The sequence below is a fragment of the Butyricicoccus pullicaecorum DSM 23266 genome (genome assembly GCF_900167005.1).
GTDB lineage: Bacteria > Bacillota > Clostridia > Oscillospirales > Butyricicoccaceae > Butyricicoccus > Butyricicoccus pullicaecorum.
This window is the reverse complement of record NZ_FUXW01000001.1, coordinates 516660-572240: the sequence shown is the minus strand read 5'-3', so window position 1 is coordinate 572240 and position 55581 is coordinate 516660. Positions and strand designations below refer to the sequence as shown.

66 protein-coding genes and 1 tRNA gene (2 of these 67 running past the window's edge) are annotated in these 55581 nt (G+C 54.8%); 31 read left to right on the top strand and 36 right to left on the bottom strand.

Features of this window, described 5'->3' with window-relative positions:
* The 22 genes from B5D52_RS02915 to B5D52_RS02810 form a co-directional block, all read right to left on the bottom strand.
* On the bottom strand, positions 1-454 hold the 5' portion of the coding sequence (locus tag B5D52_RS02915; RefSeq protein ID WP_016147436.1) for a hypothetical protein. Its footprint begins 155 nt before the window's first position; the window shows 454 of its 609 coding nt (coding positions 1-454); the start codon lies at positions 452-454; the stop codon falls past the left edge of the window.
* Positions 455-523: 69 nt separating this feature from the next.
* Positions 524-1009, bottom strand: a complete 486-nt coding sequence (locus tag B5D52_RS02910; RefSeq protein WP_016147437.1) for a hypothetical protein — start codon at positions 1007-1009, stop codon at positions 524-526.
* Between the two features lie 118 nt (positions 1010-1127).
* The gene (scfB, locus tag B5D52_RS02905; protein ID WP_016147438.1) at positions 1128-2501 is read right to left on the bottom strand and encodes a thioether cross-link-forming SCIFF peptide maturase; all 1374 of its coding nucleotides are present in this window, start codon (positions 2499-2501) and stop codon (positions 1128-1130) included.
* Between the two features lie 127 nt (positions 2502-2628).
* Positions 2629-2772: a six-cysteine ranthipeptide SCIFF gene (gene scfA / locus B5D52_RS02900; RefSeq protein ID WP_016147439.1), complete on the bottom strand. Its 144-nt coding sequence runs from the start codon at positions 2770-2772 to the stop codon at positions 2629-2631.
* 30 nt (positions 2773-2802) lie between these two features.
* The gene (locus tag B5D52_RS02895) at positions 2803-3210 is read right to left on the bottom strand and encodes a TIGR04086 family membrane protein (RefSeq protein WP_016147440.1); all 408 of its coding nucleotides are present in this window, start codon (positions 3208-3210) and stop codon (positions 2803-2805) included.
* A gap of 56 nt (positions 3211-3266) precedes the next feature.
* On the bottom strand, positions 3267-3575 hold the full coding sequence (gene yajC / locus B5D52_RS02890; RefSeq protein ID WP_016147441.1) for a preprotein translocase subunit YajC: 309 nt from the start codon (positions 3573-3575) through the stop codon (positions 3267-3269).
* A gap of 115 nt (positions 3576-3690) precedes the next feature.
* Positions 3691-5121: a CehA/McbA family metallohydrolase gene (locus B5D52_RS02885; protein ID WP_016147442.1), complete on the bottom strand. Its 1431-nt coding sequence runs from the start codon at positions 5119-5121 to the stop codon at positions 3691-3693.
* 193 nt (positions 5122-5314) lie between these two features.
* Positions 5315-6166 carry an ABC transporter permease gene (locus tag B5D52_RS02880; protein WP_016147443.1) on the bottom strand — a complete coding sequence of 284 codons (852 nt, stop codon included), beginning with the start codon at positions 6164-6166 and terminating at the stop codon, positions 5315-5317.
* A 33-nt stretch (positions 6167-6199) separates the two neighbouring features.
* Positions 6200-7387: an extracellular solute-binding protein gene (locus B5D52_RS02875; RefSeq protein WP_016147444.1), complete on the bottom strand. Its 1188-nt coding sequence runs from the start codon at positions 7385-7387 to the stop codon at positions 6200-6202.
* A gap of 22 nt (positions 7388-7409) precedes the next feature.
* Entirely contained in the window at positions 7410-8381 is a 972-nt protein-coding gene (locus tag B5D52_RS02870; protein ID WP_016147445.1) for an ABC transporter ATP-binding protein, read from the bottom strand.
* Between the two features lie 29 nt (positions 8382-8410).
* Positions 8411-9253 carry an ABC transporter permease gene (locus tag B5D52_RS02865; protein WP_016147446.1) on the bottom strand — a complete coding sequence of 281 codons (843 nt, stop codon included), beginning with the start codon at positions 9251-9253 and terminating at the stop codon, positions 8411-8413.
* An 84-nt stretch (positions 9254-9337) separates the two neighbouring features.
* Positions 9338-10009: a glycerophosphodiester phosphodiesterase gene (locus B5D52_RS02860; protein WP_016147447.1), complete on the bottom strand. Its 672-nt coding sequence runs from the start codon at positions 10007-10009 to the stop codon at positions 9338-9340.
* 553 nt (positions 10010-10562) lie between these two features.
* On the bottom strand, positions 10563-11354 hold the full coding sequence (locus B5D52_RS02855; protein ID WP_016147448.1) for an HAD-IIA family hydrolase: 792 nt from the start codon (positions 11352-11354) through the stop codon (positions 10563-10565).
* Positions 11355-11417: 63 nt separating this feature from the next.
* Positions 11418-12173, bottom strand: a complete 756-nt coding sequence (locus B5D52_RS02850) for a glycerophosphodiester phosphodiesterase (RefSeq protein WP_016147449.1) — start codon at positions 12171-12173, stop codon at positions 11418-11420.
* A 29-nt stretch (positions 12174-12202) separates the two neighbouring features.
* On the bottom strand, positions 12203-12790 hold the full coding sequence (locus B5D52_RS02845; protein WP_016147450.1) for a glycerol-3-phosphate responsive antiterminator: 588 nt from the start codon (positions 12788-12790) through the stop codon (positions 12203-12205).
* Between the two features lie 62 nt (positions 12791-12852).
* Positions 12853-13209, bottom strand: coding sequence for a DUF1667 domain-containing protein (locus B5D52_RS02840; RefSeq protein ID WP_016147451.1), 357 nt, complete (start codon positions 13207-13209; stop codon positions 12853-12855).
* A gap of 17 nt (positions 13210-13226) precedes the next feature.
* Positions 13227-14489 (bottom strand): NAD(P)/FAD-dependent oxidoreductase, encoded by a 1263-nt coding sequence (locus B5D52_RS02835; RefSeq protein WP_016147452.1) that lies wholly within the window; start codon positions 14487-14489, stop codon positions 13227-13229.
* Between the two features lie 14 nt (positions 14490-14503).
* Positions 14504-15934 (bottom strand): NAD(P)/FAD-dependent oxidoreductase, encoded by a 1431-nt coding sequence (locus B5D52_RS02830; RefSeq protein WP_016147453.1) that lies wholly within the window; start codon positions 15932-15934, stop codon positions 14504-14506.
* A gap of 268 nt (positions 15935-16202) precedes the next feature.
* On the bottom strand, positions 16203-17315 hold the full coding sequence (locus B5D52_RS02825) for a PepSY domain-containing protein (protein WP_016147454.1): 1113 nt from the start codon (positions 17313-17315) through the stop codon (positions 16203-16205).
* A 39-nt stretch (positions 17316-17354) separates the two neighbouring features.
* Positions 17355-18143 carry a PepSY domain-containing protein gene (locus tag B5D52_RS02820; protein ID WP_078689103.1) on the bottom strand — a complete coding sequence of 263 codons (789 nt, stop codon included), beginning with the start codon at positions 18141-18143 and terminating at the stop codon, positions 17355-17357.
* A gap of 91 nt (positions 18144-18234) precedes the next feature.
* A complete protein-coding gene (locus tag B5D52_RS02815; RefSeq protein ID WP_016147456.1) occupies positions 18235-19593 on the bottom strand; it encodes a sensor histidine kinase in 1359 nt (452 codons plus the stop codon).
* On the bottom strand, positions 19590-20264 hold the full coding sequence (locus B5D52_RS02810) for a response regulator transcription factor (protein WP_016147457.1): 675 nt from the start codon (positions 20262-20264) through the stop codon (positions 19590-19592). The genes B5D52_RS02815 and B5D52_RS02810 overlap by 4 nt, the downstream gene beginning before the upstream one ends.
* A 150-nt stretch (positions 20265-20414) precedes the next feature.
* On the opposite strand from B5D52_RS02810, the gene B5D52_RS02805 reads away from it, so the two are divergent.
* Positions 20415-21242, top strand: coding sequence for a DNA-3-methyladenine glycosylase family protein (locus tag B5D52_RS02805; protein WP_016147458.1), 828 nt, complete (start codon positions 20415-20417; stop codon positions 21240-21242).
* A 114-nt stretch (positions 21243-21356) separates the two neighbouring features.
* Positions 21357-23516, top strand: coding sequence for an S-layer homology domain-containing protein (locus tag B5D52_RS02800; protein WP_016147459.1), 2160 nt, complete (start codon positions 21357-21359; stop codon positions 23514-23516).
* Between the two features lie 47 nt (positions 23517-23563).
* On the opposite strand, the gene cutA is transcribed toward B5D52_RS02800, so the two are convergent.
* The 5 genes from cutA to B5D52_RS02775 are packed head-to-tail and all read right to left on the bottom strand — an operon-like array spanning position 23564 to position 27420.
* A complete protein-coding gene (cutA, locus tag B5D52_RS02795; RefSeq protein ID WP_016147460.1) occupies positions 23564-23893 on the bottom strand; it encodes a divalent cation tolerance protein CutA in 330 nt (109 codons plus the stop codon).
* A 15-nt stretch (positions 23894-23908) separates the two neighbouring features.
* Positions 23909-24673, bottom strand: coding sequence for an ABC transporter ATP-binding protein (locus B5D52_RS02790; RefSeq protein ID WP_016147461.1), 765 nt, complete (start codon positions 24671-24673; stop codon positions 23909-23911).
* The gene (locus B5D52_RS02785) at positions 24670-25464 is read right to left on the bottom strand and encodes an ABC transporter permease (RefSeq protein WP_016147462.1); all 795 of its coding nucleotides are present in this window, start codon (positions 25462-25464) and stop codon (positions 24670-24672) included. The genes B5D52_RS02790 and B5D52_RS02785 overlap by 4 nt, the downstream gene beginning before the upstream one ends.
* Positions 25461-26417 (bottom strand): ABC transporter substrate-binding protein, encoded by a 957-nt coding sequence (locus B5D52_RS02780; protein WP_016147463.1) that lies wholly within the window; start codon positions 26415-26417, stop codon positions 25461-25463. The genes B5D52_RS02785 and B5D52_RS02780 overlap by 4 nt, the downstream gene beginning before the upstream one ends.
* Positions 26418-26427: 10 nt before the next feature.
* Positions 26428-27420 carry a radical SAM protein gene (locus tag B5D52_RS02775; protein WP_016147464.1) on the bottom strand — a complete coding sequence of 331 codons (993 nt, stop codon included), beginning with the start codon at positions 27418-27420 and terminating at the stop codon, positions 26428-26430.
* Positions 27421-27777: 357 nt separating this feature from the next.
* Here B5D52_RS02775 and B5D52_RS02770 point away from each other — a divergent pair, with 357 nt between their 5' ends.
* The 11 genes from B5D52_RS02770 to B5D52_RS02720 all read left to right on the top strand — a co-directional run bounded on the left by B5D52_RS02770 (position 27778) and on the right by B5D52_RS02720 (position 38701).
* Positions 27778-28215, top strand: a complete 438-nt coding sequence (locus tag B5D52_RS02770; protein WP_016147465.1) for a PadR family transcriptional regulator — start codon at positions 27778-27780, stop codon at positions 28213-28215.
* A gap of 39 nt (positions 28216-28254) precedes the next feature.
* A complete protein-coding gene (locus tag B5D52_RS02765; protein WP_016147466.1) occupies positions 28255-29640 on the top strand; it encodes a uroporphyrinogen decarboxylase family protein in 1386 nt (461 codons plus the stop codon).
* Positions 29641-29644: 4 nt separating this feature from the next.
* Positions 29645-30568, top strand: a complete 924-nt coding sequence (locus B5D52_RS02760) for a CobW family GTP-binding protein (protein ID WP_016147467.1) — start codon at positions 29645-29647, stop codon at positions 30566-30568.
* 169 nt (positions 30569-30737) lie between these two features.
* Entirely contained in the window at positions 30738-31808 is a 1071-nt protein-coding gene (locus B5D52_RS02755; protein WP_016147468.1) for a helix-turn-helix domain-containing protein, read from the top strand.
* 133 nt (positions 31809-31941) lie between these two features.
* A complete protein-coding gene (locus B5D52_RS02750; RefSeq protein WP_016147469.1) occupies positions 31942-32502 on the top strand; it encodes a flavin reductase family protein in 561 nt (186 codons plus the stop codon).
* A gap of 128 nt (positions 32503-32630) precedes the next feature.
* Positions 32631-33317, top strand: coding sequence for an RNA polymerase sporulation sigma factor SigK (gene sigK, locus B5D52_RS02745; RefSeq protein WP_016147470.1), 687 nt, complete (start codon positions 32631-32633; stop codon positions 33315-33317).
* 69 nt (positions 33318-33386) lie between these two features.
* A complete protein-coding gene (locus B5D52_RS02740; protein ID WP_051113171.1) occupies positions 33387-33644 on the top strand; it encodes a zinc ribbon domain-containing protein in 258 nt (85 codons plus the stop codon).
* 6 nt (positions 33645-33650) lie between these two features.
* On the top strand, positions 33651-34319 hold the full coding sequence (locus B5D52_RS02735) for a response regulator transcription factor (protein ID WP_016147472.1): 669 nt from the start codon (positions 33651-33653) through the stop codon (positions 34317-34319).
* A complete protein-coding gene (locus B5D52_RS02730) occupies positions 34316-35215 on the top strand; it encodes a sensor histidine kinase (RefSeq protein WP_040332520.1) in 900 nt (299 codons plus the stop codon). Before B5D52_RS02735 ends, B5D52_RS02730 begins: the two co-directional genes overlap by 4 nt.
* Before the next feature lie 157 nt (positions 35216-35372).
* Positions 35373-36038 (top strand): ABC transporter ATP-binding protein, encoded by a 666-nt coding sequence (locus tag B5D52_RS02725; protein ID WP_016147474.1) that lies wholly within the window; start codon positions 35373-35375, stop codon positions 36036-36038.
* Between the two features lie 5 nt (positions 36039-36043).
* The gene (locus B5D52_RS02720) at positions 36044-38701 is read left to right on the top strand and encodes an ABC transporter permease (RefSeq protein ID WP_016147475.1); all 2658 of its coding nucleotides are present in this window, start codon (positions 36044-36046) and stop codon (positions 38699-38701) included.
* A 178-nt stretch (positions 38702-38879) separates the two neighbouring features.
* Here B5D52_RS02720 and B5D52_RS02715 read toward each other — a convergent pair whose 3' ends face one another.
* The 5 genes from B5D52_RS02715 to B5D52_RS02695 all read right to left on the bottom strand — a co-directional run bounded on the left by B5D52_RS02715 (position 38880) and on the right by B5D52_RS02695 (position 43502).
* Entirely contained in the window at positions 38880-39413 is a 534-nt protein-coding gene (locus B5D52_RS02715; protein ID WP_016147476.1) for a hypothetical protein, read from the bottom strand.
* A complete protein-coding gene (locus B5D52_RS02710) occupies positions 39410-40132 on the bottom strand; it encodes a permease prefix domain 1-containing protein (protein ID WP_016147477.1) in 723 nt (240 codons plus the stop codon). Before B5D52_RS02710 ends, B5D52_RS02715 begins: the two co-directional genes overlap by 4 nt.
* 22 nt (positions 40133-40154) lie before the next feature.
* Positions 40155-40490, bottom strand: a complete 336-nt coding sequence (locus B5D52_RS02705; RefSeq protein ID WP_016147478.1) for a PadR family transcriptional regulator — start codon at positions 40488-40490, stop codon at positions 40155-40157.
* A gap of 134 nt (positions 40491-40624) precedes the next feature.
* Entirely contained in the window at positions 40625-42754 is a 2130-nt protein-coding gene (locus B5D52_RS02700) for an ABC transporter permease (RefSeq protein WP_016147479.1), read from the bottom strand.
* A gap of 7 nt (positions 42755-42761) precedes the next feature.
* Positions 42762-43502: an ABC transporter ATP-binding protein gene (locus B5D52_RS02695; RefSeq protein WP_016147480.1), complete on the bottom strand. Its 741-nt coding sequence runs from the start codon at positions 43500-43502 to the stop codon at positions 42762-42764.
* Positions 43503-43728: 226 nt separating this feature from the next.
* Here B5D52_RS02695 and B5D52_RS02690 point away from each other — a divergent pair, with 226 nt between their 5' ends.
* Together B5D52_RS02690 and B5D52_RS02685 are read left to right on the top strand one after the other, a co-directional pair.
* On the top strand, positions 43729-44430 hold the full coding sequence (locus B5D52_RS02690; RefSeq protein ID WP_016147481.1) for a LytR/AlgR family response regulator transcription factor: 702 nt from the start codon (positions 43729-43731) through the stop codon (positions 44428-44430).
* 2 nt (positions 44431-44432) lie between these two features.
* Positions 44433-45758 carry a sensor histidine kinase gene (locus B5D52_RS02685; protein ID WP_016147482.1) on the top strand — a complete coding sequence of 442 codons (1326 nt, stop codon included), beginning with the start codon at positions 44433-44435 and terminating at the stop codon, positions 45756-45758.
* Positions 45759-45838: 80 nt separating this feature from the next.
* On the opposite strand, the gene B5D52_RS02680 is transcribed toward B5D52_RS02685, so the two are convergent.
* From B5D52_RS02680 to B5D52_RS02670, 3 genes are all read right to left on the bottom strand, one after another.
* Positions 45839-45915 (bottom strand) — tRNA-Arg (locus B5D52_RS02680).
* Between the two features lie 115 nt (positions 45916-46030).
* Positions 46031-47698 (bottom strand): recombinase family protein, encoded by a 1668-nt coding sequence (locus tag B5D52_RS02675; RefSeq protein ID WP_143149462.1) that lies wholly within the window; start codon positions 47696-47698, stop codon positions 46031-46033.
* Positions 47699-47876: 178 nt separating this feature from the next.
* Positions 47877-48425: a hypothetical protein gene (locus B5D52_RS02670; protein ID WP_016147484.1), complete on the bottom strand. Its 549-nt coding sequence runs from the start codon at positions 48423-48425 to the stop codon at positions 47877-47879.
* Between the two features lie 260 nt (positions 48426-48685).
* On the opposite strand from B5D52_RS02670, the gene B5D52_RS16665 reads away from it, so the two are divergent.
* Positions 48686-48817 carry a hypothetical protein gene (locus B5D52_RS16665; RefSeq protein ID WP_016147485.1) on the top strand — a complete coding sequence of 44 codons (132 nt, stop codon included), beginning with the start codon at positions 48686-48688 and terminating at the stop codon, positions 48815-48817.
* Positions 48818-48860: 43 nt separating this feature from the next.
* On the opposite strand, the gene B5D52_RS02665 is transcribed toward B5D52_RS16665, so the two are convergent.
* Positions 48861-49220 (bottom strand): helix-turn-helix domain-containing protein, encoded by a 360-nt coding sequence (locus tag B5D52_RS02665; protein ID WP_016147486.1) that lies wholly within the window; start codon positions 49218-49220, stop codon positions 48861-48863.
* Positions 49221-49355: 135 nt separating this feature from the next.
* Here B5D52_RS02665 and B5D52_RS16030 point away from each other — a divergent pair, with 135 nt between their 5' ends.
* From B5D52_RS16030 to B5D52_RS02610, 15 genes are all read left to right on the top strand, one after another.
* A complete protein-coding gene (locus tag B5D52_RS16030) occupies positions 49356-49529 on the top strand; it encodes a hypothetical protein (RefSeq protein WP_016147487.1) in 174 nt (57 codons plus the stop codon).
* Positions 49530-49542: 13 nt separating this feature from the next.
* Positions 49543-49719, top strand: a complete 177-nt coding sequence (locus B5D52_RS16025; protein WP_016147488.1) for a hypothetical protein — start codon at positions 49543-49545, stop codon at positions 49717-49719.
* A complete protein-coding gene (locus tag B5D52_RS16020; protein ID WP_016147489.1) occupies positions 49712-49888 on the top strand; it encodes a hypothetical protein in 177 nt (58 codons plus the stop codon). Before B5D52_RS16025 ends, B5D52_RS16020 begins: the two co-directional genes overlap by 8 nt.
* On the top strand, positions 49885-50052 hold the full coding sequence (locus B5D52_RS16015; RefSeq protein WP_016147490.1) for a hypothetical protein: 168 nt from the start codon (positions 49885-49887) through the stop codon (positions 50050-50052). Before B5D52_RS16020 ends, B5D52_RS16015 begins: the two co-directional genes overlap by 4 nt.
* Positions 50045-50272 carry a hypothetical protein gene (locus B5D52_RS02660; RefSeq protein WP_016147491.1) on the top strand — a complete coding sequence of 76 codons (228 nt, stop codon included), beginning with the start codon at positions 50045-50047 and terminating at the stop codon, positions 50270-50272. The genes B5D52_RS16015 and B5D52_RS02660 overlap by 8 nt, the downstream gene beginning before the upstream one ends.
* Before the next feature lie 95 nt (positions 50273-50367).
* A complete protein-coding gene (locus B5D52_RS02655) occupies positions 50368-51081 on the top strand; it encodes a helix-turn-helix domain-containing protein (protein ID WP_016147492.1) in 714 nt (237 codons plus the stop codon).
* Positions 51078-51464, top strand: coding sequence for a hypothetical protein (locus B5D52_RS02650; RefSeq protein ID WP_016147493.1), 387 nt, complete (start codon positions 51078-51080; stop codon positions 51462-51464). The genes B5D52_RS02655 and B5D52_RS02650 overlap by 4 nt, the downstream gene beginning before the upstream one ends.
* Positions 51454-52818: a replicative DNA helicase gene (locus B5D52_RS02645; protein ID WP_016147494.1), complete on the top strand. Its 1365-nt coding sequence runs from the start codon at positions 51454-51456 to the stop codon at positions 52816-52818. The genes B5D52_RS02650 and B5D52_RS02645 overlap by 11 nt, the downstream gene beginning before the upstream one ends.
* Complete coding sequence (locus B5D52_RS02640; RefSeq protein ID WP_016147495.1) at positions 52791-53006, top strand: hypothetical protein; 216 nt, start codon at positions 52791-52793, stop codon at positions 53004-53006. Before B5D52_RS02645 ends, B5D52_RS02640 begins: the two co-directional genes overlap by 28 nt.
* A gap of 11 nt (positions 53007-53017) precedes the next feature.
* Positions 53018-53320 carry a hypothetical protein gene (locus B5D52_RS02635; RefSeq protein ID WP_016147496.1) on the top strand — a complete coding sequence of 101 codons (303 nt, stop codon included), beginning with the start codon at positions 53018-53020 and terminating at the stop codon, positions 53318-53320.
* Positions 53313-53750, top strand: coding sequence for a single-stranded DNA-binding protein (locus B5D52_RS02630; RefSeq protein WP_016147497.1), 438 nt, complete (start codon positions 53313-53315; stop codon positions 53748-53750). The genes B5D52_RS02635 and B5D52_RS02630 overlap by 8 nt, the downstream gene beginning before the upstream one ends.
* A gap of 16 nt (positions 53751-53766) precedes the next feature.
* Positions 53767-53997: a hypothetical protein gene (locus B5D52_RS02625; RefSeq protein WP_016147498.1), complete on the top strand. Its 231-nt coding sequence runs from the start codon at positions 53767-53769 to the stop codon at positions 53995-53997.
* Positions 53990-54271, top strand: coding sequence for a hypothetical protein (locus B5D52_RS15865; protein WP_143149460.1), 282 nt, complete (start codon positions 53990-53992; stop codon positions 54269-54271). The genes B5D52_RS02625 and B5D52_RS15865 overlap by 8 nt, the downstream gene beginning before the upstream one ends.
* A gap of 142 nt (positions 54272-54413) precedes the next feature.
* On the top strand, positions 54414-55193 hold the full coding sequence (locus tag B5D52_RS02620; protein WP_016147499.1) for a rolling circle replication-associated protein: 780 nt from the start codon (positions 54414-54416) through the stop codon (positions 55191-55193).
* A 295-nt stretch (positions 55194-55488) separates the two neighbouring features.
* On the top strand, positions 55489-55581 hold the start of the coding sequence (locus B5D52_RS02610; RefSeq protein WP_016147500.1) for a hypothetical protein. Its footprint extends 129 nt past the window's final position; 93 of the gene's 222 nt are visible here — the first part of the coding sequence; the start codon lies at positions 55489-55491; its stop codon lies off the right edge, out of view.

The following is a 55581-nucleotide window of genomic DNA, read 5'->3' as shown; positions in this document are numbered from 1 at the left end:
AACAGGCGGACGCGGTCAGCAAAAGACAGGGTACGGTCATGACCGCGCTCACGCCTCCTGTAATCAGCGCCAGCAGCAATCCGCGCAGCTGCAAGGTGCTGAGAAAGGCTCCAGCGGCAAAGGACAGCAGAAAGCCTCTGGCGGCGCACAGGCCGGACAGCAGCAGGCTATGACCGCGCAGCATGCCGCACAGGATGGCAGCCCCCTGCCATGCCAGTGCACCTGCCATCGTCCGCGCCAGCAGCATCCACACATTGCCGTCCCCGATTCTGGCCTGCTCCACCATCTGTACCGCGATCTGCTCGAGCAGCGCACCCTCGCTGTGTCCGCTGCGCAGTCCGGTACAACTGCCCGCCAGCGCGCCGCACAGCAGCATAGCGGTCAGGAACACCAAATGCGGCGTGTCCCACAAGATTCGGAGTGAAAAAAAGCTGAGAACCTTCTGTCGTTTCATGGTCTGTCCCTCCTATTGGTACTTCCCCATGCAACAAGGTATTCTCAGCTCGTTTTCAATATGCTATTTTTATTCCGAAATGGTCAGCGTATCCACCAGTGCACGCGCGATATCCTCACAGGGAAGCTTCATATACGACGCAAATCCCTTGCTGTAATCTACCGTACCGTGCAGTGTGCCGTCCTCCTGCTGTGCAGTCTGAACTGCCATGATCTGCGTACCCTTTGCGATACGATCGGCAATGTCAGACACGCTCACGCGGTCGCTGACAGCGATCAGATAACGTCCCGACGTACAGCCGCATACCGGCGCCAGAACAGCAGCCATCTCCTCAGACGGTGCGGCAATCAAAACCACCTCGCCTTTGATGATTGCATTCATGTCATCGGTGAGCAGCTGACAGCCGTTGGCTGCAAATCGCTCGATCTCCGGGCCATCGGCCTTGGACAGAAAAATATTTTCTGCCGGAATCACATCATCTTTCAAAAGTGCGTCCACGGCACGGGAAAGATGGTCGCTCGTACCAAGGCACGCAATTCGGATCTTATGTGCCATAACTCATTCTGCCTTTCAAAACAACATTGCTTAACGTGTAATCTCCACGCATATTATATGATAAAGTAACCAAATTTTGCAATGCAATTTCTCGCAGATCGCACAAATTCGTTTGGTCTTACAAATCGCTGTCCATGGCTTCAACTGCTTTGAGGTAGATTGCACATTCCAGACGCTTCTTTTCCATCTTGCATCCCATCTCATACGGGACGTTCAGATCGTGGCTGAAATTGTGATTTGCCGCAGAGCAGCCGCCCGAGCAATAGAACTTTGCCCAGCAATCGCCGCACTTCTCGCGGGTATAGATGTTCATGGACGCAAACTTATGCGCGATGTCCATGTCGAACGAACCGTCCAGAACCGAACCCTGCTTGAATGCCTCGTTGCCAACGAACTGGTGGCAGGGATAGATGTCACCTTCGGGCGTAACCGCAACGTACTCATAACCGGCGCCACAGCCGCGCAGACGCTTTACAACGCAGGGACCCTGGTTGAGGTCTACCATGAAGTGGAAGAAGTGGAAGGGCTTGCCCTCCTTGCGGCGTGCCTCCATGATATCGGTCAGGCGGTCGTACTCGGCATAGATCTTGTCCAGATCTGCCTCGGTCAGCTCGTAGCCGCAGCCGTCCTCAGCCGCAACCGGCTCAACAGACAGGCGGTCAAAGCCCTCGTCTGCAATATGTACGACATCCTCTGCAAAGTCCAGGTTCTTGCCGGTGAAGGTACCGCGTGCGTAGTAGTCCAGCTTGGGATCGCGCTTCTCGACCAGCTTCTGGAACTTGGGCACGATGATGTCGTAGCTGCCAGCACCCGAAACGGTCTTGCGCATCTCGTCGTTGACCGACGGACGGCCATCGAGCGACAGGACAACGTTATCCATGTTGGCGTTGATGTAGTCAATCTTCTCGTCATCGAGCAGCAGGCCGTTGGTGGTGATGGTGAAGCGGAACTTCTTGCCGTGCTCCTCCTCGATCGAACGCGCATAGTCAATGGTCTGCTTGACCGTATCCCATGCCATGAGCGGCTCGCCGCCGAAAAAGTCGACTTCGATGTTGCGGCGCTTGCCCGAGCGTGAGATAACAAAGTCGATTGCCTTCTTTGCCACCTCAAACGGCATAATCTTACGGCCGGTGCCGAAGTCGCCAGTGGATGCGAAGCAGTACTGGCATCTCAGGTTGCAGTCATGTGCGACGTGCAGGCACAGTGCCTTGACCGGTGCGCCGACCGGGATGTACTTGGACACGTCAATGTAATCGTCGTCCGCGAACAGCTGGCCGTTCTTCTTGAGATCGTACAGCTCTGCGTATGCCTCGCGTACAGCCGCTGCGTCGTACTGCGGCAGCGCCTCCACAATGGCGTCCGGGCAGGTTTCGGTCATCTTCTCATCGATCAGGCCGGATACCGCGTAGGATACGTCGTCGAGCAGGTGCACGGCACCGCTATTGACATCCAGCAGGAAATTCAGGCCTTTCTTGGTAAAACGATGGATCATCGCTTGTTCCTCCGTATCTATGATGGTTCTGTGTTATCGGAAAAAGGATTTTGGGAATGTACGGGTCATCTGACACAAAACAGCGAGGCGCACCATCCGGCACGCCCCGCAGCTCGATTCCTCGAAATTACTTGCTCTGCTCGCACTTCTGGTTTGCAACGGTGCAAGAAGTCTTGCAAGCGGACTGGCAAGAAGTCTGGCACTCACCACAGCCGCCGTGTGCTGCAGTCTGCTTCAGGGTTGCGGAAGTCAGGGTCTTGATATGGGTCATGATACGTACCTCCCGTTTTTTAGAATATGTTTATTTTCTGCGTTTTTTATGCTGCCGACGACGCCGGGCACCCAAAACGCCGCCCACCGCCGCACTGGCGATGGTCAGAATCGCGTTGATCAGCAGGCGCGAAAGCTGCACCTGCTCACCAAACCACGCGAAACTCAAAATTGCAAGGCAGGCAAACACAATCACTCCGGCAGCCAGACCCCAGAGGGGCTGCCACGCAGAGGAACGCTTGGCCGCGAGGAACGCGGCGCACAGACTGCCCAGCATCAGACACAGATCGGCCCAAAGCGCGATCTTGTCCGCCGGAAGACCGCCCATCAGGACGGCCAGCGCACAGGCGGCCATCAAGGCCAGCGTGAGCGCAAATCCGGTCAGTACGGCTGCACCGAGTACAGCCGGTACCGACGGCCCGGATTGATTTTTGTTCATAGAGGTCCCTCCCGCCCAAAGAACTTTGCTATCAAGCTATTCGGCGGGCGACGACATTATGCCTTCGGCTCTTCGACCTTGTCAGTCGGAGCTGCCTCCTTACCGCGGATTGCCCAGCGATACAGCTTGAGCTTGGTGCGGTCAGCAGAGGTCTCAATGACGAGGGTATCCTCCTTCAGGCTTACGACCTTACCAATGAAGCCGCCGATCGTGGAAATCTCATCACCGACCTGGATCGAATTTCTCATGTCACGCTCAGCCTTATCGCGCTTGCGCTGCGGGCGGATGAGGAAGAAATAGAAAATCACGACCATCAGAATGATGGGCAAGAATGTTCCTAAAATCTGGCTATAGTTGTTCAGCATCTGTAAAACACCTCCTACCGTATAACATCAGTACTACCATTATATACAAGCGGAGGCAAAATTACAAGCCCTAAAAACTTTGTAACCGCTGTCTTTTGGTTGGAACGCGTCACAATCAGGCGAAGTAGACCGGGCTGGACATGGCAAGCAGCTGACCGTACTGTCCGTCCTTGTCACCATACAGTTCAACACGCAGCCAGCGGTCGCCCTCAGCCTGCACGCAGAACAGGTCGCCGCGGTACGGATACTTCTTGGTACCCGCAGGGCCGGTCAGTGCAATCTCGCGCACCTCGATGCCCCACTTCTCCCACATATCCCGGCGTTCGTTCAGGCGCACGTCCACGCGCACTTCGCATGCACCGGTCTTGAGGGTATCACCCAGATTGTATTCTTTGCCATCCTGACGGACTTCGATGTCCATGGTGGGGCCAAGGGTCACATACGTGCGTCCGGCGCGCAGTGCATCGAGCGCATTCTCCTGCGTGACCTTGCCCTCGGGCAGTCCCAGATAGGTTGCCGTGGTGATGACGTCCTCACTGTCCTTACAGTGCCAGTCACGGCCAGCCGTACACGCCAGATGATGTCCCTCATTAAGCAGGTTTGTCCACCACTCGATCGCCATGATGTTCTTGGTGCGCACCATCGGATCTTCCTGCGACCAAACCTCGATATAGGTAATATCATCCCAGTTCTTGACCTTAAAATCCCAGCGGCAGCCCGCACACATGGGCGCACCGATGTTGAACGGGTGTGCAATGCCTGCGATACCGCCCGCCTCACGAATCTGTGCGGTGTAGGTATCGATATCTTCGGGCAGAGCAAAGCGCCAGTCTACGTAGTGCTCACAGCCCAGCACCAGCATGTGACCAAAGAAGGTTGTCCACTCAATGCCGCGGATGGCCGGAACGGTCTCAGCTTCCAGCTCCGGTGTCAGCTCGGCCTGTCCAGCCTCGGTGTTGTGATCGGTCAGTGCAAAGCCGACATAGCCGTAATCCTTGACCGCATGCGCCAGATCGTGTACCGTGAACCGACCGTCCGAGTGCAGCGTATGGCAGTGCATCTCAAAGGGACGATAGGTATAAGCAGGCTTGTCACAGCCGATGACGGTCAGGTGATAGGTCAGCTCATGTTCCGGGATGGCTGCCTGCACGTTGAGCACGATGCGCCAGTTACCCTTTGCTGCCTTATGTGCAAAAAATCCGCGGGACGAGCCCTGTTCGGAAATCACAATGACCTGTTCCGGGTCATGGCGATGGGCACAGCCTACATACTCACCCTCGTGGTCGAGCGAGAAGGTGACAAAGTTCATCAGCACCTTGCACTCGTCCATGTCAGCCGGGAACAGCTTACGTCCGGTCCAGCCGCTCTTATCCATACCCTTCTGTACCTCACGGGCAACCAGATCAGGGTCGGAAATGGTCTTGGGGCTATATTCACACACAAACTCCAGGTGATCGTAGTTGCGTTCGGTCTCGAACGAAATAATACGGTTGGTACGGTCATCTTCGGGATGGAAGACAAACTCTTTTTGCAGCAAAATTTCCATCTGGGAATTCTCCTCTTTGCAAGTAATATCGTTCTATTTTCTTACCCTTATCATACACCGTGTACCGGCACAGGGGAAGAGTCATTTATGCATCCGCGGTCAAAAAATATACCCGATTTTTGTCTCTCTGCTTTTCAGCGGATGAAAAAAGAGAGGAGCCGGAAATTGGCTCCTCTCCTCCACTGCGTATGTGTTATTCCCACTCTTTTTCTTTCAGGTTGGTATAGATATAGATACCAGCCGAAACCGAACAGATCAGGAACATGATAACCGACAACGCTGCCGACCGGTTGTAATCCAGATAGCGGTTAAACTGGTCGTACAGGGCGATGCCGAGCATCTTCGGGCTATTGCCGCCAATGAGGTACGGGGTGGTGAACGAACCGACGTTGGTCATGAACACGAAGGTAGCTGCTACGACAACGTCCTTCATCGACAGCGGCAGAATCATCGTGCGGAATACACGCATCCGGCTCGCGCCGACGTCACGCGCGGACTCGATGACCGAATCCGGGATCGCGCCCAAACCAGCTGTGATCATCAGTGCCGCGAACGGAATGTTGAACCACAGGTTCATGATGATCAGGCCGCTGGCGTGATACATCATGGCCGGTTTGAAGTCGTAATTGAACAGGAGCTGTGCAATACGGTTGATGACGCCGGTATCACGGATGATGGTGATCATTGCGTAGACCGCGACCAGACCGGGGATGAAACGCGGCAGCAGGTAGAGCGTGCCGATGGCCCGGGAGATCGGGGACTTGACAAAGCGCAGGTACAGCGCCAGCAGATACGCAATCACGATCGCCAGTACAACCGTTACAACAACGACATACAGCGTAAAGCCGATGTTCTTCAGCTGCGATTCAGTTACAAAGAAATACTTGTAGTTTTCCAGTGTAAATTCGCCCGTTTTTCCATCCTGAAAGCTCATGATGACAGACGACAAAATGGGGTAGGCAACGGTCAGCATGACCACCAGGAACGCCGGCAATACCAGAGCGTACCCGATGAGCATTCTCTTTCTAGCATTTGTTTTATTCATAATCAATTACCTCGGACACAAGATTTGTAGGCGTTAACCGAGTGTACCGATCTCCTCATCCCAACGTGCGTTCAGGTCGGTAACCAGATCGCCCAGGGCCTGCGTACGGAAGTTGGAAACGTCCATGCTCATCAGTTCTTCTGCGCCAGTCAGGTCAACACCTTCGGTTACCAGCGGGATCGCTGCCATATCCTGTACCAGGATGGTCTGTGCCTCAGGCGAGAGCAGGTAGTCGATGAATGCGAAGCCGCCTTCCTTGTTGCCGCTGTAAGAGGGAACTGCGATACCCTGTACAGAACCGGTGAAAGAGGGCTCGATGGTGGTAATCTTGATCTTCTCGGGAACGGTGCCAGCCTTACGCTGAGACAGAACCATGTCCGCCCAGTTCGGGCACATGTCGATCTCGCCCTGGGTCAGCAGGTCCAGAGTACCCTGGTTCTTGTTCGGGTAAACAACGCTGCTGCCGGACTTGTACATGTAGGGATGCAGCTCCTTGAGGAATGCGAAGCCCTCATCCCACTGCTCCATCCACTTGGGATCAGAGCTCATGAGTGCGCTGTCATCGTCGATGAAGTTATAGATAGAGGTACGAACGAAAGAGTCACCAGCGCCGCCGGTACCCGGAGTGTTGTATGCGAAGCGGCCCGGATGTGCCTTGATCCACTCAACCAGCTCGTCCATCGTGGTCGGTACTTCGTCTTCCGGAACGGTCTCGGAGTTATACGCCAGGATAACGGTGGTGCCGCGGTACGGCTGGATCTTGCCCTTAGCTGCTACCGGCTCTGCGGTCACGCCTTCAGCGTTCGGGATCTTGCTCATGTCCAGATCTTCCAGGACGCTCTCGTCGGTCAGGGACAGGATCTTGGTCAGGTCATCGTCGCCCAGGTCAACAACGTCGAACTCGGTGTCGGTCTGGCCTGCCTTGTATGCTGCAACCAGCTGGTCAGCCAGGGTGCCGCCGCCGGTACCGGACAGGATGAAGTTCAGCTTTGCCTCATAGGTACCTACATATTCAGAATTTGCATTAAAGTCGGAAACCAGCTTCTCAAAAGTCTGACGAACGTTATCCGAACCGGTTGCCCAGACCTGTACGTCCTTAACAGTACCGGTCTCGCCGCCGCTCTCGCTCGTACTTGCATCCTCGCTGCCGCCGCAGCCTGCCAGCGTACCGACGAGCAGTGCAGAAGCCGTCAGAATCGCAAACAATCTCTTAGTATTCATAGATCTCTTCCTCTCTTTCCTCTTATTCGGTGAACGTGTGGTATTTCTCGAAGTTCAGACCGACCGGATCGCCTACTTCCAGCTGGTCCGAGATCTCGCGGTTGACAAAGCACTTGATGACGTCGTCACCGCACTGCACGTTAACAGATACGTAGTGTCCGAGGACCATGATGGTTCTCACCTTGCCGTTAACCATGCCGCTGCCGCCTACTACTACATTAACATTCTCCGGTCGGACTGCGATGGTCTTGTCTCCATCCTTGATGAAGTTCATCTCGCCGATGAAGGATGCAACGTACTTGGAATTGGGGTTGTCATAGATCTCGGTGGGCGAGCCGACCTGCTCGAACTTACCCTTGTTCATGACAACGATTCTGTGAGAAAGCGTCATTGCTTCCTCCTGGTCGTGGGTTACGAATACGACCGTGATGCCCAGATCGGACTGGATCTTCTTGAGCTCCTCACGCATCTGCTGACGAATCTTGGCGTCGAGTGCCGAGAAGGGCTCGTCGAGCAGCAGCATGGAGGGCTTGAGGAGCAGCGAACGTGCGATTGCGATACGCTGCTGCTGGCCGCCGGACAGCTGGCTCGGATACTTCTTCTCGCTGCCGGACATGGAGACCAGCTTTAAGATGTTCTTGATGTCCTCATCGATCTGTGCCTTGGGAATCTTGCGCAGCTTGAGGCCGAATGCAAGGTTCTCGTAAATGGTCATGTGAGGCCACAGGTTATAGCTCTGGAATACCATTGCGGTCGGGCGCTTCTCAGGCGGCAGACCGACGATGCTCTGACCGTCAATGGTGATGTCGCCGCTGGTTACGTCGTGGAAGCCGCCGATTGCACGCAGGATGGTGGTTTTACCGCAGCCGGAGGGGCCAAGGAAGGAAACGATCTCGCCCTCGTAGATATCCAGATTGATATGTTCGACACCGTCACCGTTGTCGTACTTTTTGGTCATATCTTTTAGCTGCAGCTTGATTTTTCTCTCGCTCATATGCGTCTAATCCTCCAACATATCTCAGATTATTTCATCTTGAAGCCGCCCGCGATGGCATCGGGGCCGATATACTTACGCATCAGGAAAATCATGACAGCCGACGGGATCATCAGCAGCACGCCGAATACAGCGCCCGCCTGTCCGGGATAGTCCATGATGATGCCGTACATCTCGACCGGCATGGTGGTGATGCGTCCCATGCCGACGAGCAGGGTGCCCTGTGCCTCCTCCATGGAGCCGAGGAAGGTGTAGAGCGTTGCAACCGCGATACCGGGCATTGCCATCGGCAGGGTAACCTTGAAGAAGGTACGGATGGGGCCTGCGCCAACGTCACGCGCTGCTTCTTCCTGCTGCGGGTGAACGGTGCGGAATGCGCTCGACGGCAGCCATACCATGAACATCATGGTCGTGATCATATGGATGATAACGACGCCTGCGAGGGTGCCCATCAGGTTATACTTGTAAAACAGAACGCCGATCGAAATGAAGATACCGATCTTCGGGAAGGCGTTGGTCAGCAGGAAGGACAGCATGAACAGCTTTCTGCCCGGATACTTAAAGCGTGCCAGGGAGAATGCTGCCGGGATACAGATGATCATCGAGCAAACCGTGGTGATGATTGCTACAACGAAGGACTGTATCATGGAAGATTTCAGACTGTTCTGCTGGAAGATGAAATCCCACCAGTAAGTACCCCACTCGGTTGCCAACAGGTGCGGCGGTTCGTATTCATTTGCGAACGCCATCATAATCATGTTGAGCAGCGGGCCGTAGAAAAACAGGATAAACACCGCCAGAACGATGAACTCCCAGAATTTCTTTTTGCCGACCGCGAAGTAGAAGCGTTTGGGATTTAAATACTTGAACATACTTTTCGATCACCTACTCTTCTTGTTCTCTTTCTCTGCGTCCGCCGGTGACAGCGGATCTTTTTGCCCGGAAACCTGCCGGGTTCAGCCGTCAATCGCACCGCGCACAAGTTCCGGTGCACGGCTTGTGATGTTTTCGATGCACTTTGCCTGGGCAACTTCTGCCGCCCGCTCCGGATCGTTGATGGTCCAGGCCGAAACGACAATGTCGTTCTTGTCCATGACCTGCATAAATTCCGGTGTGCAAAGTCTTTCGTGTACGTTGATCACGCGGAATCCATATTCGCGACACAGGTCGGCGGCTTTCTGCATGTCCTGTTCGGTCAGCACTTCGCCGTCCTGCAGCCGATCATATAATCCCGGCATGAGTTCTTCGATGTTGATGTAAATAAGCACGTCCCTTCTCAGAGTTTCGTCCATACGGACACGCTCTAAGCTGACAGTTCCAGAAAAAATAAGACGCTGTAACAAACCATGCCCCCTTGCAAGGTCTATCACAGCATTCTCCAAATCGGGCTCCTTCAAATCACAATTGATCCACTTGTCAGTCGGTGCAACCAGTGCAAACACCGCGTCCAGCGCAGGTGCGTCCTGATCGTCCAGGATTGCGTCGTGGGAAATTGCAAGGATGCCGTCTTTTGTTTTCCGTACATCAACTTCCAGCGCATCCGCATTCGTCTGCAAGGCATGGCGAACGAATTCAAGTGAATTATCCGGTGTGCCGTCGCAGCCAGAATGAGCTGTAATGTGTACCAAGTTTCTTCACCTCCAAAAGTATCTGTGAGGAACTGTCCTCACAGGGTCCAATTCGCAGGTTTGAGAAAGCTGTACGTTATTTAGTTTTTCAGATGCCCGAATGGGCAGCGGCAACCAAAGGTGTGGGGTGATGAAGTCCACAGCCTATTGATTATGAAATATAAACAACAAACAACTTTTTACGAATTGGGAACTGTCTACATTGCACATGATATCATGCAAACCTCCAAAACGCAATCATTCTGCGCAAACATTTTTGTAGAAAATGACATTTCATCGACTTTTATAATTTTTTTAAAAATCTTTGTCTATTTTGCAAATTGTTTCCTTTGCAAAACACCTTGATTTTTAAACTTCATGGCATTCTATCTAATTTGTGTTTCCAGAAAGCATGACCTTATAAAATCGGCAACCTGTCGGTACAAAAACGTCCGGCGCTGATTTGCCTGCCGCTCGAAGGCAAGTGTATTCTACCACAGATTGTGCACACATTTCGACCAACAAGCTGTCAGATTTTTGCAAAATGTCTGTAAACTTGACAGCCTGTTTTTGCTCACAAGGCCGCAAGCAGCGCCGCCGGATCGTCCAGCACCAGATCAGGCTGAAACCTGGTAGTTTTGAGATCATCCAAACCAGCCTCTCCGGTGAGCAGCAAACAGGTATCTATTCCCGCAGCCAGACCGCACGCAATGTCAGTATACAGGCGATCGCCAACCACCAGCGTCTGTTCCCTGTTATAACCGGTCTCTTCCAGGCACAGTTCGGCCATTCTCGCTGCCGGTTTGCCCAGATAAACAGGCTCTTTTCCGGTCGTCGCGGTCAGCATACCGCAGATTGCGCCGCAGTCCGGGATGAATCCGAACGGTGCCGGACAGCGCAAATCAGGGTTTGTGCCATAAAACGGCACGTCGGTGCGCTGGAGTAATTCTGCCGTGCTGCACAGCTTGTCATAGGTCAGTTCCCCGTCATATCCGACCACGATACACGCCGGATTGTCCACGAGTTCGGTCACAATCTGCAAGCCAAACGACCGCAGTTCTTCCACAAACGACTGTGTTCCCTGTGCATAGATGGTCTGCGTCCCGTACCGATCACACAGCGTGCGCGCGGTCACATAGGACGCGGTCACAAACTGGCGTTCCTCGGTCTGCAAACCGAACACCTCGGCGAATCGCTTGACGTAATGACTGCGGCTGCGCGTAGAGTTGTTGGTGATAAACAGGCTGGTCCCGCCTCTGCGCTCAATTTCCGCGAGCAGTTCCCGCGCACCCGGCAGCAATTCATCCCCTACCGCCAGCGTTCCATCAATATCGAACAAAAACAGTCTCTTGTCGGACAGATTCATCAAAATATCCCCCTGATTTTGAAAAAAGCCGCGCAGAATCTGCGCGGCTTAAATGGTTTTAAATTAAAGTGCAGCGTTGTGTGCGGCAATGAGCTCGCCTGCCATATCCGGATAGTTGGAAATGATGCAGTCCACGCCCTGCGCAATCATGTCGCGTACATCCTCCTCGGTATTGACCGTCCAGGTGTTGACCTCCTTGCCCATCGTGTGATAGGCATCGGTCAGATGACGCTGGTATTGCAGCAGGCACCAGCGCGGATGGATGGCATCCGAAATGGTCTGCGAGAAGTAGTACTCCGGGTTGTGAATGGGCTTGTCATACAGCAGACCGGTCTTGATCTCGGGATTCATGCGCTTGCACGACTCCATCGAGATATGATTAAACGAAGACAGAAAGACCTGATCCTGCATCTGGAAGCGTTCAATCTCACGGATGACCGCCTCTTCCAGACCGGGATAAAAGACCTCATAGTTTTTGAGCTCCAGATTGCACACCTTGTGCGTCTGCTTGCAGAAATCCAGCAGCTCTGCCCAGGTCATCATGGTCTGACCGGCAAACTCTGCGCCCTTCCAGGAGCCCAGATCAAACTGGCACAGCTCCTCATAGGTGTAATTCTTGACGTAGCCCGTGCCGTTGGATGTGCGGTCGAGTACCGGGTCGTGAATGATGACCAGCTTGCCGTCCTTGGAGAAGTGAACGTCGCTCTCAAAGCCGTCGCAGTTGGTCTTTTCGACCGCAGCCTCAAAGGCAACACGGGTATTTTCCGGGTAATAACCGGAAAAACCGCGATGAGCCAGACTTAAAATCTTCTTTGCCATAGCGTATCCTTCCTTTCCTGTACGCCGCGTCAGGACTGACCGATCGGCAGCGTCCAAAGGGAACGATCTGAGGTCGAAATACCCCGTGCGCCCGCAGAAAACGCCTGATTTGCGTCCACCGCACTGCGCACCAGTCCACCCGCGACCACAGCCGCGCCGGTCTCCCGGCAAAACGACTCGATCAGGCTGGGCGGCAGAATGCCTGGCATGAGCTCGACAAAGTCGGGCGACACGTTTCCGCTGACCTGAATGGCCTTCTGGTAGGACTGTCCATCCATGATGAAGCAGCGCAGCGCTGCGAGCATACCATATTCACGGATGGTACGCACCAGGTTGTTCTTGGTCGTAATGACACCGTCCGGGCGCACGATCTCGGCCAGAATCTGGACACCGTTGGCATCGCGTGCGATTCCTTCGGCCAGATCCAGGTGTACAAATACGATCTTTCCTTTCTGCTGCAAGCGGCTGACCATTTCCTTGACGTCAAACAGCTTGCCGCCCAGCAGAAACACAACCGCGCACGGCGATTCTGCCGCGACTGCCGCGTCCTCAAAGGAATGCACAGCCGCAATAATCGGATGTTTTGCAAGGGCTTCTCTTAAATTTCGACTGGACATCGTTTTCCCTCCCGCTTTTCCGTTCGTTCTGTCATCCGGCCGCAGCGGGTCAATCGGTTCCTTTACGCCAGCGATTCCGACGCGATGACATCCACGCTGGTACCGCACACATCGGCTACGATCACATCGCCGATCTGCACCGGAGCGCTCACGCGCGTGCCGTACAGCACACGCATTGCGTCAAAAATCTTATCTTTCGGGATGGCGCTGCGCGTGCGCACAGCCAGCATCCGGCGGCGATCTTCCACCGTGACGGTCGAAGTCAGCATGCGCTCAGGGCGCAGCAGCTCGGCCTCGGCGTATGCCGCACCGCGCTTACAGGTGTTGCCCGTAACCGACAGGATCTTTCCATCCTCAACCGTTACCGTCAGCGCACAGCCACGCGGACAGACGACACAAGTTAAATTTTTCGTTTCCATAGACACCCTCCCAGGACTCACTTGGCCGGACGCAGACCAATCTCGACCGTCTGACCCACGAGTTTTTCCGCGAGCTGACGGGTGATCTGCACCGATTCCATCTCACCGGGTGCCGCCTGCGGCACGCGCTTATGATAGACGACGTTTCCGTCTACCTTGACCTCGAGTTCCATGTCGGTGAAGACATCGCTGACGCGGAACAAGAACTTTTCGTCATAGCTCAGCGCCGCCGGATCGATGGTGGAGGGCACTACATAGCGTACACCAAAACCGGGCTTTACGTCAAGCGTATGGGCACCGTCCGTGCGTTGACCGAGGGCGTATTTTGCCGCGCCGCGGCCTGCCAGACGGCTCTCGATGGTGACAAAGTCAACCAGATCGTGTACATGTACGACGTTGCCGCAGGCAAAAATGCCCTCGCAGCGGGTCATCATGGACTGATCGACGAAGGGTCCGTTTGTAATGGGGTTAATCGGAATATCTGCTGCTGCGCTCAGCTCATTCTCGGGAATGAGACCGACCGACAGAAGCAGGGTATCACAGGGTACATACTCGAAGGTTTCCGGGATGGGCCGTCTTTTTTCGTCCACCTGTGCAATCACGACACCTTCGACGCGCTCGCGTCCGCGCACCTCGACAACCGTGTGCGACAGGCGCAGCGGAATGCCAAAATCGTTCAGGCACTGCACGATATTGCGCTTGAGGCCGCCCGAATACGGCATGACCTCGAGCACCATCTTGACTTCTGCGCCTTCCAGCGTCATGCGGCGCGCCATGATCAGGCCGATATCGCCCGAACCCAAAATGACGACCTTCTTGCCCGGCATATAACCCTCGATATTGACAAAGCGCTGCGCCGTGCCGGCGGTGTAGACGCCCGCCGGACGAGTGCCGCCGATGCCGACTGCACCGCGGCTGCGCTCACGGCAGCCCATTGCCAGCACGATCGCACCTGCCTGAATGGTCAGAATGCCGTCCTTGCTGTTGACCGCGGTGACAACACGATCCTGCGAGATGCTCAGCACCATGGTATCGCACTTGTACTCGATACCCAGCTCGTCAACCTGTGCATGGAAGCGTGCGGCATACTCCGGACCGGTCAGCTCCTCGCCGAAGATGTGCAGACCGAAGCCTGCGTGGATGCACTGCTGCAAGATACCGCCGACATCGCTGTCGCGTTCCAGGATGAGGACGTCGTCACAGCCGTTTTCCTTGGCTGCGACTGCGGCAGCAAGACCCGCCGGCCCACCGCCGATAATGACTACACTGCGTTTTTCCATTGCCGTCCCCTCCTTTATCTGGTTTTACCGGTGAGCATGTAGGATGCACCGCCGAACTTGGTGATCTCGGTCGGCTCGCAGCCCAGCTCCTCGGCCAGAATGTCCACAACACGCGGGCCGCAGAATCCACCCTGACACTTACCCATACCGCTTCTGGTACGGCGCTTGACGCCGTCTACCGAGCGCGCACCCGCCGGACGACGGATGGCGTCACGGATCTCCTGTTCGGTGACCGTCTCACAGCGGCAGATAATACGGCCATAGGCCGGGTTTTCCTGAACCAGTTCGGCGCGCTCTGCGTCGGTCATCTCACGGAAACGCTTGACCGGCTCACGCGTGCCCGTCCAATCCTCCCGCTCGGTCATGGTGACCCGGCCGCTTGCGCGAACAAGTCCGACAACCTCCTCGGCAATCGCCGGAGCTGCCGACAGGCCGGGAGACTCGATACCGGCAGCGTTGATAAAGCCGGGAACCGGGCTGTCAATGATGAAGTCACCGGTCGAGGGCGTTGCACGCAGACCGGCAAAGTTTGTGATCGCCAGACGCATATCCAGCTTTGCAACCGACTTCGCCGCACAGGTCTTGATCTCCTCCAGACCCTGCCAGGTCGTAGAGGTATCGTCCTTGTGCTCGACGACGTTGGCATTGGGGCCGATGTACAGGTTACCGTCCACAGTGGGCGATACCAGAACGCCCTTACTGCCGCCTGCCGGGGTCTGGAAGACCACATGGCCGACCGTCTTGCCCATGCTCTTTTCAAACAGGATGTACTCACCCTTGCGCGGGGTGATGGTGAAGCGATCGTCACCCACCATGCGTGCGATGTGATCGGCATACAGACCAGCTGCGTTGACAACCACAGACGCCGTCAGCGTCTGACCGCCTGCAGTGACGGTGAATCCGTCCTCGGTCTTCTGAATGTCGGTGACCTCGGCTTCGCGCAGGTACTCTGCGCCCGCAGCGCAGGCGACCTCAAGCGCTGCCGTCGTCAGTTCATACGGGCAAACGATGCCCGCAGACGGTGCGTACAGGGCGCAGACCGCATTCGGCTGTACGTTCGGTTCCAATTCGTAAAGTTCGTTTGCGTCGATGACGCGCAGACCGGGTACACCGTTCTTTACGCCCGACTGATAAAGCTGTTCTACTGTCTTAGCTTCCTCATCACTGAAAGCCAGTACCAGAGAACCAATACGCTTGAAGGGTACATCCAGCTTGCGGCATACATCCTCCATATACGCGTTGCCGCGCACATTCAGACGTGCCTTGTTGCTGCCCGGCTTGGCATCATAACCTGCGTGGACGATGCCGCTGTTTGCGCTGCTGGTCTCTGCCGCAGGCTCTAAGCGTTTGTCCACGACGCAGACGCGCAGCTGATATTGAGACAGCTGATAAGCGGTCATCGCGCCGGTTACACCGGAGCCAATGACGATCACATCATACTGCATTCACCCTCGTCTCCTTTCTCTCTCTTCCATACGGTTGTGTCTTGTTCCCAAATTCGAAAAAAGTACGAAAAAAAGACACACGAAGAACAAGCGGTTCATCACGCCGCTTTCATTCTTCATGTGTCTCTCAATCTCTACACATTCTGTTGTGTTTATTATACGACACCTTTTTACGGTTTGCAAGCATTCACATAAAATTTCTCATGCACTTTACACAAAACACATAACCCCCGCAGAAAAATCTGCGGGGGGTTCAAAAAACAGGGCATCAGTCGTCCCAATCGTCGTCATCATCGTCCCAGTCGTCGTGATCGTCATCCCAGTCATAGGTGCTCTCAACGTCGTAATCGTAATCTACGATTTTACCGGTCGATGCGTCGATCTCGTAATCGTACTCCTTGACCGTGCTGCCGTTCTTGACGACAAACTCGATCTCATAGACCAGTCTGCCATCGTCTCGATCGGCACGCGTCTTGACAAACTGTACGTCGGAGAACGACAGACCTGCATGGTCGAGCGCGATCTGCTTTGCCTGATTCATACCAATCGATGCATTGCTGCTCTGGCTGCCCGAGTAGCTGGTCTCTGCGTCGTAGTCATAGTCCACGATCTTACCAGTTGCAGCGTCGATCTCGTAATCGTACTCCTTCCAAGTGTTGCCGCTCTTGACAACAAACTCGATCTCATAGATGGTTCTTCCGTCGTCCCGGTCGGTCTCACTCTTGATAAACTGTACCTTGGATGCCGACAGACCTGCATGGTCGAGTGCAATCTGCTTTGCCTTGTCCAGGCTCACCGTACCCGTGCTCGGGTTGGTCTGTCCGGTCGGGCCGGAGGTGTCAAAATCGGTCACGGTCGAGCCGCCGGTCAGGGTGACCGTCTGGGTGTTCTCGTTCCAGCTCACCGTCTTGCCCATAAGCTCACCAATCGCACGTACCGGCAGGTAGATCGAACCCTGGTACTCAACCGGGTCTACTTCCCGTCCCTTGGCATCGTAAAACGTGCGGGTCACGCCGTCAATCACAACCGTATACTCCGGTCGAACGGTCAGGGTGATGTCATCTGCGCGTGCATTCTTATCAACCTTGCCGTCGGTCGTACCGGTAACACGCGTACCGCCGATGCTGACCGTCTGGGTGGATGCATCCCAGTTGACGTTCTTGCCCATCAGCTCGCCAATCGCACGGACGGGCAGATAGGTGGTGTCCTGATAGCTGATCGGATGTACTTCTGCACCGCTGGCATTGTAGAAGGTGCGCTCAGTGCCATCGATGACTACATCGATATCCGGCCGGATCTCAGCCGAAGCCGTCCAACCTGCGGCTGCTGCACTGCACAGGATCACCGCCGAAAGTGCTGCTGCAAAAATCTGCTTTTTCATGGTTTGAATCCTCCTATTCGTTCTTACCGTGGTTTATGTTCAGTCATATACAGATTCAGCGTCCCATTCACGGATCGCACCGCTGTATGCGTCGACTTCGAACTCGTACTTCATCTCATCATAGATGATCGTACCTTCATATTGCTGCCGTCCGTCGTCGGTCTCGAGGCGCATCTTGAGGTCACTCTCAGATGCACCCGGCACCTTGGCGAGTACGGTCTGCTTGACCGTGTCCTCGCTGACGACCGTACCACTGGTCTGCGGTGCATAGTTCTCGGCATCGGCATCCATCGCAAGGATAGCACCGGTCTGGGCGTTGATCTCGTAATCGTACTCGGTATAGGTGTCCTTGGCGTAGAACTCTACCTCGTACTTGGTCACGCCGTCATCCTGCTCGCGCTCGACCTTGACAAAGGTCACCTGATCGGCTGTTAGCCCGGCATCGTCCAGTGCGGTCTGCTTGGCTGTCGCCTCGTCGATCTCGCCGCTCGCATCGGTCGTGGTCTGACCGCTCTGCGTCTTGGCCGTGCCCTTCTTTTCACTCTCGTATGCGATGACCGTTCCGGTCACAGCATCGATATCGTACTCATACCGCACGCCGTCCGCATCGGTAAATTCGATTTCATAGTAGGTCTTACCATCGTCTTTTTCCAGCTGGGTCTTGGTGAATGTCGCATTGTCCTGTGCCACACCGCTCGCGGTGAGCGCTGCTGTCTTGGCTTCATCCTCACCAATCAAATCGGTCTGTACACTCTGGCCCTTTGCGCTGCATCCAGCCAGTCCCAACGTCAGCAGCAATGCCGCCGCTAAAATCTTCTTTCGCATCATACGCACTCCTCTCTGTGAGGTCTTGGTCTCTGTTGTTTGACCTTAGTATACCGAATGCGTATTAAAAGAACATTAAAAATCCAAAGAATTTTTAAATATTTTTCGGGGCCACCGGAAAGCGCACGGTAAAGCGGGTTCCCAAGCCCTGTGTGCTGCTCACCGTGACCGTTCCCCCGTGCATAGCGGTGATCTGCGCCACCATCGGCAGTCCCAAACCGGTACCCTGACCGCCCGAGCGCGAACTCTCGCAGCGGTAGAACCGTTTCCAGATCTTTTCCTGCTGGTCTTCCGGGATGCCTTCGCCGTTATCAAGGACGGACAGAACGGCCTCGTCCTGTTCTTGCCGCACCTCGACCGTGATCTGTTCCCCGCCATACCGACAGGCGTTTTCCAGCAAGTTTTGCAGCACGCGGGTCATCAGCGTCACGTCAAACCACGCCATCACATGCGGCTGCAAACGCGTGCGGATGTCACGGTCGGGATAGACCGTGCACTGTTCCTCGCATACCACCTCAGCCAGCTCGCTCAGATCTGCCTGTTCGGCGCTGAGCTTTGCCGTGCCCTGCTCCATGCGGGTCATCTGCAACAGCTGTCCGATCAGACCGGAAATACGGTCGGCCTGCCGGTGAATAACCGTCACCGCCTCGGCGTACTCCTCGGTCGTTTGAGCGTGCTGCTCAGCCTCCCGGCACTGTGCCAGAATAACCGCCGTTGGCGTGCGCAATTCGTGCGAGGCATCGGACGTAAACTGACTCTCAGCCTCAAAGGCTCGTTCCAGTCGCTCAAACATCTGGTCAAAGGCCGCGGCAAGCTGGCTGATCTCGTCCTTTCCGGGCGGCAGACCGATTCGTCGGGACAGGTCGCGTCCCTCACTGATCTCCCCAGCCGCTGCGACAATACGGTCGATCGGTCGGAAGGCACGGCGTACGATGCAGTACGCACCCACGCCGCTGACCAGCACAACGAGCGGCAAAAGCAGGAGTGACAGGTCGAGCAGACGGTGCATGGCATCGTCAAGTTCGGGCTGCTGCACCACGCCGCGCACCCAAACGCCGTCGTCCCAGCCAAACGGCAGCCAGAAATCCAGCGTCAGATACACGTCGTCGGCCTCCTCGTCGGACACCGGACGAATCAGACCGTTTTCAAAGGAGACCGTCGCCGGGTAGGACAGCGGGGTCTGACCGGCGAGCAGCGCGCCCGACTCGTTATAGACCAGCAAATACATACCGCTGCGCGTAAACTGGACACTGTCGGCAAATTGCAGCGTACCGTTTTCCATCGTGATGCCGGTCAGATTGCCGCGCACAAAGCTTTCCAGCTGTTCCTGTGCACTCTGCACCGCCACCCGGCTGCTCACACCGAACAGAAAGGCCATCACGATACACACCAGCGTCATCATCAGCGCCGTAATCCACAGCGTCAGTTTTTTTCGTACCGATAACCGTTTCATGCTTCCTCCCGCAGCACCCATCCCGCACCGCGTATGGTGTGCAGCAATTTTTTGTCAAAATCATGGTCGATCTTGCGGCGCAGATAGGTCATATACACGTCTACCACATTGGAGCCACCCGCATAATCGTAGTTCCAAATATGATTTTCCAACTGTTCGCGGGAAACTACGGTCTCCTTGTGGTGCATAAGGTACTCTAAAATCGCGTACTCCTTGGCCGACAGCTTGATTACCTTGCCGCCGCGGGTCACCGTGTGCGCAGCCGTATCCAGCGTCAGGTCGGCGAGCGTCAGCACGCTGCTCTTTTCCCCACCGTACTTGCGCGTCGCCGCGCGGATGCGGGCAAGCAGCTCGTCAAAGTCAAAGGGTTTGACCAGATAGTCGTCGGCGCCCATGTCCAGACCGCTGATGCGATCCTGAATGCTGTCGCGTGCGGTCAGGAAAATGACCGGCGTGCGGTCACCCGACGCCCGCATCTCGCGCAAGACCGCATGACCATCCCGGCGCGGCATCATCACATCGAGCAGCACACAGTCGTAGGTCGCACAGCGCAGGCAGTCCATGGCCTGTTCTCCATCCAGACAGGCATCCACGCTGTATCCCGCACGGGTCAGCGTCTGCACGATCAATCGGCACAGATCCTGTTCATCTTCGGCAATCAAAATACGCATCTTTGTCCACTCCTTTAATACTTGTTTCCGGTCTCATCATAACACGTTCCCACAGGTCAGGCAATAGATACCCGGTTGCACGCGGCAGCCGGGTTTGCTATACTGAAGTCGACCAAAAATCCAATCTTTCGACTTTCAGGAGGACACCTCATGCATTTTACCCTGACCGATGACTTCGACGCAGTCAAGATCGCCGCAAGCGGCCAGTGTTTTCGCTGGTATCCGCTCTCTGACGGCCGCTGCCGTATTTTCGCCCGCGACCGTACGGTCGTGCTCAAACAGACCGCACCCGATACGCTGGAACTCGACTGCACCCCTGAGGAATTTCAGTCATTCTGGCACGATTACTTTGATTTTTCCACCGACTACACCGCAATTCGTGCGTCGATCGACCCGAACGACCACTATCTCAGCCAATCGGCAGCGTGCGGACAGGGTATCCGCATTCTGCGGCAGGACCCGTTCGAAATGCTCATCACCTTCCTGCTCTCGCAGCGCAAGTCCATCCCGGCCATTCAGAAATCGGTCGAGGCACTGTCCCGTGCGGCGGGTACGCCGATCGGCGAGGCTGATGGTCAGACGCTCTACGCCTTCCCCACACCCGCACAGCTGGCCGCACTCGATGACGATACCCTTGCCGCCTGCGGTCTGGGCTACCGTCTGCCCTACCTTCGACAGGCTGCACAGACCGCCGCACACAATCCTGGTCTTTTTGACGAGCTGGCCGCGCTGGACGATGCCGCGCTGCGCGAAAAACTGCTCTCCCTGCACGGTGTCGGCCCCAAAATCGCCCAATGCGTCATGCTGTTCGGCTTTCACCGCATGGACTCCTTCCCGCTCGACGTGTGGATGAACCGCGTCATGGACACCCACTATCCGAACGGTTTCCCCTTCGACCGCTATGCACCGTTTAACGGTGTGATTCAGCAGTACCTGTTCTATTTTGTCCGCGCCGAGCGCACAGGTACGGCAAACTAAAAAAATCTTTTGTCTACAATCCCCTTTGCACCCGGAACTTTTTGGTATAAAATAAGTCTAACGAAATAGAGAACCTATGCACCTTGAAGGAATGAGAAAAAGGAGGCGTTTTGTATGAAACGGACATTATGCCTGCTGCTCAGCGCCGCGCTGCTGACCACACCGGTCGCAGCCGCTTCCGAGAGCAGCACTGCCGACCAGCGCTTATCCCAAGTCACCCAGACGGTGAAAGACATCCTCAAACTGGACAACTCTTACACATCCTTCCACGGCGAGTTGCAGGAAGATCCTCTGCGCGCAATATGGGAGCTTGACTGGACAGCTGCCGACCAGTCCACGCTCACCGTGGCCGCCGGTGAGGACGGCACCATCTACCGCTATCAGTACAATCCGAGCGATGAGACCTCGTCCTCCAGCGGCCAGCTGCCCAGTTTTCCGACGATCTCCCGCGAGGATGCGCAGAAAACCGCACAGACCTTTATCGATCAGGTGCTCGGAGAACACGAGAGCGCCGAACTGAGCGAATCCGACCGGACCCCCTCGCTCACGTCGTCCGATCACACGTTTTCGACCAAACTTGATCTGTACGGTCTGCCCACGCCTATCAGTGTATCTGCGACCGTAGATTCGGATACCGGTGAGCTGCTCCGCTTCTCGCGCGCCGACCGCTACACCAGCTATGTCGGTACCCCGGTCGATCCGGCATCTCTCGGTCTGAGTGCTGACCCCTCTGTCAACAAACAGGCCTACGACAAGGCCACGGCATTGCTCGGAGAGCAGCAAACACTGCGCCTTGAATACGTACTGAATGATGACCGCAAAACTGCTTCTCTGCGCTATGTTCCCGACACGACTGACAACTTCTATGTTGATGCGCAGACCGGTAAGCTCGTCAACCTGACCGAGCAGGCCCGCGAACTCTATGATAAGATGGGCGCCGCGGGCAGCGCAGATACGGCAGTCGAATCCACCAACGGCAGTCTGTCCGAGGCCGAACAGGCTGGCATCGCCCAGATGGAAGGCGTTCTGTCCAAAGAAGCGTTGGACAGCAAGGTACGCACCTGGAAAGAACTCGGACTGACAAGCTATACCCTGTCTTCGTGCAGCTATTCCATTGACACCGAGGACGGCACGGTATATGGCCATCTGCGCTACACGCAGAAGGCAGAAAACAATCTGAACCATCGCTATATCACGGTAAACGCTAAGACCGGAGAAATCGAGGACGTATTTAGTTCGTACTGGACGGATGAGGCATTCAAAGGAACGGTCTCGCTGTCCACGGCGCAGAAAACAGCCGAATCCTTCCTCAGCCGCCTGTGGCCTGACCAGTATAAGACCTGTGCACTCTATAAGTCCACCGCGGCAAGCACCGAGGGCGACTCTACCGAGCACGACTTTGTATTCTGTCAGAAGGTCAACAGATACTTCTTCCCAGCAAACAGCATTGCGGTATCGATCGATGCACGCGACGGCTCGATCACCTATCTGTCCCGCAATTTTGACGAACTGCCCACCTTTGACAGCGCGGACGGCTTGATTTCGTCCGAGGCTGCGCACACGTTCTGGATGGACACCTTTGAGACCAAACTCGGCTATCTATCCGTTCCCGAAGAGGCCGGACAGAGTGCAGACGGCGCAAAGCTTGCCGAGATGGGATACCCTTACGTCGAACGTCTGACCCTTGGATTCTACCTCGAACAGCCCACCATGATGTACGGCATCGATGCCAAGACCGGACAGCCGCTGGCACTCACCAGCAATGACGATACACTGACGTACAGCGATCTCTCGACCACCTGGGCCGCACAGGCTGCGCAGGCGCTCGCATCCTACCGCATCGGCTGGCTGGGCGGTACTCTCCAGCCCACAAAATCGCTGACGCAGCTCGACTTGATGGCGCTCCTGGCCAGCGTAGACGGTTTCCTCATCGATCTGTCCGAGGAGGACGCAGCCAATCAAATTTATGATTACGCCATTGGCAGCGGTCTGCTGGCACGCGGTGACCGGGATGATGACAAGCTGATCACCCGCGCCGAGCTGGTCAAGACCATCCTCGATCACGGCGGCTACGGCAACGCCGCACAGATTCCGGGTATTTTCCGCTGCACGTTCACCGATGCAAATGAGATTCCCGACGCGTACTACGGCTACGCGGCCATTGCGCAGGGACTGCACATGGTATCCGGTGACGAAGCCGGACGGTTCGCGGCAAACCAGACCGCAACCCGCGAAGAAGCCATCGGTATGCTCTATCAGTTCATGGCAAGTTAACCACATAGAAAAGGACGTTTCCACACGGAAACGTCCTTTTTTCTTGCTTATAAGCCGACCTGGTATAAGGGAATCGCATTGATGACCGGTTCTTCATAGGGATGCACGGCTTTGATGGCGGCAATGGTCTGCGCGACGCGCTCGGTCTTGCAAGTCACCTCGACCTTGAGCTCGGGTGCGGTGCAAATCTCCCCTACCGTTCCGAGATAAGGGTTTGTCCCGTTCAGCGGCCGCCAACAGCCGGTTACCGGGTGATAGGACAGGCAGCAATCATACGCGCCGATGTGTCCGGCATCCACTTCCGCGAGTGCCTGCTGCAATACTCCCAAATGGCTCTCAGGAATAAAGATTTCCAGTTTACAATATGCAAATTCCATGGTTTTTCTCCTTGCTTATCGATCGAACAGGGTGTCCCCAATCTGTGCGCACAGCGTTTCGTATGCATCGGTGTGCAGAAATGCTTCCCGGTTCTCCATCGAACCCGGCACCGGAAAGACCGCCTTGACCGTTCCCGGCCGTGGTGTCAGAACGACCACACGATGCGCGACCGCGACCGCCTCACGGATATCGTGGGTCACAAACAGGATGGTCTGTCCAAGTTCACGCCACAAACTGCGGACAAGCTGCTGCATCTGCTGGCGCAGCTGGGCATCGAGCGCGGCAAAGGGTTCGTCCATAAACAGCACGCGCGGACGCATCACGAGTGCACGTGCCAGCGCGACGCGCTGCTGCATACCGCCCGACAGCTCATGCGGATACTGCTTTTCAAAGCCGGAAAGTCCCACTCGTGCCAGCATATCCATCGCCTGTGCACGTCTGTCCTGACGCGGGATACCCTGTCGTTTGAGTCCGTACGCCACGTTTTGCAGCACGGTCAGCCATTCAAACAGTGCAGGCGACTGAAAGACCAGACAGCGGTCGGGACTGGGCTTTCCCACGACCGACACGCCATCCAGCGTGATCTCTCCCTGTGTCGGACGATCAAATCCGGCAATCAGGCTGAGCAAGGTACTCTTTCCGCAGCCCGACGCACCAATCACCGACACGATCTGCCCCGCCGGAACTTCCAGCGACAGGTGATTCAGTGCATCTACGGTCTGCCCGTTTTCAGTATGAAACCGATGACACAGATTGTCAATCACAAGTCCCTGATTCATGCGTTTCTTCCTCCTTTGCGCACGGTCGGACTGATGCAGCGGCACAGCGCACACAGCAGCCAGTCGGTCAGTTTGCCCGCAATCGCAATTACGATCATCGCGGCCAGCACGATATCGACCTGCCCGAGCATACGCCCGTCGGTCATGACCGCGCCCAGCCCCTCGGTCACACCGGTGACCTCACCGAGCACCAGATACGCCCACGCGACACCCAAGCCAAGCCGCAGACCGACAGCAATTTGGGAAAATGCAGCCGGGAAAATCACGGTGGCAAAGAGGGTCAAACCGCGAGCACCCAGCATACGGCCTGCACGCACGGTCAAATCGGGTACACCAGCCGCGCCCTGCATGGTATTGAGATAAATGGGAAAGAAGGCCGCCAGCGTGATGAGAAACCGGGTATTTCCCTCACCGACACCGAACCAGACGATCGCAATGGGCAGCCATCCGATGCCGGGAACACTGCGAATGAGTCCAAGAAAAGGGTCAAACAACCGGCGCAGCAGCCGAACCCGTCCGGTGGCAAAGCCGAGCGGCAGTCCAAGCACGACCGCCAGTGCAAACCCGGTCAGGACACGGTACAGGCTGTGCCACAGGTGCAAAAACATCGTCCCGGCATACGGGGTCAGTCCGTACCAACCGGTTGCAAAGTCCACCAGCACCCGCGCAAGCGTCTGCGGACTGGGCAGCTGATAGGGTGCGACGATGCCGAACCGGGTCACAGCCCACCAGACCGCAATCACCAAAATCGGCACAATCCAGCCCACCGGGTCGAATTTTCTGGTCTTCATGCGGCATGCTCCAGGAAAGACAAATCGAACATGTCCTGAATGTCGGGCACGGTGTCGATCAGACCGAGCGCCTGCATCTGCTCGGCCAATCGCTCGGTGTGTTCGATGTAAGCCTCATCAATCTGCCAGCACAGCTCAATATTGTCCGCCGAGGCGGTCAGCAACTCCCGGTCGGTTCCCATCGATGCGGCCAAATCCAACCAGTCATCTGGGTGATCGATCATGTTTTGGGTCGCCTGCACATGAGCATCGACCAGCTTCTGCACCAACTCGGGACGCTGCTCGATGGTGTCCTCGGTGACGATCATGGCCGCGTTGATCGTACCGATGCTGTCGTCAAAATACGGATATTCCAAAATTCTGCCGTACCCGTCCTGCACCGCCTGTGTCGGATAGGGTTCTCCGCTCAGGAATGCGTCGATCTGTCCCCCGGCCAGCGCCTGACCCATATCGAAAAAGTCAACTCGAACGAGTTTAACATCGGTATCCGGGTCAAGACCGGCACGCTCGAGTACATTGAGCAGCAGAACGTGATGCATCGTACCCGGCACATAGGCGATGGTCTTTCCCTTGAGATCAGCTGCGGTCTGAATGTCCGAATCGGCCGCCACGACAAGCGCCGAACATTTATTGCACAGACTGGCCACAATCTTGATCGGTTCCCCGGCTGCTGCCGCCTGAATGGCGGTCGGAATGGTCGTGCCGGTCATATCCAGACTGCCAGCCAGCAGTGCGGTCTTTTGATCTCCCGGATTGGTGAACGGTTTGACCTCAATGGCCATATCCGCATAATCCTGATAAAAGTATGGCGTCAGCGTCTGGGCAGTCTTCCAGGTTCCGACCGTCGCGTGCATGGTCTCCTGTTTGCCTTCTTGCGATGCACAACCGGTCAACGCTGTAGCCAGCAAAAGGACGCAGGACAGTCGTGCGACCCACTTGTAAAACGATCTCATATTGATTCCCTCATGCAGTCTGATGGACGGTGTAGCCCGCCTGCGCAAACAGCTCCTTGGCACGCGCTGCATCAAACTGGTTCCACTTACCACCCGAACAGCAGCAGGTATCACGCGGCACCGAACCGGTCTCGATGACCGTCACATTTGCGCCGAACTCCATCGCCAGGCGGGTACCCGGATGAATGCAGATATCCGGGACACAGCTGCCGCAGGCCAGACGGGTGACTGCGATGATCTGCGCCATGCGCGCGTCACTCACCTGCGGATGCACGCCGAGCGGCGTACCTGCCACCGGAATGCGCGCCATACTGCCCGAAACGATAGCGCCATACTGCGCGGTCAGCAGAATCAGGTCGGCAATCTCTTCGTTTGTATGCTCAATACCGACCGGCTCGACCAGAAAGACCAGCTTGAGCGGCGAATCCTTGACCGCCTGCAAGGTGGACAGACGCACCTTGGGATCAAATCGGGTGTCCTTGCCCTCACCGAGGCGCAGCGAGTGATAGATAAAATCCACACCACATGCGGCCAGCCAGTTGGCCTTTGCAAGGTCAAATTCTCCGATGTTGAGGCCGATTTCATAGTCTCCCGGTACTTCTGTACGGATGGTTCGGATCATGTCACCCAGCGCATCCTGCGAATAAAACTCGGTCGTGCGCAGCACAATCCAACGCACCCCAGCCTCGGCATACTCGCGCACCTGCGCCACGGTTTCCCGCGCGTCATAGCTTCGCGTCTCGCGCACGATGCCCCACTTTTCACCCAGTGAGCAAAAATCACAGTTCATTGAGCAGGGCGCGAAATCCACCCCGATGGCACCCCACAGGTAAGCCCGATCTCCGGTCAATGTGTGTGCAACCCGGCGTGCCGCTGCGCCCAGTGCACTCCATTCTGCGCTCTCCGGCGCAATCGATAACAGCTGTACAATCTGGTCATGTGTCAGCAGTGTTCCGCTCTGGGCGTTCTGCTCTGCGTATGCAATCAGCTCCAAGTTTGTCATATCCAGTCCCTCCTGCTTTGTCTGCAAATCGCTATCTCGTGTCAGTCTAATATTGGACTTACTCTAGTTTCATCAGCATAGCAGATTTGATTTTTCCTGACTTGCAGTATCTTATTTTTTTTAGAAATATCTTGCCGTCTTGTGCAATGGACAGGCAAGAAAATCGCATTGCGCGTCCTTCTTTTCGATGATTTTCGTATCATCTGCACAAATTCTAATTATTTATTTGTCTGTCATTCACAAATTTGTGCATAATCCTTCAGAAAAAGAAGATTGTACCAACCAGAGCAATATCCTACAATCCCGCGCCCATTCGATTTGTTATACTAGAGCCAACACAAAGGAGGGTCACCCGGTATGAGCATCAAAAATGCCAAATGTGCCTGTCAGGGCGGAACGCTCATGCGCTTCGTCCAGCCCATCATCCTGTCCGCGCTCGCACAGTCGCCCGACCACGGCTATGATCTGCTGCGCAAGCTCGGCCAGACTGCACTGTGGCGCGATGCAAAACCGGATGCAACCGGCGTTTACCGTGTTCTGCGCGAGATGGAAGCGCGGGGACTGATCTCGTCCACGCTCGACAGTGCCGCCCGCGGCGCGATGGGCAAGCGTGTGTTTGCCATCACCGACGCTGGCCGCGCCTGCATGGACAGTTGGATCGACACGCTGACCGACTACCGTCAGGGAATCGATGAGGTCATCGGTTTGCTGACGTCAGCCTGTCCCAATCACACGCCCGCACCGTCTGCCTGCTGCTGTGCACAGCAAACACCGGATTCCGACCAATCTCTTTGAAAAAACACGTAATTTTACATTCTTAGGAGGATGTTCCACATGAAAGATCTGCTGCTCCGCACCCTGCGCCACGAGTCCACCGAACGTGCCCCCTGGGTTCCCTTCGCAGGCGTTCACGCCGGTCACCTGAAGGGCTACACCGCAACCGAAATGCTGACCGACGCTGACAAGGCGTTCGAGTCCCTGATGGAAGTTAACCGTCTGTATAAGCCCGATGGCCAGCCGGTCATCTTTGACTTACAGATCGAGGCTGAGTGCCTGGGCTGCGGCCTGACCTGGGCCGATGACTGCCCGCCGTCTGTCAGCTCCCATCCGCTCGACGGCAGCGACGAAGAGCCGCCCGTAACGCCCTGCGACTGCAAGATCCCGACCAAGGAGAGCGGACGCATCCCCTATGTACTCGATGTTATGCATCGCATGAAGGAAGCAGTCGGCGACACCACCGCACTGTATGGCCTGATCTGCGGTCCCTTCACCCTGGCTTCCCACCTGCGCGGCAACAACCTGTTCACCGATATGTTCGACTTTGAAGAAGAAGTCGAGAGCCTGTTCGCATTCTGCAATCGCGTGTGCATGAAGATGGCCGACTACTACATCGAGGCTGGCATGGATGTCATCGCACTGGTAGACCCGCTGATCTCCCAGATTTCCACCGCACACTTTGAGCAGTACATGACCGAGCCCTACACCGAGCTGTTCGAGCACATCCGTGCACAGGGCGCACTGTCCTCGTTCTTCGTCTGCGGCGATGCAACCCGAAACATCGAGGTTATGTGCCAGACCAATCCGGACTCTATTTCCGTCGACGAAAACGTGAACCTTCTGGCTGCCAAGGAGATCACCGACCGCTATAACGTTGCCATTGGCGGCAACATCCCGCTGACCTCCATCATGCTGCTCGGCAACCAGCAGGACAACATGAAGTTTGCCGTCGATCTGCTCGACTCCATCCCGGACAAGCGCAACTTCATCCTGGCTCCCGGCTGCGACATGCCCTACAACGTACCGGTTGAAAACTGCATCGGCGTTGCACAGGCTGCCATCGAGACCGACGTAGTACGCGAGATGGTCAAGAACTATCAGGCAGAGGAAATCGACACCTCGAACGTTGTCATTCCCGACTATGCTTCTCTCACCAAGCCGCTCGTCGAGGTCTTCACCCTCGATTCGGCACAGTGCGCAGCTTGCGGCTACATGATGGGTGCTGCAAACCAGGCAAAGGAAACCTTCGGCGACAAGATCGATATGGTCGAATATAAGTTTATTTACAAGGAAAATGTCGCTCGCTGCGTCAAGATGGGTGTACCCAACCTGCCGTCCATGTACATCAACGGTGAGCTCAAATACCGCTCGATCATCCCCACCAAGGCAGAGCTGGAAGCTGCCATCAATGAGGCGATCGCTGTCTGCGACAGCAGAAAGTAAGCCTATGAGCAAACTGTATCTGATTACCGGGTTTTTGGGTGCGGGAAAAACCACCTTTCTCAAACGATTCCTTGACCTGTTCGCCGGTCAGAAGATTCAGCTGATTATCAACGAGTTCGGTCAGGAGGGTGTCGACGGCACCCTCCTTTCCAGCCTTGGCGCATACTTGCAGGAAATCTCAGGTGGTTCGGTCTTCTGCTCCTGCCGTCTGGATCAGTTCGAGTCGGTTCTGCGTGGTTCTGTCGATCTGCATCCCGATGTGATTCTGGTCGAAGCCTCCGGTCTGTCCGATCCCACCGGCGTGCGCCGTCTGTTCTCTCAGACCGACCGTTTCCCGCACATCGATTATCAGGGTGCGGTCTGCCTGGTCGACGCGGTGCGTTTTCCCAAGCTGTATGCCACCGCGCGCACCTGTGTCAAGCAGCTGGCCTCGAGTGATGTTGTGGTCATCAACAAGATCGACAAGGCTTCCGACGAACAGCTTGACCAGACCCGCGCTCTCGTTCGCGGCCAACGGCCTGAAATTCCCATCATTGAGACATCTTTCGGTCAGGTTGATGGTTCTCTGCTTGATCTCCTGTCCGCACAGCACACGCCTGCTCCCGGTGAATCTATGCCCTTGACCGCCGATTTGACCGTGCGCAAACTGCATGTTAAAATTTCCCCGGAAATTTCTCGCTATGACCTACAAAAGTTCATCGAGATGTTTATCGAGGATACTTTCCGCGTCAAGGGATTTCTCCAGACGGCCGATGCCGGTCTGCTGCTTGCCGACTGCGTGGGCAACGTTGTCAGCCTGTCCCCGGCTCCGTCTGATGTGCCAGAAGACAAAATCGGCTGGCTGACCATCCTGTCTGGTGCCGGAATGCCCGTCCACAAAGCTGTTAAGCAGGCTTGTCAGTGGTATCAGCGTTATATCTTGGAATAAACAAAAGACCGGCAGATTTCTGCCGGTCTTTCTTTCTATCTTGAACACTGGTTGAGAAAACTCGCTTCGCACTTAACCTTGCCTCGCTTGCCTTGTCCGGTCGCTTGCCGTACAATAAAGATACGCAAAGCGCAATGCGAAATCAAGACAGAAAGCGAGGCACCATGCCATGCAACTGGAATCCTTAAAATTGGGCGCAAAAATCGCCGCTTTGCGCAAAGCACGCGGTATGACACAAGAACAGCTGGCCGACCAGCTCGGCATATCCGCACCGGCAGTTAGCAAATGGGAGACCGATTCCTCGTACCCAGACATCACGCTGCTCTGTCCGCTTGCCCGGGCGCTTGGCACCAATGTAGACACGCTGCTGCAATTTGAGTCCACCCTGTCCGACGACGACGCGACCGCACGTATCAACGAGATCGTACAGTGCGCACTGGCGCAGGGTGTCCAAGCCGCCGAGGAGCGCTTGCAAGCTCTGCTGCACCGCTATCCCAACTGCACCGCACTTCAGTTTCACGCTGCCACGGCCTACGATGCGTTCGCCATGTTCTTCCCGGCCGCGGGCGAGCAGGCGCACTGGCGGGAACGCAAGCGTCATCTGCTCGAACAGGTGCGTGCCTCTGGGGACGCGACCTATTGGTCACTTGCAACCTTGCAGCTGGCCAGCCTTTCCATCGTCTCTGGTGCACTCGAAGAGGCCGAGCACCTGCTCTCTCAGCTGCCCGCACACACCGGAGACCCTACACTCGTTCGCGTTCATCTTCACTTGAAACAGGAACAGCGCGAACAAGCGCTGAACGTGCTGCAAAATCAACTCTACAAATCCATCTGTCAGGTTCAGCAGTATCTTTTAATGCTTGCCTCTCCGCAGCTTATGCTGTCACCGGAAAAGGGTATTAAAGCCATCACAGCATACAAAACGATTGCCGCGCAGTTCGGTCTGCTGGATCTGAGCGACGGTCCACTCTCGAGCATCTACCAGCAGCAGGGCAAATTGGAACAGGCCACAGACTGTCTCGTTCGTCTGGTCGATACAGTCATCGGTCCGGCAATTTATCCCGACGCTGATCTCTTTTGCCCCGGTCTGTCCTTTGAAGTTCACCCCGAACAGCACGCCACCACCCGTGAACTGCGCCAGATGCTCTATCAGGGACTAACCGAGTCAGACGAATACCGCGCACTAACCGACATTCCCGCGCTTCAAAAGGCACTCAATCGACTCAAAGCCAGCCTATGATCAATCTAGGCTGTCACTATTGATTTCTGCCTGACAAGCGCGTATCATAAAATTAAACTTCCCTCATCGTTTTCTGCGATGTCCGTTGGTTTTTGATTGACTATTCTCGTTTCAGACAGGAGGAATCAATATCATGCGCAAAAATTTTGGTGCAAAGCCCTGGACTTATCCCCAGCCCGTCCTGATTCTCGCATCCTATGCAGAGGACGGTACCCCGGATGCCATGAATGCAGCTTGGGGCGGCATCAGTGAGGCCAACGAACTTTCAATCTGCATCAGCGAAGGCCACAAGACCACCAAAAACATTCTGACCCGCAAGGCGTTTACGGTTAGCATGGCGGATGCCGCGCACGTGGTCGCGTGCGACTATGTCGGTATTGTTTCGGCGAACGACACGCCGGATAAGCTGGAAAAAGCCGGATTCCACACCACTCGCTCCACCTTCGTCGATGCTCCGATCATCGAGGAACTGCCCATGACGCTGGAATGCCGTCTCATCAGCTACGATCCCGAAACCTGTCGGCTGGTAGGTGAGATCGTAAACGTCAGCGCGGACGAGCGCATTTTGGACGCAGACGGCAGCATCGATCCCGACCTGCTGGAGCCTATCACCTTTGATCCCATCCACAACACCTATCGCAAACTGGGTGCCAAGGTTGGAAACGCTTTCCAAGACGGCAAGCAGCTCAAATAAATCGCCTGTTTTAAGACCTGATATCTTCGAATATCAGGTCTTTTTTGACCGTACTTCTCGCTTGTTTCGGTCATGGGACGACCTCACGCATTCATACAGTAGCTCTATCACAGAAAGGAGCGTTTTTTATGCTGTTTTGGATGCACGCACTGTTTTTCATGCTCCGTGTTCAGGGTGCAGGCGGTTCGTTTCCGCCGCCGCTGCGCACCAATGAGGAACAGGACTGTCTGACCCGCATGGCACAGGGTGACACCGCGGCACGCGATCAACTGATCGAGCATAACCTTCGACTGGTCGCGCACATCGTCAAAAAATATTACGCAGACCCGTCTGAGCAGGATGATCTGATCTCGATTGGCACGATTGGACTGATCAAAGCGGTCAGCACCTATCAGCCGGACAAAGGGGTACGGCTGGCGACCTACGCGGCGCGCTGCATTGAAAATGAAATTCTCATGCATTTCCGTGCAGGACGCAAGAGTCAAAACGATGTCTCGCTGGATGAATCACCCGACAGTGATGGAGACAGCAATTCGCTTGCTCTGCTCGGAACGATCAGCGTGGAAGACGAGCGTTTACATTTGGTCGAGATGAGTGACCGTTACCAAACCATGTATGATTGTCTGTCCCGCAATCTGTCTCCCCGGGAAAAGCATATCTTGACCTTGCGCTATGGTCTGAATGGTCACGACCCACTGCCCCAGCGCGAAGTCGCTGCCGCGCTGGGTATCTCACGCTCCTATGTATCGCGCATTGAGAAAAAAGCGCTGCAAAAGCTGCGCACGGCGATGGAAGCGCAGGAAGGCCCGGCTTGACGAATACAGGTGCGGGCGGTATGATGGAAAGGAAAATACAAAGATTGTGAGATGATCCCAATGCAGCCCATGAAATTCTGTCAAAGCTGCCGCCTTCCGCTCGTGCCGCAGGTGCAAGGCACCGAAGCCGACGGTTCTAAAAGCGAGAGCTACTGCATGTATTGTTATCAGAACGGTGCATTCACCGAAGAGCTGACCATGGAAGATATGATCACACGGCGTGCACCCGTATTTGCAAATTCCAATCCCGATATGACCATTCAAGAGGCGTTTGATCTGCTGCACGAGCTGCTCCCCAAGCTTGAGCGCTGGAAAACGATTGGGTGACCGGCTATGCCTCAGATTTTACTGCTCGAAGATGACGCTGCCCTGTCGAGCGGCATTGCACTGGCGCTCAAAGCGGCTGGTCGAGTCGTTCCCTGTGTCGATCTGGCCGCAGCGCGGCAGGCGCTGTCTGCCCAGCACTTCGATCTTCTGCTGCTCGACGTCAATCTGCCCGACGGCTCAGGTCTGGACTTATGCCGCGAAGTGCGCCGCACCTCATCGGTGCCCATCCTCTTTTTGACCGCACGCGATGCCGAGTACGACGAGGTCGCCGGTCTGGAAGCCGGTGCAGACGATTACATCGTCAAGCCCTTCAGTCTGGCCGTGCTGCGCGCACGTGTCGGCGCCGCCCTGCGGCGTTCCGCTCAGCCCACCGAGGTCATCCAGACCGGTGATCTAACGCTGGACTTTTCCCGTCAGCTCTTTCAGCGCGGTAATGAGCCGCTGACGCTCAGCCGCACCGAACAGCGGCTACTGCGGCTACTGACCCAGAACGCCGGTCGGACGCTCTCCCGCGAAATTCTGCTCGAACAGGTGTGGGATGGCGGGGAATTTGTGGATGAAAACACGCTATCGGTCACCATTCGCCGTTTGCGGCAGAAAATCGAAACCGATCCCAAAAAGCCGGTCTATCTGCGCACGGTTTACGGCATTGGTTACGTCTGGGGAGAGGCATGATGGCACAAATTCTATTATTGCTCGCTGCCGCCGTGCTGCTGTGCGTTTCTGTCGTACTGTTTTTTCGCGCCCGAAACACCCACGACCGGCTGGACAACATGATCGACTGTGCCATTCGCGGTGAATTTCAGCCCACGCGATACGACGAGAGTCAAATCTCACGCACCGAGCAAAAACTTGCGCAATATTTGTCCGCAAGTGTGCTGTCGCGCACGTCACTGGACGAAGATCGTGCGCGCATTCAATCGCTCATCGGCGATATTTCCCACCAGACGCGCACGCCGATTGCAAATATTTTGCTCTATACCTCGCTGCTGGACGAGGAGCCTTTGACCGAGGAGCAGCACGCACTCGTCAAACAAGCCTGTCAGCAGGCTGAAAAACTGCGGTTTCTGATCGATTCTCTGGTCAAGACCTCGCATTTGGAAACCGGTCTGGTGCAGGTGCATCCGGTCACAAGCCCGCTCGCACCCATGCTGGAATCGCTCTATCAGACCTATCTGCCGGCCGCACAAGACAAAAACATCGAGCTGACCGTCGCACCGACCACCGTTTCGGCACACTTTGACCCCAAATGGACGACCGAATCTGTGGGCAACCTGATCGACAACGCCATTAAGTACACACCCGAAGGCGGTACGGTTCAGATTACCGTGCAGGACGCGCCCATGTACTGTGCCGTATGTGTAGCGGACAGCGGCCCGGGTATCGCGGAAACCGAGCATGCTAAAATTTTCGCCCGGTTCTACCGCGCGCCTTCTGCCGCGCAGATTCCCGGTGTGGGCATCGGTCTGTACTTGACCCGTCAGATTTTACGCGCCCAGAACGGCTATATCAAAGTCAGCTCTGCGCCCGGAAAAGGTGCGGTCTTCTCAGCCTTTTTGCCAAAAAACTGAGCTCCAAGTCCTCTCCCGGATGCGGAGCTTTCTTTGCGTCTGCGCAATTGTGACAAAAGTGTTAGATTTTTCTATCGATTTGTAAGGCTCTGGTAAGATTGTTTTGATATGATAGAGCCAGAACAAAACAGCACAACGCTTCAAGGAGGCTTTTTCCATGACAATCTTACAGACCGAACATCTGAAAAAATATTACGGCACAGGTGACACCCAAGTCCGTGCGCTGGACGGCGTGGATTTCTCGGTGGAGAACGGTGAATTTGTGTCCATCGTCGGTACATCAGGTTCGGGCAAGTCCACCCTGCTGCACATGCTCGGCGGTCTGGATCGTCCGACCTCCGGCAAGGTCTTTGTGGACGGTCAGGACATTTTCTCGCTCAAGGATGACGCGCTCACCATCTTCCGCCGCCGCAAGATCGGATTTGTCTTCCAGAGCTACAATCTGGTTCCCGTCCTAAACGTGTACGAAAACATCGTCCTTCCCATCGAGCTCGACGGCAACCCGATCGACAAACCCTATGTCGAGGAAATCCTGTCAGTACTTGGTCTGGACACCATGCAGCACCGCCTGCCCAATCAGTTGTCCGGCGGTCAGCAGCAGCGCGTCGCGATTGCCCGCGCGCTGGCCACTAAACCCGCCATCATTCTGGCAGACGAGCCGACCGGCAATCTGGACTCGCGCACCTCGCAGGATGTGCTGTCGCTGATGAAGGTAACCGGTGCAAAATTCGGTCAGACCATCGTGATGATTACCCACAACGAGGAGATTGCGCAGCTGTCCGACCGCATCATCCGCATTGAAGACGGCAAGATTCGGAGGTGAGCACCATGCGTCATGTTGCAAACCGCGCTTGTATTCGGCGCTTGTCCTTCCGCGCGTTTCGTGCCAACGGTACGCGCAATCTGATTGCCATTCTGGCAATCTTACTCACCACCGTGCTCTTTACCTCGCTGTTCACCATTGCAATGTCCATCAACAACTCGTTTGAACAGTCCAACTTCCGTCAGATCGGCGGATTCAGCCACGGCGGCTTTAAGTATCTGACCGAAGAACAATACAACGAGCTCAAAGAAGACCCACTTATCAAAGAATATGGTCTGCGCCGCTTTCTGGGCATGCCCTTTGATGCGCCCTTCAACAAAAGTCATGTAGAAATCGGCTATTCCGATGCCAACCAAGCGCACTGGATGTACTGTAACCCGGTCGAGGGTCAGCTGCCTGCCGAGGGAACCGACGAGGCCGCGACCGACACCCGTACACTTGCGCTGCTCGGAGTAGAACCCAAGCTGGGCACCCCCTTCACGGTCACCTTTGATGTAGACGGCAAACAGACTACCCAGACGTTTACCCTGTGCGGCTGGTGGGAATACGACGAGGCCATCGTCGCAAATCACATTCTGATTCCCGAAAGCCGCGTGGATGCCGTTCTGGATGAACTGCATATCACACCGCCCGGTAAGGACGGCATGACCGGCAGCTACAATCTCGATGTGATGTTTGACAACGCCGTGAACATCTCGGAAAAGATGGACACTGTGCTTGCAAATCACGGTTATCAGGATCGGTCACGCATCGAGGAGGGATATATCTCGACCGGCGTCAACTGGGGCTACACTGCGACCTCGCTCTTTTCCGATATGGATACAGGAACCATCCTCTCGATTCTCGCCGTCCTGCTCCTGATTCTCTTTACCGGATACCTCATTATATATAATGTATTCCAAATCTCGGTCACGAATGATATCCGATTCTACGGTCTGCTCAAGACCATCGGCACCACCAGCCGACAGATTCGGCGTATCGTGCGCCAGCAGGCTCTCCTACTCTCAATCTTTGGCATTCCGCTCGGTTTGATTGTGGGCTATGGCGTGGGGGCGCTGCTCACCCCGGTCGTCATCAGCCGACTGGATGGTATCCCGCACATTGCAACCTCTCCCAGCCCGGTGATTTTCATACTGTCTGCCCTCTTCGCTCTGCTGACCGTACTCCTGTCCTGCCGTAAGCCCGGACGCATCGCCGGTCGTGTCTCTCCCATTGAGGCCGTGCGCTACACCGAGGGCAGCAGTAAGCGAACCCGGGAACGCCGGACACGCGGTGCGAAAATCGCACAAATGGCATGGGCAAACCTGGGACGCAACCGCAAAAAGACCGTGCTCACGGTCACCTCGCTCGCGCTGGCTGTTGTCCTGCTCACTCTAACCGTGATCTTTACCAGTGGCTTTGACATGGACAAATACATCTCGCGCAATATGATCAGTGATTTTGTCGTAGCAGAAGCCAGTTACTTTCAGACCGGCGGCGGATTCTCGGCAGATACTGCGCTGCCGCAGTCGGTGGTCGACACCGTAAACGCACAAGGCGGCATCGCCGACGGCGGTGTAGTCTATGGCCGCACGACATCGGTACAGGAATTTGTATCCGAGGACTGGTTCCGCACTTCAAAGTCCCATTATGCCGATCAGGAAGAACTGAATGCCATGCTTTCCGTACGTGAAAGGAGTGAAGGCGGCACAATCTTAGACGATGCCCAGATTTACGGCATGGATGATTACACCCGCGATCACCTGAACGTTCTGGAAGGTGACCTGTCTACCCTCGATCAGCCCGGAACGCGCAATATTGCAGCGGTCTACTCCACGGACGACTATGACAATCCGGTCATGGACTCGCATTGGGCAAAAATCGGAGATACCGTCACCCTGCGCTATGTCGAAGAGTTCGAATTCTACGACCCATCTACCGGCGAGGTCTTAGACCCCGAGAATATCCCGGACGATCAGCCCTACCGCACCCGCGCAATCAAATATCGCGATATTGATTACACGGTCACCGCACTGGTTGACGTGCCCTACCCGCTTTCCTACCGCTACTATGGTTCGGATGAATTCATCCTCAACGACCAGACCTTTATCCAGGATTCGGGTACATCCAGCATTATGCTGTACGCCTTTGACATGCAGGACGAGGCAGCGGTACAGAACATGGAAACTTTCCTTGCAGATGCCACGCAAAATGAGCTGTCAAGCTACGACTTTGAGAGCAAGGCCACCTATGCCGCCGAGTTTGAGGACTTCCGCAATATGTTCCTGATGCTGGGCGGTGTGCTGAGCTTCATTGTGGGACTTGTCGGCGTGCTCAACTTCTTTAATGCCGTCTTGACCGGTATCATCACCCGCAAACGAGAGTTTGCCGTGCTGCAATCCATCGGTATGACCGGTCATCAACTCAAAACCATGCTCATGATCGAAGGTTCCCTGTATACCCTGTCCGCAATCCTCGTGACTTTCGCTCTGAACCTTATCTTCAGTCCCCTGCTTGAACGCGGTATGAGTCAGGTCTTTTGGTTCTTCTCCTATCACTTCACCGTCACGCCAATTCTTATCATGTTCCCCATCTTTTTGCTGCTCGGCGTGCTCATCCCGCTCGTCACCTATCACGCGACAAATAAACAAAGTATCGTCGATCGCATCCGCGAAAACGATTAACCACCGCACCCCGAATTGGAGCTTTCGCCAGCCTTTCTCGAAAGGCTGCGGGTTCTCAGGGCAGAGCCCTGAGCCGCCGTCCGCAGACGGCGGAATTCCCCCTTGATTCCCGGTGTCCGCCCCGGGAATCAATCAAATATTCCAACCAAAAGACCGCTCCTCCCGGAGCGGTCTTTCTTTATCCAATCACTTCTTTTTCATATACCAAATTGCCCGCAGTGTCATACGCTCGAACATTTCCTTGCGCATTCTCCAAACCACTCGATATGACGGTCAAAATAATATCCTGCGTCCAGTCATCGGCTGCAATTACCGTGCCATCCTTGCAGACCCACTCAATCCGGGCAATGTCTGGGTCATCGCGCTTACAAATCACATAGGAAATTTCATTATTCCCCCACATCGTTGTATCAATCGGTGCGCCATCCTGCGGTACAAAGTTCATACTTCCACCGCCGCCCGCATGCCAGAACGGTCCGACGCGCTTGGTTTTATGGAACACATACTCGCCATCCACGGCCTGCAGTACGTAAACATACCCATCCTCATACGCATCCCGGCGAATGATTTCACAAGTACCATAACCCAGCTCCTCCACAGAAGCCAGGACACAGGCATCCGACGTCAAATACAGTGCCGCTCGCCAGAATACAGCAGCCAGAATCACCAACACAATAGCAAAATTGCGAACGGTCTTTGCTCTGCGTGTCATGCGGCTCCCTCCTCTCGCGCGGGCAGCTCAATCTGTACGGTCGATTTCTCGGCATCCTTCCATTCCGGCCAGCCAATCGTCAGCGTGTGCGCATTCCCATCTACGCCTTCCCGAACAACCCAGCCGACTGTGATGATTCCGCTGTAGCACGCACCGCTTCCATTGTAATGCATGTCATCGTCTACCAGAATTTCCGGTGAACTGACACCCCAAGCTGCACGTCCAATACTGTATGAATGATATCTGATGCACACATCTCCATTTTCCAGTCGCGCCACCCAGTCGATCGTCACACGCTTGGGGCCCAATTCGAGCGTCTCGCCCACGTCAACCCAAGTGTCAACCGGCGCTTCAAATTCCACGTTGTCTTTGCTGTAATCGACCATGGAATAGACCGACATACCAGCTGAGACGACGGTTCCAATCACCATCGGCGCACCAAGCAGCACACAAACCAAGATGCACAGCACCTTACTGACAAACCACGTCCAATTTCCAACCGTGTTATGTGCCCGGTCGAGTGCACGGCCGATCTCTCCCGGATCGCCCATGTTTTCCACCGCCTGTGCATAAGCATCCCGCTCGTTCAGTCCCTCAAATTCCTGCAAATCGGCTGCGCTGTCGTCCAGATGATCCATCAGCTCGCGCCCGATTTGCTCGCGATCGGGGAAGAAATGTACTTGCCGGGTCACGGCTGTAATAAACTCTTGTGCCGTCATCGGCTCATTCCTCCTGTCTGTCTTACGCAAAGGCCGGGCCGTTCAGAATATGCGCCACGGCAGTCGAAAAGGTCGTCCACTGCTGCCGTTCCTCTATCAGCTGCTTTTTGCCCTGTTCGGTAATGCTGTAATACCGCCGACGGCGGCCATCCACCACCTTTTCATAGGAGCGGATACAGCCCTCGGCCTCTAATTTGTGCAGAACCGGGTACAGCGTCCCCTCTTTGAACGCAAATACATTCTGGGAACGCTCGGCCAGCGTGCGGATGATGTCGTAGCCGTAACGATCGCTCTCACTGAGCAGCGCCAGGAGCAGCAAGCGCGTGCTTCCTCCAATCAGGTTCTTATCCAGTTCCATAAGAATCCTCCTCTCCTATACCTAGAAGTTCTATGTATTCTGTGTCTTCATTATACCTCGGACTTCTAGGTATGTAAAGAGCTTTCCCAATATCCACACAAAAAAACGCTCCCAGAACGGGAGCGTTTTTTATCTCAGATACCCAGCAAACGGCAAACTTGCTTTCTCGCGCTGCGATACACGCCGTAAATCACAAGCGTACATGCCAAAACGATAATTAGACAAGCACCCATGCCGACAAGCTCCTGGAAGGTGAACTGGTTGTCGTTCAAATACATAATCATGGCATACAGGGCAAAAATACCGGTCGTACCCACGATGCAGGGCGTGATAAACACGCGGCTGACCTGTCCACGGGCGGTGCGGAACAGATAGTCCGGGCTGGCGCCCAGATGGCGTAAATCCTCATAGAGCTGCTTGTTGGCCAGTGCAATGGTCAAACACCGTGTGTACGCGATGATAATGACCGCCGCAAAGCAGATGATTGCAATAAAGATGAACAGCATCAAATAAACCGCCATCGTGCGCACAAAGTCATTCTGATCGAGCACACGGAACTGGGGCATGTACTTCCAGTACAGCCGGAAGTCCGAGGAATCTCGCTGGTCGTAGTCGATGGGACTGAGCTGATATTTGGCCAGATTTTCGGGTGCCATGGCGTATTCTTTCCCAATCGACTGATAGTATTGCTCGGCACCGATGTTATAAGCGTCTATGACCTCCACTTCCGGGCTGGAACGGTCGACGATGGCATGAAATAGCCGTTTGGCAAACGCATAGCTTGCATCACAGTCGCTGACGTTAAAGAACACAATATGGTCAAACCATTTGCGTCCCTCTAATCTGCGGGTGATGGTCTCGTAGTCTCCATCGTCCAGCACATAACGGCCAAACAACATGGTATAGCACAGCGGCGCATCGCTGTCGGGGATGACGTGCATGACCTCGCCAGTCACCAGATTGGTCAGACGGGTAACATCCGGGTCAAACATGTTTTGATTATCCCCGTTGTCATCACAAACCGCGCGGATGTGTCCGGGCTGCACATCGATTTGCTGACCGGTCAGCGCATTGTACGTGCGCTCGGACAGCACGATCTCAGACGACAACATTTCCACATACTCAGTCGTGTACGTCGTGCCGACCGGGGTTTCGGTCTCGATCTGCGTCGTGCCATCCATGCCCAGCTCGGCGCCTTCGCCCTCCACCCAGTTCGTAATGGTCACGCCTTCCTCTTTGGCCATCTCACGCACCTCGGATTCGGTCACCATATTCTGATCTGCACGATAGTGATAGGCGTAGTCGATCGGCCGCTCGGCATAGCCCATCATGGCACCGACACCCAGCATAGGTGTGTAGAACGACGCAAAATACGCACCCGCAATCAGCACGGTGATGACCAGCATGTTGCGCACGGTCTGACGGCCTTGAAACTTCATAATCGACGTCGTGATGATGTGTTTATATCGGCTCTTTCCTCGTCGCCATCCATTGACCACTGTGTGCAGCAGAAGCAGATACAGCCCGATAAACAGCGGAATATAACAGATGCCGCTCACGATAGACGGCGGATACCATTGCAGCACCCGGACACAAAAACTCGGTGCAAGATATCCCAGCAGACCGCCCACGATCATCAGCACGATGCCAACCGTTCCATACCACGCTTTCACTTCGCGGATGGGCTCGGTCTTGTGCGACTCGTTGACGACGTCGATGATATTGGTACGCCTCAAAAACCGTGCACCCATGACAAACAGCATAACGATGACAAACACCGAAAAGCACAGTGCAAACAGACCAGCCGTCGGGTCAAAAGTCAGCACCATCTCTTCGCTGTCCACGACGACCAGACGGAACACCCGCCAGATCAGCCATGCGAGCGGCGCACCCAGTGCCGCACCTGCAATGCACGAGCCGAACGAGATACGGGCAAGATCGGCAAAAAGCAGGGCGCGAATCTGCTTTCTGGATGCTCCCAGCAGCAGAAACACACCGGTCTCCCGCGATTTCTGGCGGAAGAAAATCGAACTTGCGTAGAGGGTAAACATCGCGCAGCCCACGCAGGCCAATACAAAAACCATCATCACCTGTTTGCGGGAATCACCGCCCTCCGGCAAGACGGTCAGCACAGTCGGCGAGCGCATCATGGTGACGTAAGCCGTGATGAGCAGCACGGAGAAAAAGCTGCATCCGGTCAGCATGCGATAATGTCCCCGGTTTTTCCGTCTGAGCGCAGCGTATACTTCGGAAAATGTCCTCATATCTGACTCACTCCCTGCTCATTTCCTTAATTGCAGCCAGCAAATGATCCTGAAACGCCGAACGATCGCCCACGTTGCGCAGCTCACGGTACACCACACCGTCTTTCATCAAAATGACGCGGTCACAGTACGAGGCCGAGAACGAATCATGGGTGACCATGAAAATCGTTGCGCCCAGCTCCCGCCGCGCCTGTTCGAACGACTGAATGACCGCACGAGACGACTTGGAATCCAGGTTGCCGGTCGGCTCGTCGGCCAGAATGACGAGCGGGTGATTGATGAGTGCACGCGCAACCGCGGTGCGCTGCTTCTCACCGCCAGAAATCTCGGCCGGGTACTTGTGTTTGATGTGGTCGATGCCGAACAGCTCGCACAGTCGGTCGGCGATCTGCTCCATGTCACCGCCGGTATTTCCACTGATGATGCGGGGCAGCATGATGTTATCGCGGACGGTCAGTCCATCAATGAGCATAAAGTCCTGAAACACAAAACCGAGCTTGGTGTTCCGCACACGCGCGAGCGCATTCTCGTCCAATGCAGCCAGCGCCGTGCCGCCCAGCAGAATCTCACCCGACTGGAACGGGATATAGCACGAGATACAGTTGAGCAGCGTGGTTTTTCCCGAACCGGACGGCCCCATGACCGCGACAAACTCCCCTTTCTCAACCGATAAGGACACCCCTTTGAGCACCTCGTAGTGCTGTTTTCCTACCGTGTAGGATTTATGCAGATTTTTGACTTGCAGCATATACGCTCACCTCTCTTACTTTCTGTCCTCAGCATACGCCCATCTGTACTATGCCGCAAACCGCCTCGTCAGTTTCGGCACCTCTGCCGTAAATTTTTGCAGTCGGTTTGACCACGATGTAAAGTTTGGTCGTTCTGTTGTCAAGTCTGGTTCGGCGTGCCATGTACAAAAGACAAGGATATGCTATAATGAAACCAGCTTATCAAGGAAAGGATTTTTTAACGCTATGCTGCGAATCGGTATCTGTGACGACGCGGCTGCTGCCCGTCTGGCACTGCACAGCGCACTGGAACGTCTGTCTCCGGGCTGCGTCTGTTATGAATTTTCTTCGGGCGAGGGTCTGCTGTCCTGGCTGGCAAAACACCCCAACACCATCGACCTGCTGTTTTTGGATATCGAGATGGGGCAAATGTCCGGCATGGACGTGGCACGCGCCATCCGTGCTCAAGATCAGCGCCTGCACATTGTCTTTCTGACCGGTTATGCCGATTACGTCTTTGACGGCTATGCCGTTCGTGCACTCGATTACCTGCTCAAGCCGCTGTCGATGGACAAGCTTTCCATTGTGCTGGAACGCGCCGCGCACGAGCTGGAAAACGACGCACCTGAAACCTTTTCGGTGCACAACACCGATGGCCTGTTCCGCGTGCCCAAGCGCGATATTCTCTACTGTTACAGTGATCGCCGTCAGGTGCATCTGATCGCACGGACAGCCGAATATACATTTTATGACAAGCTCGATCAAGTGGAAGCGGCGCTCGGTGCGGGATTTGTGCGCATCCATCAGCGCTATCTGGTTCGCATTTCGGCCATCGATCGGATTGAGGACAGCGCTGTTTTTCTGGGCAATCTGCGCTTGCCCATCAGCCGCGCCAATCGCACCGCAGTCATGGCCGCCTGCGCCCGCGGTATGCTGGAGGACTTCTGAATATGAGCGTACTCTCTGGTTCTGTATATATCGCACCGCAATTCTGGTATAAACTCATCATCGTAGTCGCCTTTGGTCTGCCCAGCGCCATCCTGCTCTGGCGACTCTTGGGCGCGTTCATCCCGCAGCGCAAAACCCGAACGGCAGCCATCGTCGGTGTCACCGTCTTTTTTGTCTCGTTTGGCCTCCCCATCTATATTGGAGACCCCAACGTGCTCTATTTTTTCCCCGTATTCTCCGGCGCGCTCCTGTACGCACTGCAAGGCGCACCGCTTCCACGCCTGACCTTCATCCTGAACTTTTTCTGTCTAACCATTGAACTGGGTGCAATCGTGACCGCGATTGAGCATGCTCGCCCTTCGGGTATCCTGCTCGCCTATGCGGTGCTTCTTGCTTTGATCGTTCTTTTGACTGTCGGTTTCCGTCGCCTGCACCTCTGGCCTGACGAATATCCCGCGCTGTCCCCGAAGTTGTGGCGCGTCGCATTTATCATGGCTGTGTTTCCCTTCCTGGTGCTCCTGTTATGCATCGCCATGCCCATCTTTCAGCCTTATTGGGGCGAATCCCCCTTACAGAACGCGTTTAACTCCTTCTTTATCTTGCAGAGCTTCCTGATGACACCGTTTATCTTGCTCTCAGTTCTGGTCAATCTCTATGTCGTGCAGCTGTTATCACGACACGAACGCTTATTACAGGAACAGGCGCTGTATGAAGTCAATCGCGTGTATTATGACCAGCTGGAACAATCTCAAATAGAGGTTCGACGCTTACGGCACGATTTGGCCAACCACCTGCAAACCATGCAGCAATTATCCGGCGATGCCCTGCATCGCTACATCGACGCATTGGTCGACACGCCGGCCATGCAGCCGCGCAGGCGTTACTGTGAAAATCAGATCGTCAACGCCGTCCTGCAAAACAAATCTGCACGTATCGAGCAGTCTGAGATCCAGTCCGCGTTCTCGGTCTCGCTGCCGAACGATCTCCCTTTGCAGGACATTGATCTGTGCGCACTGTTTGCAAACGGTCTGGACAACGCGATCGAAGCCTGCCTTGCACTGCCGCCTGATACGCGTCGGCTATCGGTTCGCGCATGCACCGACAAGGGGCTATTTGTCCTGTGCATCCGCAACCGCACGGCAGATTGTTCCCCGCTGCAGCCGGGTACGCTGCCGCAGAGCACAAAAAAAGACCGTGTCAATCACGGTCTGGGTCTGCGCAGCTTGCAAGAGATTTGTACACGATATCACGGTGCGATGACCTTGCAGCGCACGCATGGCATGTTTGAATTGTTAATCACAATTCCGCTGCCGCATGTTACAGATTAAAAAAGCAGCCCGATCTCCCGCTCGAGATTGGGCTGTTTGCTTTTGGGGAAAAAGAAAACGGACATCCTTTCGGATGTCCGTGGTACGCCGGAAGGGATTCGAACCCCCGACCTTTTGGTTCGTAGCCAAACACTCTATCCAGCTGAGCTACCGGCGCATTTCGCAGTGCCGTTTGTCGACTGCTTGTATATAATATCATGCCACGACCAAGAAGTCAAGAAATTTTTCTAGTTTTTTAAAAAATTTTGCGGCGCGATTTTTGGGGCGTTTGATTAGTCTGGTGCGGTGAGCAAAAGAGCCTCGGCAGTGATACCTCCGATAACTTCCTGCTTTGATACGATGTTAATATTAAAACAGCCCGATCTTCCGTTCGAGATTGGGCTGCTCGCTTTCAGAGAAAAAGAAAACGGACATCCTTTCGGATGTCCGTGGTACACTGAATTTACCACCATACGAACACTATCGACCGCGCCGCTCTCGACGCTGTCCACAAATTCCTTAGTGACGGTCTCATTGCCCTCGCGGAAATTATACACGATTTTGAGCCTACCATCGTCATAAACAAATACCGCGTTGACAAAGGTGTCGATCAGTCTACGCCGAAAATCCAGATCTCGCATATCACCTGCACGGAACATATCAAACAGGAAGATCAGCTGCTCCCGCGACAATCCGGTATTGCGGCAGGTCTCCACCGTGATCGAGTGGGTCAATCGCTCCTGCTCAGACTCCAGCTCAGACAGGCGTGCCTTGGTGGTCTTGGTGATGATACCGGCCTCGATCGCCTCCATCAGATTGTCCAGTCTCCCCTGCACATCTGCCAGCTCTGCGCGCAGCGCCTCCAGCATACCGCTGTCCTGCTGCTGTGCCTGATATTCCAGCAGTTTGTCCACCAGCTCTGCGATCACATCATCCTGCAGGACATATTGCATGGTGTAGCTGACAACCTGATCCTCTAATTGTGCAGCCTTGACGTTTTTGAGGTCGCAACGGTGCGCCTGATGTCCCTTGCACATATAATAGTAATGACGGACACCCGACTTGCTGGTGCCGCAGATGCCGACCATGCCCTCGCCGCAATTCCCGCAAAACAGCTTGCCAGTCAGCAGGTACTCGCGGATCTCGCCTGTGTGGGCGTTATGTTTTTTGTAGGTCTCCAGTTTGTTTTGCACAGCTGCAAACTCCTCCTTGGTGATGATCGGCGGGATCGCGTCCTCAGTGCGATGCTCGCCGTATTGGTACACGCCAATATACGCCTCATTGCGCAGGATCTTGTGGAAACTATTCTTTGTCCAACTGCTGCCGCGCTTGGTTTTGATGCCGGCAGCGTTGAGCTCGCGCACCAGCTCAGCATAGCCGGTGCCCTGAGTGATGGATTGATAGATCCGGCGCACAACGGCTGCCTCAGACTCTACGATCTCGTAGCCGCCGTCTGATCCGCGCCGGTAACCGAGCGGCGCAGGGCCGTTGAGCTTACATTTTTGCGCGTTGCTGTTGAGGCCACGGCGCACATTTTGGGCGAGGTTTGCCGAGAAATATTCCGCATAACTCTCCAGCATTCCTTCCATTAGGATGCCCTCAGGGCCGTCCGGAATGGACTCTTTGGCATACTGCACGTGCACACCGTACCGTTTGAGGCGGGCTTTATACACCGCGCTGTCATAACGGTTGCGCGCGAAGCGGTCAGTCTTCCATGTCAAAACGGTTTTCCATCGTCCCTTTTTGGCATCCTGAATCATGCGCTGGAACTGGCAACGGTCGTCGCTGCGTCCAGTAGTCGCGTGATCGGCGTAGACCTCCAGCACGGTCAGGCCCAACCGCTCGGCATAGATCCGGCAGTCGGCAACTTGATCCTCGATCGACACATCACGCTGCGCGTGTGATGAGTAGCGCGCATAGATGACCGCACAATCGTCCGGCATCAATGTATTCAATCTCACATTGTATTCCCCTATCTTGCTATGCTATAATAAGGGCACAGGGTTGATATGATTGCTCTCCAGCCCGATACGTAAGCGTCGAGCATCAATCACATCTCTTTCGTCTGCATCGATCCCCTGTAACCCTGTTCGAACCGCCCAGTGCTGTCATCCACTGGGCGGTTTTTTTCATGAAACATTAGGATCTATATGCTGCTGTTAGCTCTGGTTTTTGGTTAGTGCCTCGCGCGATTGCATCGTAGACAAACCATTGATCGCTGTTATTAACTTGGCTCATCGGCGCGATGCCAATCATACAATCGTATACATCGAAAAGCCCGCCATATGTGTCCGCGCCGGGCATTGTAACGTCAGAGTCTTGCATATTAGCTAATGCACATGTCCGGCGAATCATCGTATCGGCCAAGTCAAGCGCGACATCAGGCGCAGTTGCATCGTCCAATGTAGCCGTCAATGTAATGCGTCGGGTTTCATCGTCTACGCCTAAATAGACATCCTGTATATATGGATAATCATCTGATACTAGCTCCGACACCAGATCGTCACGACACTGGTCCCAATTGACATCAAACGATACAGTCTCGGCCTTATCTGATTCAGACACCTGTGTTTCAACCGACTGTTGCTCAGTGGCAATCGGCTCTATAGTGTCAGATTCTCCCCCACATCCAGTAGCCATACCCATTGTGACTGCTACTAAAACGGATATTATAAGTTTCTTTTTCATACAGGCCCCTCACATTTCTTCCATAACATAATATTTTAATATGGCTATTATAACATACCCTGTTTAAAAGTCGATTTCAGAAACTGACTTTCTGCGTTTTGCACAAATGTTTTATGCTGTGTTTATAAATTGTCTCTAAGTATTTTCTGCCAAATCCCTAAAATATTTTGAGTGATCTTGTCAATAGACATTTTTTCTGAAACAGAGTATGCTATATGCATGCTCTGCGCAGGGTAATACATATCACAGGAGGAGCCCTTATGCAATCTCAAAAACTAAATGACATTGAGCGCCGCCGACGCTGCCTGATCCAACTGATCGCGACCGGCAGTGCCTACTACATCAACGCCATGTATTACAAATCTATTGCCCTGCTCAGGCTCAATGCCTGACGAGACAGCAAAAGAGACCGCTTCGGCGGTCTCTTTTTTGCGCTCATTTGCCGGCGAGCTGATCGATAAAGTCCCGGACGGCCTGCTTGCGATCATCGGATAACTCCCAGTAGGCACGCATTGCCCTTTTGAGGAACTCGTCGTCTGATGCTGCAATCTCGGTACAAAGCCGCTCGAATGCAGCATCGGGGCCGAGATCGTTAAACATCTCGCCTTCGCCGGTCTCGATCCATGTACGATTTACTCCGAATGTATCACAGACCAGACTTACAAACAAATCCTTCGGCGGGACTTTCCCAAGCTCTATGTTTGTGATAACACCCCGCGTGACTCCCAGCTTACGCCCGAAATCATCCTGACTGAGCCCCAGCGCCTTACGCAACTCGCGGAATCGTTCCTGCAAGGTATCACCTCCTCTCACAAACAGTATAACAACAGTCTTTTGTATTGTCAATACGAACATTTCCAAAACAAAAGTATTGACAATACGTTTTGCGCGTGCTATTCTGTATTTGCAATACAACAGGAGGTGATACAAATGTTGTTAAACAACAAGAGCACATCGTCCATCACCTCTGCGATGGACACCAACCTTATTTTCCAGCGTTTGCAGGCGCTCCCCACAGATCAGCGGACTCTCGCCGTGGGCTTTATCCTCGGTCTGAGCGCCCAGCAGGCGCAGGAAAACGACCGTAAGGACACGAAACAGTAAGGAGGCCGCCGGTATGCAGACCAAGATCGATCTGGAATCCATCGACAAAAATACGCTGGATGGATTTATGGACTACATTCTGACCCTCGGCGCGCGTGTATTCCAGCAGCCGGAAACGCAGGCTGCATACCACCAGTGGCATATCCGCCGATACGGATGCCCGCCGAAGGAGACATTTGACCATGTTTAAGCCATATCACGTCAGGCATGAGCAGCTTGCGCATCAAGCTGCCCATGCCGCTATGCTCAGTGACTGGCAGCGCGAAGAGTGGACGCGCCAACAAAAGCTCAAAATGGAGCGCCGGAAAATTCTGGCGGTATACACCGCCAGAATCAAGAGAAAGGAGACTGGAAAATGAAACGAATCGGACAGATTGCCGGAGTGCTGCTGCTCATCCGGCTGCTACTGGAGATCCCGCTGCACGTTCGGGTGATCGTTTTGATACCCCTGCTGATCGTGCTGCTGATCGGAGATCTTTGCCGCGACCTTGATATTGCACAGGAGGGATACCACCATGATTAAGTATTATATTGATGCCTCAAACGAAAAAAAGCCTTGTAAACAAGTGGAGATCGGCGGACGCGGTGATGATATTATAGTCGAAGTACAAACTCTAATCGCCAATATTTATCTGTATTTTTACGACAATAACCCTGATATGGCTGAGTTATATCGATCAATAATGACTAAGAGTTGTGCACCGGACGGAAACGTCTGGAAGCACGCTACGGCTCTGCGATAGTCCACCGAATCATAACAGTTGTAATCACATATCACGCCGTACCTCGGAGGAGGTGCGGCGTAAATCCATTGTCTCAAAAATTAGGAGTTACAGCTATGGAAAGACCGAATTATTATGCCGTCTTACCGGCAAGCGTGCGGTACGACAAACAGCTGCGCCCAGCGGCGCGCCTGCTGTATGCCGAGATCACAGCCCTGTGCAACAAATCCGGGTATTGCTCGGCTGGCAATGCCTATTTTGCCGAGCTTTACGATGCCAGTATCAAGACGGTGCAGGGCTGGATTACCCAGCTCGTCAAAGGCGGCTATATCAGCGTTGAGGTACTGCGAGACGATGGCGGACAGGTAACCGGACGCCGTATTTGGATTGCAGGAAATCCAGCTTTACCACTCCTTAAAAATGAGGTGACCTCACCTGAAAATCGAGGTGACCCTCACCTTAATTTTAAGGAGCATTATAATAGGAAGAATATTACAAGTAAGAATAATACCCCTATAGTCCCCAAAACCGACGAACCGAAAACTGTTGAGGACGTGTTTGCCCTGTATGCCGGAGAGGATGCCGAATTATGCAATGCGCTCAACGATCTGGCTGCTGACCGCAAAGATCGCCGCGAGCCGATGACGGTACGTGCTGCACAGAGGCTAGTCAGCCGGTTGGACAAGCTGACCAACGACAGATTGATCAAGATTTCCATGCTGGAGCAGGCGATCCTCATGGGCTGGAAGACCGTTTACCCCCTCAAGACGGACGAGCGGGAGCGCCCCGAAGCGGCTACACCTCGCCGAAGGGAGGCGCGTGAGTTGTGAATGTAAAGTACAACTCGTATGTCATTCGCCGCAAATCAGACGGCGCACTGGTTACCCAAGGTACCGCAGAGCAATGCGCAAAGGATCTCGGTATCTGTCTGGCGACATTTTACCGCCGTCGGTGGCGGAAAATCGGCGGGATCGATGCTTACCATGTGACCTGCAAGGTATGTCATAAAACCGTTGCGAGACGCAGTCGGCATATGATTTACACGATCTTTCGCGCCGGCACCAATGATGTGATTGTTACCGGCACCGCTCAGCAGTGTGCTGCCACACTGGGTATTCAGGTAAAATCGTTTTGGACTACTCTGGCAAACATTTCCGCAGGCAGATACCACCAGTACGACTACCAACGGGAGGGATACTACGATGTTGAGTAATTACTACATCGAGGCTGCGCAGGGCGTGCTCGGCTCCATGCTGATCGACCGGCAGGCCGCTGCCGAGATCATCGTCTCCATGCAGGCCGACGACTTTCTCGCCGACGATCACCGCGCGATCTTCTCGACGGCTGCCGCGCTTTTCAACGACGGCGTCGAGATCTCGCCAGTCACAATCGGTGCCAAGGTGGGCCCGGAGATCTGCCAGATGTGCCGCGAGCTGGTGATGATCACGCCCAGCTCAACGGTCTGGCTCAGCTATGCCAAGATCGTCCGAGATGTCGCTGCGATTGAGCATGCTCGCCCACTGGTCGATGCCATGCAGGACGCCATGTCCGGCACACCCGCTCTGGATGATATGCGGCAGCAGGCCGAGCAGCTGGTCGGTGCGTTGGGCGGATCGGGACAAGCCAAAAACATTTACACGCTCACCGATCTGTGTACGGATTTTATGGCGCACATCGATGAGCAGCCGGTATACCTCGACTGGGGATTCGACCGACTCAACCGGCATTTGCTGTGCAGCGGCAATGAGTACATCATCCTGGGCGCACGCCCCAGCGTGGGCAAAACTGCGTTTGCCCTGCAAGTCGGGCATCATTTCGCCACAAAAGGCAAGCGCGTGGGTTTTTTCTCACTGGAGACCGACCCCAAAAGCGTGCTTGGACGCATCCTAACTGCACAGTCTTACGTCCCTTTGAGCGCGATCAAGCACCGTAAACTGTCCGGTAAACAGGTCGCAGACCTCGCCTCTGCATCTGGCAGGCTCAGCCGACTACCGTTTGAAATCATTGACGCTGCGTGCTACACGCCCGAGCGCATCCGGCGCGACACGATCGTGCGGCGGTTGGATGTCGTGATTGTGGATTATATCCAGTTGGTGTGCAGCACCAACCGGCGACTGTCCGAATATGACCGCATCTCAGAGACCTCCCGCGCGCTGCAAATGATGGCCAAGGAGCTAAGTGTTGTCGTGATCGGCCTGTCTCAGCTCAACCGCAACACGGACGCATACACCGAGCCAGATCTATCCGATCTGCGCGGCAGCGGGCAGCTGGAGCAGGATGCCGATGCCATCCTGCTGATGTACATACCGCCAGACTGTGAGCTCAAAACACCCGAAGAAAAGTCCGATCAGGAGACGCTGCGCCGAATCAAGATTGCAAAAAACAAGGAGGGCCTAACCGGAAAGTTGAAATTCTGGTTTAACGGCGAAATTCAGCGTTTTGCCGCCGAGTGGCCGGAATTTTATGCCAACGGCGAGCCGGAACCAATGGACACGCCCGATCCCAACGCAAAACAAATGTCTCTGGAGGATGTTAAACAATGCGCAGCAAAAAAACGCACCCGTTGATCGGCCGCAAAATATCATTCAAGCCGGCCTACATGGATGTCGGCACCAAAACCGGCACAATTATCTGGGTGCATCCCCGCGGGCGGTTTATTGTTGTCGAGTATGATTGCCCGCCCGGTCGCTGGCGCGAGGAATCGGCAAAAATACGCGAGTGCCTGCTGTATCCAACGGATACCGGGTGGATTTAAGGAGGAGTATTATGTATTGCAGCAAATGCAACAAAAATTTGATGGTCGGCAAAGTTCTCTGCCGGGACTGTGCAAATGATTTCGAGCGGGTACCGGATGAAAACACCCGGATCGGATATTACGCACGCCATCCTGAGGCGCTGGCTAAGCTGCTGCTCCAGACAAACTCTGGGGATGATCTTGGCCTTTCTGTCTGTCAACGCGATTGTGCCACCGATCCCGACGCAGATGTTGACTGTACAAACGAGAAGTTTGCAGCCTGCATTACCCGCTGGCTGCTTGAGCCAATTAAGGAGGGAACACCGAATGCTTAACAAGGTAATTTTGATGGGTCGCCTCGTGCGCGACCCCGAACGACGCTACACGCAGGCCAATGTCCCTGTTACATCGTTTACCCTTGCGATTGATCGTGGTCGCAAGGGCCCAAACGGCGAGCGGCAGACCGATTTTATCGACTGTGTATCGTGGGGCAAACAGGGCGATTTCGTCAAGGAGTGGTTTACCAAGGGCATGATGGCCATCGTGGTTGGTCGTCTCCAGTCGCGGAACTGGGAGGACAGAAACGGCAACAAGCGTGTATCCATCGAGGTCAATACCGATGAGGTCACGTTCGGCGAGACCAAGAAGGCCAGAGCCGGTGCGCGTGGCAACGATCTGGTACCGGAGCTGCCGCCAGTCGATCCGGATGCGCTTGGCGCGGATGACTTTGCGCCGTTGGACGATAGTGATGTGCCGTTTAAGTAGAAAGGAGCTTAAAATAATGATCGAATGGGTTAGTATGATGAGTACCTGCTTTCTGTATGTGAGCTTGCTGCTCGGCAGTTTTATTATTGCGATCGCATTGATCGCAATCGCACTGATTGTGCTGCGCAAACTGGTCAACGAACTGTCGGCACACGTCCGACTCGGTAGAATGTTCCGGGAGTATCTCGCCAATCGGACAAAGTATCTGTACTGGAACTCTTTACAAAGTGAGAATAGGGATGAATGATTATATCTCTTTGAATCATGCTGCAACTGCATTTTCGTTCCAGACGATTTATTCGTATTCAGATTGCTTACAAATGTTAATCCATGCAGTCAACCGCGGGTGGATAGCTTCCATTACTGATGCCGCGCCGGTGGTGCATAGCAGGTGGATAGAAGAAGTCTACATCGACCCCTACGGTGCTGATTGGAAGAAATACCGTTGCAGTCTGTGTGGTCGCGTTGAAATCATCAAAGAACCGTACTGCAACTGCGGTGCAAAAATGGATCTTGATTAAACGGATCGCGAGCAAGTCCATCGTCAATGTTTGCATTCTCACTATTGACGGCGCTGCATTCCAGCTGTATAGTAATAGATATCAAGTCAAGAGTTGAGGCAGTCAACGCCTCAACTCTTTTTTGTTTCTGGGAGGTGAGTTTGTGGCGAAGCGTAAGAGATCGATCCGCGCCGGCAGATTGTGTCTGGTGACTCTGGCATCTATGCCGTTGCCGCGCGATCCTGATTATGTGCGCGCCGAGAAATCCCGCTGCACTAGCCTTGCACAGCAAAAACTCAACCTCAAATACAGCTGCCAGAAGCTGGAGCTGCTGCTCGCTGCAAATTTTGACCATCACGATTACTATGTGACCTTGACCTATGATAATGACCACCTGCCCGCAGATCGCGCCGCAGCCGTCAAACGCATCCAGCGTTTCATCCGCCAGCTGCGCCGTCACCGAAAGGCGCGCGGTCAGGACGTCGCGTATGTGTATACGACTGAGGGCCTGCACGATAAGCGGCTGCATCATCACATTGTCATCAATGGATACGATGACGAGGAGATCATCCGCAGCCTGTGGACGGATGGCAACACCGATGCCAGCGCATTTGACCTCAAGCAGGTCACCGCTCTGGCCAGCTACATGACCAAAGAGCCGCTGGAGCACGGCAAGGCTCAGGTTGGCAAACGCTGCTGGTCACCCTCGCGTAATCTCAACAAGCCGGTCATCGAGTCCGAGATTGTATCGGACGATCTCACGCTGGCACCGCCGCTCAATTCCACAGTGCTGGATCAACCGCCTGTCGTGCGCACAGAGTTCGGCGAGTTTGTGTACATCAAGTACCTTCTGCCCGAACTGCCCGCGCAGTCTTCGCCGTTCCGTCGGCGCTCGCGCAAAAAAGTCCATATCAATTTTGACTCGAAACCATGCTTATCTTAGTGACACACCCAGAGAAAAGGAGCTGGAAGCATTGAAGCCTGATGTCAATGTGGTAAAATATAATCAACCCCAAGAACGACGCTGGATATTATGTCCAGAGTGCGGACTGCACATAGCTTGGTGCTCTCCCTCTGCAAAAGTCCACGGCGTATATGTGACCTGCCGAAGATGCAGGCGCAAGATCGAATTAAAGACCCCGAATTTGGCCGGGGAGGTCTGAGAGACTTTTGGCCCGTGAACGTAGTACGTTGGTACTGCGTTTACGGGCTTTTTTATTTGCACGGAGGTGTTTGAGGTGAGTAGTCTGCTGGATTTGATTGCACAGTACGAGGACGGCCAGCGCAAGATTGACCAGGCAATCGCCATCAACCGAGCACGCGCAGCTGCT

Excerpts from the sequence above, each read along its gene's own strand:
- B5D52_RS16015 (WP_016147490.1), top strand. The coding sequence starts at position 49,885 with ATGAAACGAATCGGACAGATTGCCGGAGTGCTGCTGCTCATCCGGCTG.
- B5D52_RS02655 (WP_016147492.1), top strand. The coding sequence starts at position 50,368 with ATGGAAAGACCGAATTATTATGCCGTCTTACCGGCAAGCGTGCGGTAC.
- B5D52_RS02825 (WP_016147454.1), bottom strand. The coding sequence starts at position 17,315 with ATGAAAAAGCAGATTTTTGCAGCAGCACTTTCGGCGGTGATCCTGTGC.
- B5D52_RS02880 (WP_016147443.1), bottom strand. The coding sequence starts at position 6,166 with ATGAATAAAACAAATGCTAGAAAGAGAATGCTCATCGGGTACGCTCTG.
- B5D52_RS02685 (WP_016147482.1), top strand. The coding sequence starts at position 44,433 with ATGAGCGTACTCTCTGGTTCTGTATATATCGCACCGCAATTCTGGTAT.
- B5D52_RS02830 (WP_016147453.1), bottom strand. The coding sequence starts at position 15,934 with ATGCAGTATGATGTGATCGTCATTGGCTCCGGTGTAACCGGCGCGATG.
- B5D52_RS02715 (WP_016147476.1), bottom strand. The coding sequence starts at position 39,413 with ATGACACGCAGAGCAAAGACCGTTCGCAATTTTGCTATTGTGTTGGTG.
- B5D52_RS02705 (WP_016147478.1), bottom strand. The coding sequence starts at position 40,490 with ATGGAACTGGATAAGAACCTGATTGGAGGAAGCACGCGCTTGCTGCTC.
- B5D52_RS02835 (WP_016147452.1), bottom strand. The coding sequence starts at position 14,489 with ATGGAAAAACGCAGTGTAGTCATTATCGGCGGTGGGCCGGCGGGTCTT.
- B5D52_RS02785 (WP_016147462.1), bottom strand. The coding sequence starts at position 25,464 with ATGAAGACCAGAAAATTCGACCCGGTGGGCTGGATTGTGCCGATTTTG.
- B5D52_RS02700 (WP_016147479.1), bottom strand. The coding sequence starts at position 42,754 with ATGAGGACATTTTCCGAAGTATACGCTGCGCTCAGACGGAAAAACCGG.
- B5D52_RS02815 (WP_016147456.1), bottom strand. The coding sequence starts at position 19,593 with ATGAAACGGTTATCGGTACGAAAAAAACTGACGCTGTGGATTACGGCG.
- B5D52_RS02820 (WP_078689103.1), bottom strand. The coding sequence starts at position 18,143 with ATGATGCGAAAGAAGATTTTAGCGGCGGCATTGCTGCTGACGTTGGGA.
- B5D52_RS02630 (WP_016147497.1), top strand. The coding sequence starts at position 53,313 with ATGCTTAACAAGGTAATTTTGATGGGTCGCCTCGTGCGCGACCCCGAA.
- B5D52_RS02625 (WP_016147498.1), top strand. The coding sequence starts at position 53,767 with ATGATCGAATGGGTTAGTATGATGAGTACCTGCTTTCTGTATGTGAGC.
- B5D52_RS16030 (WP_016147487.1), top strand. The coding sequence starts at position 49,356 with ATGTTGTTAAACAACAAGAGCACATCGTCCATCACCTCTGCGATGGAC.
- B5D52_RS02845 (WP_016147450.1), bottom strand. The coding sequence starts at position 12,790 with ATGTCCAGTCGAAATTTAAGAGAAGCCCTTGCAAAACATCCGATTATT.
- B5D52_RS02800 (WP_016147459.1), top strand. The coding sequence starts at position 21,357 with ATGAAACGGACATTATGCCTGCTGCTCAGCGCCGCGCTGCTGACCACA.
- B5D52_RS02885 (WP_016147442.1), bottom strand. The coding sequence starts at position 5,121 with ATGGAAATTTTGCTGCAAAAAGAGTTTGTCTTCCATCCCGAAGATGAC.
- B5D52_RS02735 (WP_016147472.1), top strand. The coding sequence starts at position 33,651 with ATGCCTCAGATTTTACTGCTCGAAGATGACGCTGCCCTGTCGAGCGGC.
- B5D52_RS02870 (WP_016147445.1), bottom strand. The coding sequence starts at position 8,381 with ATGAGCGAGAGAAAAATCAAGCTGCAGCTAAAAGATATGACCAAAAAG.
- cutA (WP_016147460.1), bottom strand. The coding sequence starts at position 23,893 with ATGGAATTTGCATATTGTAAACTGGAAATCTTTATTCCTGAGAGCCAT.
- B5D52_RS02640 (WP_016147495.1), top strand. The coding sequence starts at position 52,791 with ATGCGCAGCAAAAAAACGCACCCGTTGATCGGCCGCAAAATATCATTC.
- scfA (WP_016147439.1), bottom strand. The coding sequence starts at position 2,772 with ATGACCCATATCAAGACCCTGACTTCCGCAACCCTGAAGCAGACTGCA.
- B5D52_RS02760 (WP_016147467.1), top strand. The coding sequence starts at position 29,645 with ATGAGCAAACTGTATCTGATTACCGGGTTTTTGGGTGCGGGAAAAACC.
- B5D52_RS02805 (WP_016147458.1), top strand. The coding sequence starts at position 20,415 with ATGCATTTTACCCTGACCGATGACTTCGACGCAGTCAAGATCGCCGCA.
- B5D52_RS02855 (WP_016147448.1), bottom strand. The coding sequence starts at position 11,354 with ATGAATCTGTCCGACAAGAGACTGTTTTTGTTCGATATTGATGGAACG.
- B5D52_RS16020 (WP_016147489.1), top strand. The coding sequence starts at position 49,712 with ATGTTTAAGCCATATCACGTCAGGCATGAGCAGCTTGCGCATCAAGCT.
- B5D52_RS02865 (WP_016147446.1), bottom strand. The coding sequence starts at position 9,253 with ATGTTCAAGTATTTAAATCCCAAACGCTTCTACTTCGCGGTCGGCAAA.
- B5D52_RS16025 (WP_016147488.1), top strand. The coding sequence starts at position 49,543 with ATGCAGACCAAGATCGATCTGGAATCCATCGACAAAAATACGCTGGAT.
- B5D52_RS02840 (WP_016147451.1), bottom strand. The coding sequence starts at position 13,209 with ATGGAAACGAAAAATTTAACTTGTGTCGTCTGTCCGCGTGGCTGTGCG.
- B5D52_RS02730 (WP_040332520.1), top strand. The coding sequence starts at position 34,316 with ATGATGGCACAAATTCTATTATTGCTCGCTGCCGCCGTGCTGCTGTGC.
- B5D52_RS02635 (WP_016147496.1), top strand. The coding sequence starts at position 53,018 with ATGTATTGCAGCAAATGCAACAAAAATTTGATGGTCGGCAAAGTTCTC.
- B5D52_RS02670 (WP_016147484.1), bottom strand. The coding sequence starts at position 48,425 with ATGAAAAAGAAACTTATAATATCCGTTTTAGTAGCAGTCACAATGGGT.
- B5D52_RS02645 (WP_016147494.1), top strand. The coding sequence starts at position 51,454 with ATGTTGAGTAATTACTACATCGAGGCTGCGCAGGGCGTGCTCGGCTCC.
- B5D52_RS02770 (WP_016147465.1), top strand. The coding sequence starts at position 27,778 with ATGAGCATCAAAAATGCCAAATGTGCCTGTCAGGGCGGAACGCTCATG.
- B5D52_RS02725 (WP_016147474.1), top strand. The coding sequence starts at position 35,373 with ATGACAATCTTACAGACCGAACATCTGAAAAAATATTACGGCACAGGT.
- B5D52_RS02690 (WP_016147481.1), top strand. The coding sequence starts at position 43,729 with ATGCTGCGAATCGGTATCTGTGACGACGCGGCTGCTGCCCGTCTGGCA.
- sigK (WP_016147470.1), top strand. The coding sequence starts at position 32,631 with ATGCTGTTTTGGATGCACGCACTGTTTTTCATGCTCCGTGTTCAGGGT.
- B5D52_RS02810 (WP_016147457.1), bottom strand. The coding sequence starts at position 20,264 with ATGCGTATTTTGATTGCCGAAGATGAACAGGATCTGTGCCGATTGATC.
- yajC (WP_016147441.1), bottom strand. The coding sequence starts at position 3,575 with ATGCTGAACAACTATAGCCAGATTTTAGGAACATTCTTGCCCATCATT.
- scfB (WP_016147438.1), bottom strand. The coding sequence starts at position 2,501 with ATGATCCATCGTTTTACCAAGAAAGGCCTGAATTTCCTGCTGGATGTC.
- B5D52_RS02710 (WP_016147477.1), bottom strand. The coding sequence starts at position 40,132 with ATGACGGCACAAGAGTTTATTACAGCCGTGACCCGGCAAGTACATTTC.
- B5D52_RS02755 (WP_016147468.1), top strand. The coding sequence starts at position 30,738 with ATGCAACTGGAATCCTTAAAATTGGGCGCAAAAATCGCCGCTTTGCGC.
- B5D52_RS16665 (WP_016147485.1), top strand. The coding sequence starts at position 48,686 with ATGCAATCTCAAAAACTAAATGACATTGAGCGCCGCCGACGCTGCCTG.
- B5D52_RS15865 (WP_143149460.1), top strand. The coding sequence starts at position 53,990 with ATGAATGATTATATCTCTTTGAATCATGCTGCAACTGCATTTTCGTTC.
- B5D52_RS02790 (WP_016147461.1), bottom strand. The coding sequence starts at position 24,673 with ATGAATCAGGGACTTGTGATTGACAATCTGTGTCATCGGTTTCATACT.
- B5D52_RS02875 (WP_016147444.1), bottom strand. The coding sequence starts at position 7,387 with ATGAATACTAAGAGATTGTTTGCGATTCTGACGGCTTCTGCACTGCTC.
- B5D52_RS02895 (WP_016147440.1), bottom strand. The coding sequence starts at position 3,210 with ATGAACAAAAATCAATCCGGGCCGTCGGTACCGGCTGTACTCGGTGCA.
- B5D52_RS02850 (WP_016147449.1), bottom strand. The coding sequence starts at position 12,173 with ATGGCAAAGAAGATTTTAAGTCTGGCTCATCGCGGTTTTTCCGGTTAT.
- B5D52_RS02775 (WP_016147464.1), bottom strand. The coding sequence starts at position 27,420 with ATGACAAACTTGGAGCTGATTGCATACGCAGAGCAGAACGCCCAGAGC.
- B5D52_RS02780 (WP_016147463.1), bottom strand. The coding sequence starts at position 26,417 with ATGAGATCGTTTTACAAGTGGGTCGCACGACTGTCCTGCGTCCTTTTG.
- B5D52_RS02660 (WP_016147491.1), top strand. The coding sequence starts at position 50,045 with ATGATTAAGTATTATATTGATGCCTCAAACGAAAAAAAGCCTTGTAAA.
- B5D52_RS02765 (WP_016147466.1), top strand. The coding sequence starts at position 28,255 with ATGAAAGATCTGCTGCTCCGCACCCTGCGCCACGAGTCCACCGAACGT.
- B5D52_RS02720 (WP_016147475.1), top strand. The coding sequence starts at position 36,044 with ATGCGTCATGTTGCAAACCGCGCTTGTATTCGGCGCTTGTCCTTCCGC.
- B5D52_RS02695 (WP_016147480.1), bottom strand. The coding sequence starts at position 43,502 with ATGCTGCAAGTCAAAAATCTGCATAAATCCTACACGGTAGGAAAACAG.
- B5D52_RS02750 (WP_016147469.1), top strand. The coding sequence starts at position 31,942 with ATGCGCAAAAATTTTGGTGCAAAGCCCTGGACTTATCCCCAGCCCGTC.
- B5D52_RS02910 (WP_016147437.1), bottom strand. The coding sequence starts at position 1,009 with ATGGCACATAAGATCCGAATTGCGTGCCTTGGTACGAGCGACCATCTT.
- B5D52_RS02740 (WP_051113171.1), top strand. The coding sequence starts at position 33,387 with ATGAAATTCTGTCAAAGCTGCCGCCTTCCGCTCGTGCCGCAGGTGCAA.